Source organism: Sphingomonas sp. GW821-FHT03E12, from assembly GCF_059420685.1.
Genome location: NZ_JBWKUF010000002.1, coordinates 608,642 through 666,312, shown reverse-complemented (window position 1 = coordinate 666,312; position 57,671 = coordinate 608,642). Strand labels below are relative to the sequence as shown.

Sequence of the window (57,671 nt, the reverse complement as noted above, 5' to 3'; positions counted from 1 at the left end):
TGATCGAGGCAGCGCTGATCCATAAGGTCATGCCGCGCGCCCAAGCCGAGGCAAAGGCGGTGGAGCTGTTCCGCGCGCTCGCCCTGCCCTTCCCCGACCGGATCGGCAGACGCTATCCGCACCAGCTTTCGGGCGGCCAACTCCAGCGGCTGATGGCGGCGATGGCGCTGATCACCGATCCCGAGCTGGTGATCCTCGACGAGCCGACGACCGCGCTCGACGTCACCACCCAGATCGAGGTGCTGCGCGCCTTCAAGAAGGTGGTGAAGGAACGCGGCGCGACCGCGGTCTATGTCTCGCATGACCTGGCGGTCGTGGCGCAGATGGCCGATCGGATCGTGGTGCTGAACCAGGGCAGGATCCGCGAGACGGGCGCGACCGACACGGTGCTCTACGCACCGCGGGACGAGTACACCAAGACGTTGATGGCTGCAGCGCGGCCCGCCGAACGGCCCGGCGCGGATGCGGTCTCAGCCGAAACGCCGTTGCTCGAAATCCGCGGCCTCACCGCCGGCTATGGCCCGCGCGATGCAGACGGCATGCCGCGCATCCCGATCCTGAAGGACATCGACCTGTCGATCGCGCACGGTGCGACCCTGGGCGTGATCGGCGAATCCGGCTCGGGCAAATCGACCCTCGCCCGCGTGGTGGCCGGTCTGCTCCAGCCCGCGCGCGGCGCCGTGACGTTCGACGGCGCGCCGCTGCCGCCGACGCTGGCGACCCGCAGCCGCGACCAGTTCCGCCGCATCCAGCTCGTCTTCCAGAATGCCGACACCGCGCTCAACCCGGCGCACAGCGTCGGGCGCATCCTTGGCCGCCCGCTCGAATTCTATCACGGGCTGAAGGGCGTGGCGCAGGCGAAGCGCGTCGCCGAGCTGCTCGATCTGATCCGCCTGCCGGCGCATCTGGCCGAACGTCAGTGCGGTGAGCTTTCAGGCGGACAGAAGCAGCGCATCAACCTTGCCCGCGCGCTCGCCGCCGAGCCCGACCTGATCCTGTGCGACGAAGTGACCTCGGCGCTCGATACGGTGGTGGGCGCCGCAATCCTCGAGCTGATGGCGGACCTGCGCCGCGAGCTCAACCTCTCCTACATGTTCATCAGCCACGACATCTCGACCGTGCGCGCGATCTGCGACGATATCGTCGTGCTCTATTCGGGGCGTCAGGTGGAGCTGGGCGCGAAGAGCGGTTTCCGCGCCGCGCCCTATCATCCCTATACCGATCTGCTCATCTCCTCGGTCCCCGAAATGCGGCGCGGCTGGCTGGAGAGCGCGGGTTCGCCCGGCGCGCTGCCGATGATCGACCTGGTGAGCGGCGCGGACGCCGAGCTGTGCACCTTCCTCCCGCGCTGTCCGGTCCGGATCAACGGTGTCTGCAACACACGCACCCCACCGCGCCACGCGCTTCAAAAGGGCAATCAAGTTCTGTGTCACCACGAGGAGGCCGCGCTGCTTCACCTGCACGCCGACAAGATGAAGGAAGCCGTCTGATGCCGGGACGCTTCGTCAGGCTCGCCGAGACCGCGCGGCCGGAAATCACCATCCATGTTGACGGTGTGCCGGTGCAGGCGCTGGAGGGCGACACGCTGATGGTCGCGATGCTCGACTCGGGCACGACGCTGCGCACCTCCGAATTCGGCGACGGCAAGCGCGCGGGCTTTTGCCTGATGGGCGCGTGCCAGGATTGCTGGGTTTGGACCGAGGAAGGCGGGCGCCTGCGCGCCTGTTCCACCCAGCTTGCCGACGGCATGCGGATCAGTACCAGCCAGCCGGAGGCGACATGGCCGAACCTCGCATAGTCGTCGTCGGCGCGGGTCCGGCGGGCGTACGCGCGGCCGAGGCGCTGGTCGCCGCCGGCATCCGGCCCATCGTGATCGACGAAGGGCGGCGCGCCGGCGGGCAGATCTACCGCCGCCAGCCCGAGAACTTCACGCGTTCCTACGAAACGCTCTACGGCACCGAAGCCGGGCGCGCCGAAGCGCTGCACACCCGCTTCGATGCGCTCAAGCCGCACATCGACTATTTCCCCGAAACGCTCGTCTGGAACATCGCCGACCGGCAAGTGTGGACGGCATCGGGCACGAAACAGCAGACGATTGCCTTCGACGCGCTGATCCTGTGCACCGGCGCGACCGACCGGCTGATGCCGGTCAAGGGCTGGCACCAGGCCGGCACCTACAGCCTGGGCGGCGCGCAGGTCGCGCTCAAGTCGCAAGGCTGTGCGATCGGCAGCCGCATCGTCTTCATGGGCAGCGGCGCGCTGCTCTACCTCGTCGCGACGCAATATGTGAAGGCCGGCGCGAATGTCGCGGCGGTGCTCGACACCTCGCGCTTCGCGAGCCGCATCCGGGCGCTTCCCCGCCTGCTCGCCCAGCCCGCGATACTCTGGAACGGCGTCGCACTGACCCTGGCGCTCAAGCGCGCCGGCGTGGAAGTGCATAGCGGCATCGACCCCGTCGAGATCGAGGGCAGCGCAAATCAGGGCGTCAGCGCGATCGCGTTCGACACCGCCAGCGGCGAGCGCCGGACCATCGCCTGCGACGCGGTTGCGCTCGGCTATCATCTGCGGCCGGAAACCCAGCTCGCCGATCTGGCGCGGTGCGAATTCGCCTTTGATGCCGCCACCCGGCAATGGCTGCCGGTGCGCGACGGCGATGGCCGCAGCTCGGTGGCTGGTGTCTATCTGGCGGGCGACGGCGCGAAGATCCTCGGCGCACGCTCGGCCGAAGCCAGCGGCAGGCTCGCCAGCCTCGCCGCGCTGGCCGACCGGGGCCTGCCCGTGGACCTCGGCGAGATGACTGCGCTGCGTGGCGCGGTCGCTGGCTATGCGCGCTTTGCCTCGGGGCTGGCACAGGCGTTTCCCTGGCCCGCAGCGCAAGCCGCCAACCTGTCCAACGATACCATCGTCTGCCGCTGCGAGGCGATCAGCGCCGGGGAGCTGCGTGCGATTGTCGCCCAGACCGGGGCGCACGAGGCCAACCGTGCCAAGGCATTCAGCCGCGTCGGCATGGGCCGTTGCCAGGGACGCTATTGCGGTCATGCCGCTGCCGAGGTGATCGCGGCCTGCGCGGACATCCCGGTCGAGCAGGTCGGGCGGCTGCGCGGGCAGGCGCCGGTCAAGCCGCTCCCCATCGCGATCGGGGAGGAAGCGGAATGAGCCGGGTAGAAAATACCAGCGACGTGGTGATCGTCGGCGGCGGGCTGATGGGAACCTCCACCGCGCTGTTCCTGCGGCAGCGCGGGGTGTCGGTGACGTTGCTCGAAACCGACCTGATCGGACGGCAGGCGAGCGGCACCAATTTCGGCAATGTCCGCCGTCAGGGCCGCCCGATCAGCCAGCTCCCGCTCGCCAACCGCGCGATCGAGATCTGGCGCAAGTCGAAGGAGCTGCTCGGCAGCGACATCGAATATCTCCAGTCGGGCCATATCCGCGTCTGCTATCGCGAGCGGCCCGAGCTTCAGGGCCAGATGGAGCAATATGCCGAGGAGGCGCGGCATACCGGGCTCGACCTCGAGATGCTGACCGGCAACGCCCTGCGCGCGCGCTTTCCCTTCTTCGGGCCGGACGTGCTCGCCGGTTCCTATTCGGCGATGGACGGCCATGCCAATCCGCGGCTCGTCGCCCCCGCCTTTGCCCGCGCAGCGCGCCGACTGGGCGCAGTGATCCACGAGAATACGCGGATCGTGAACGCAGAGAAAATCGGCGAGGATTTTCGCGTCACCGCCGAAGATGGCCGCGTCTTCCGCGCGCCGGTCCTGCTCATCACCGCGGGCGCGTGGGGCAATGCGCTGTCCGCACAGTTCGGCGAACCGGTGCCGATCGTCGCGCGCGGTCCCAACATGTCGGTCACCGAGCCCGTGCCCTATGCCATCGCGCCCGCGGTCGGCGTGATGACGCCGCTGGAAGAGGAGACCGTCTATTTCCGCCAGGTCGCGCGCGGCAACATCGTGCTGGGGGGCAGCACGCGCGGGCCATCCTACCCCGACGATTATCGTTCCTATGTCCTCCCCCAGAATACGCTGAGCCAGTTGAAGCAGATCCGCCGCCTCGCTCCTGCGCTGGCGAATCTCAACATCATCCGCGTCTGGTCGGGGATCGAGGGCTATATGCCCGACAGCCTTCCCGTGATGGGGCCCAGCGCTGCGCAGAGCGGGCTTTTCTACGCCTTCGGCTTTTCGGGATCGGGCTTCCAGATCGGCCCGGGCGTGGGCGCGACAATGGCCGAGCTGATCGGCGCAGGCGCGACCGATATTCCGATCGACGGCTATTCGATCGCGCGGTTCGCGGGCGCCTGAGGCCCCGGCCTTCGCCGGGGCTTCGCGCACCTTCAGAACTCGATCAGCGCGGTCTTGGTCTTGAGGTTCGCCTGATAGGCTTCGCGGCCCAGATCCTTGCCGATACCCGACTGTTTATAGCCGCCGGTCGGCAGGATGAAGTCGTTGCTGCGGCCATAGCGGTTGACCCACACCGTGCCCGCCTCCAGCGCACGGGTCGCCCGCAGCGCGCGTGCGACGTCGCCCGTATGGACGCCCGCGGCCAGGCCATAATGGCTGTCGTTCGCCATCGCATAGGCTTCCGCCTCGTCGGTGAAGGTCTGCACCGTCAGCACCGGACCGAAAATCTCGTCACGCACCGCCTCGGTCTCGCGCGTCACCCGGGCGAGCAGCGTCGGCTGATAATAGCCGCCATCCTGCGGGGCAGCGGCGCGGCCCGCGCCGGTCAGCGCTTCGGCGCCCCCGGCGATGCTGCGCTGGACCATGCCGTCGATCCGCTCGAGCTCCCGTTCGGAGATGATCGGCCCCATCGTCGTATCAGTCCGCCAGGTCGGCCCCGGCCGGTGCGCCTCGAACGCGCCAATGATCCGCTCGATCACCTGATCGGCGACCTTTTCCTCGACGAGCAGCCGCGATCCCGCGACGCAGACCTGTCCGGAATTGAGCGTGATCGCGCGCGCGACGATCGCCGCGGTCTTGTCGATGTCGCTCGCGTCGGCAAACACCAGCTGCGGGCTCTTGCCACCCAGCTCCAGCGTCACCGGCTTGGGCCCGCTCTGCGCGCAGGCCGCCATGATCGCCGCGCCGGTGCGGGTGGAGCCGGTGAACGTCACCTTCGACACGCGCGGGTGGCGGCACAGCGGATCGCCGACATGGCGCCCGTCGCCCTGCACGATGTTGAACACGCCCGCGGGCAGCCCCGCCTCGATCGCCAGCTCCGCCAGCCGCACGACGCTGAACGGCGTCATTTCGGATGGCTTGAGCACCACCGAATTGCCCGCCGCGATCGCGGGGGCGATCTTCCACGCCGCCATCACCAGCGGCAGATTCCACGGCGAGATCGCCGCGACCACGCCATAGGGTTCGGTAATGGTGAGGCCCAGCTTGTCGGGCGTCGTTGCCGCGACCTCGCCGCCGATCTTATCGGCGAACTCGGCGAAGAAGCGGATGCACTCGGCGGTGTAGCTGATGTCCCAGCCACGCAGCTCGCCGATCGTGCGGGTCGACCCCGCCGCTTCGAGCGGAGCCAGATAGTCGATATCGGCCTCCACCAGATCGGCCCAGCGCCGCAATACGCGCATCCGCCCGCGCGGATCGGTCTGCGCCCAGCCGCTGGTACGGAAGGCATGCCAGGCGCTTGTCACTGCATCCTCGAGCTGCTCGGGCGTCACGGTATCGAGATCGCGGTAGATATGCCCGTCCGACGGTCGGCGGACCGCAAGCCCGTCGCCCTGCCCGGCCACCAGCTGCCCGTCGATGAAGTTCGCGTGGCCGATCCGCACGCTATCGGGGTCAAATCCGTTCATTGCCGCCGTCCAAATCGAGAAAACCCGCATGAACTATAGGTCTCGGCGGCCGGCATTTGGCGGGGCCAGGCGGGAAGCGTGCGCAATAATCTTCCGAATTGCCGCCGAAGCCAGCAGCCAATGCCAGCACGCCCCACATAAGGTACCACCATGGAGCCCATAACAGACCGCAAGTACGGCGCGCGGATCATAAGGGTCGCAGCCGGTAAGGAGGCAGGTTGATGGAAGCTGGAACGAAGCCCTTGGTGCGCCTGCGCGCAATGACGGCGGAGGATCTGCCCGCGGCACGCGAGCTTTCCCGCGAACAGAACTGGCCGCATCGCAGCGCCGATTGGGCGTTCCTGTTCGACATCGGCCAGGGCATCGTCGCCGAGAGCGACGGCGTGGTCGTGGGTACCGCGATGTGCTGGATCTATGAAGGCGCCGCGACGATCGGCATGGTGATCGTCTCCCCCGCCTGTCAGGGCCAGGGGATCGGGCGGCGCATGATGGACAGCCTGCTCGAAACGCTGGGCGACCGCACGGTGATGCTCCACGCCACCGATGAGGGGCTGTCGCTCTACAAGAGCCTCGGCTTCGTGCCGTTGGGTCAGGTGTTCCAGCATCAGGGCGCCGTCTTTGCGGTGCCGATTCCCGAATTGCAGGCCGAGGAGCGCGTCCGCCCGATGGGCTCGCGCGACGTGGACGCCGCCTGCGATCTCGACCGGCAGGCGACCGGCATGCAGCGCGATCGCGTGATCGCCACGCTGTGCGACGTCTCGCAGGGCGTGGTCCTTGCGCGCGCCAACGAACCGGCGGGCTTCGCGCTGTTCCGGCGCTTCGGGCGCGGCTATGTGATCGGGCCGACCATCGCCCCCGACATCGACGGGGCAAAGGCGCTGATCTCGCATTGGCTGGGCTCCAACGCCGGCATGTTCTGCCGCCTCGACGTCGCCGACGACAGCGGCCTTTCGGTCTGGCTCGACGAGCTCGGCCTGCCCTGCGTCGGCCGGGTCACGCGGATGGTGCGCGGCGAGCCGCTCGCCGTCACCGGGCCGGGCCAGACCTATTCGCTGATCAACCAGGCGCTGCGCTGAATCATGCTCGACCTCGCCGATCCGTCGCTCCTCTGCGAACATGTCTTCATTGCCGGGGAATGGCGCCCGGCGGCGGCCGGCCGGACACTCGCCGTCGATGACCCGGCAACGGGCGCCGTCATCGGTACCATCCCCGATTGCGACGCCGCTGACACCCGCGCGGCGATCGAGGCAGCGGAAGCGGCTTTCGGCCCGTGGCGCGCAAGGACGGCGGGCGAGCGTGCCGCACTGCTCGAACGCTGGCATGCGCTGGTACTCGAAAACGTCGCCGATCTTGGCCGGATCATGACCGCCGAGCAGGGCAAGCCGATCGCCGAGGCCGAAGGCGAAATCCGCTATGCCGCGACCTTCATCAAATGGTTCGCCGAGGAAGCGCGCCGGATCAGCGGGCATGACATCCCCGCGCCCGAGGCCAATCGCCGCGTCTTCGTGACCAAGGAGCCGATCGGCGTTTCCGCGGCGATCACGCCCTGGAACTTCCCCGCGGCGATGATCACGCGCAAATGCGCCCCCGCGCTGGCCGCTGGTTGCCCGGTGGTGGTCAAGCCGTCGGAGCTCACCCCCTTCACCGCGCTCGCGCTGGTCAGGCTCGCCGAGCGCGCGGGCTTTCCCGCCGGGGTGATCAATATCGTGACCGGCCTGCCCCAGGCGATCGGCGGCGAGCTGACTGCCAATCCGATCGTGCGCAAGCTGTCCTTCACCGGATCGACCCGCGTCGGCGCGCTGTTGATGCGGCAGAGCGCCGACACGATCAAGCGGCTGAGCCTTGAGCTTGGCGGCAATGCGCCGCTGATCGTCTTCGACGACGCCGATCTCGACGTCGCGGTCGCGAGCGCGATGGCGAGCAAGTTCCGCAACGCCGGCCAGACCTGTGTCTGCGCCAACCGCATCCTGGTCCAGGACGGCGTCTACGACGCGTTCGCGGCACGGCTGGCCAAGGCGGTCACGGCGCTCCATGTCGGTCCCGGCAATGCCGCCGGCGTGACCACCGGTCCGCTGATCAATGCCGCCGCGGTCGAGAAGGTCCACGCGCATCTCGATGACGCGCTTGCGCTCGGCGCCACCGCCTATGCGGCCGCCGAAAGCACGATGGACCCGGGCCGTTTCGTCGCGCCGGTCGTGCTCACCGGTGCCACCTCCCGGATGCGCCTCGCTTCGGAAGAGACGTTCGGCCCCGTCGCGCCGCTGTTCCGTTTCCGCTACGAGCAGGAGGGCATCGAGCTCGCCAACGACACCCCGTTCGGGCTCGCCAGCTATTTCTACACCGAGGACCTCCACCGCGCCTTTCGCGTCGCCGAGCAGCTGGAGGCGGGCATGGTCGCGCTCAACACCGGCTCGATCGCGATGGAAATGGCACCGTTCGGCGGCATCAAGCAATCGGGCCTGGGCCGCGAAGGCGGGCGCGAGGGCATCGAGGAATATCTCGAACCCAAGGCTTTCCATATCGGCGGCCTCAAACTCTAGGAAAGATCAGGCATGAGCGAGAGCAACCGGCGCTACAGGATCGCCGTAATCCCCGGCGACGGCATCGGCACCGAAGTGATGCCCGAAGGCGTGCGGGTGCTGGAACGCGCCGCCGCGCTCTATGGCTTCGAGGTCGAGCAGCAATGGCATGATTTCGCCTGCTGCGACTATTACACCAGGCACGGCCGGATGATGCCGGAGGACTGGAAGGAGCAGATCGGCACTCCCGATGCGATCTTCTTCGGCGCGGTCGGCTGGCCCGATACCGTGCCCGATCACGTCTCGCTCTGGGGATCGCTGCTCCAGTTCCGTCGCGAATACGACCAATATGTCAATCTCCGCCCGGTCCGGCTGATGCCCGGCGTGCCCTGCCCGCTCGCCGGCCGCGAGCCGGGGGACATCGACTTCTGGGTGGTGCGCGAGAATACCGAAGGCGAGTATTCGGCGGTCGGCGGGCGCATGTTCCCCGGCACCGAACGCGAAGTGGTGATGCAGGAAACGGTGATGACCCGCTTCGGCGTCGACCGCGTGCTGCGATACGCCTTCGATCTCGCCGACAGCCGCGGCGCCAGGCACCTCACCTCCGCCACCAAGTCCAACGGCATCGCGATCACCATGCCCTTCTGGGACGAGCGGGTGGAGGCGATGGCACAGAATTATCCGAACGTCCGCACCGACAAATATCATATCGACATCCTGACCGCGCAGTTCGTGCTGAACCCCGACCGCTTCGACGTGGTCGTTGCCTCCAATCTGTTCGGGGACATCCTGTCGGACCTGGGGCCCGCCTGCACCGGCACGATCGGCGTCGCGCCATCGGGCAACATCAACCCCGACCGCACTGCGCCTTCGCTGTTCGAGCCGGTCCATGGCTCGGCGCCGGATATCGCGGGCAAGGGCATCGCCAATCCTGTCGGCCAGATCTGGTCGGCTGCAATGATGCTCGAGCATCTGGGCGAGAAGCCCGCGGCGGATGCGATCATGCGCGCGATCGAGACGGTGCTTGCCGAACCGGGCCTGCGCACCGGCGACCTCAAAGGCAAGGCGGACACCGCAACCTGCGGCAAGGCAATCGCCGAGGCGCTTTCCTGATCGAAGCATAATATGCCGCACCGGCCCGCAAAAAGGGCCGGTGTGATCTGACAGGCGGCGGAACTCGGTGCTACCCGCCGCGGCATCTTCATTAGCCTCGGCCTCATAACACAGATGGCGAGTATGAGTCCGATGCTGAAGCCCAACCGCACCCTGCTGGACATTGACCGGGATCATTTGATCCACCCGGTCACGTCGTTCCGCGCGCATGAGGCGCGCGGTGCGACCCTGCTCCAAAGCGGCAAGGGCATGTGGCTGACCGACATGGACGGGCGCGAAGTGCTCGACGCCTTTGCCGGACTATGGTGCGTCAATGTCGGCTATGGGCATGAGAGCATCGTCGAGGCCGCGGCCGAGCAGATGCGCCGCCTGCCCTATGCGACCGGCTATTTCCATTTCGGCAGCGAGCCGGCGGTCAAGCTCGCCGAAAAGCTCGTCGAGCTGAGCCCCGCGGGCCTCGATCATGTCTATTTCACGCTCGGCGGATCGGACGCGGTGGATTCCGCGATCCGCTACATCGTCCATTATTTCAACGCGATAGGTCAGCCCGAGAAGAAGCATTTCATCGCGCTGGAGCGCGGCTATCATGGGTCGAGCACAACCGGCGCGGGGCTGACCGCGATCCCCGCCTTCCACCGCAATTTCGACCTGCCGCGGCCGTGGCAGCATCACATCGCTTCACCCTATCCCTATCGGAGCCCTGTCGGCGACGATCCCGAGACGGTGATTGCTGCGTCGGTCGCCGCACTCAAGGCCAAGGTTGCCGAGCTCGGCGCCGACACGGTCGCGGCCTTTTTCTGCGAACCGATTCAGGGGTCGGGCGGCGTCATCGTGCCGCCCAGGGGCTGGCTCAAGGCGATGCGCGACGCGTGCACCGAACTCGGCATCCTGTTCGTCGCGGACGAGGTGATCACCGGCTTCGGACGCACCGGCCCGCTGTTCGCGTGCGAGGATGAAGGCGTTTCGCCCGACCTCATGACCGTCGCCAAGGGGCTGACGGCGGGTTACGCGCCGATGGGCGCGGTGCTGATGTCCGACGCGATCTATCAGGGCATTGCCGACGGTGCGGCCGCCGATCTGCCGATCGGCCACGGCTTTACCTATTCGGGACACCCGGTCAGCGCGGCGGTGGGGCTGGAAGTGTTGCGCCTCTATACCGAGGGCGGAATCCTCGCCAACGGGCGAAAGACCGGGGAGCGGTTTGCAGCGGGGCTGGCTGCGATCGCCGACCATCCGATGGTCGGCGATACGCGCGGGCGCGGGATGCTGGGCGCGATCGAACTCGTCGCGGACAAGGCGGCGAAGACGCGCTTCGATCCCGCGCTCCGCCTGCCTGACCGGCTGTTCGCGCGGGGTTATCAGAACGGCGTGATCTTCCGCGCGTTCGGCGACAACATCATCGGCCTGGCGCCCGCATTATGTTGTAACGACAATGAAATGGACCTAATCTTCGCGCGTATCCGCAAGACTCTCGACGAGCTGCTCGGCGAGGCGGATATCCGGGCAGCGGTCGCATGATCGAGGAAGCGATGGGCGCATGATAACGGGTCCCAAGCTTGACCGGATCGATCTCAAGATCCTGGCGCAGCTCCAGCAGAGCGGGCGCATCACCAATGTCGAGCTTGCCGACGCCGTCGGCCTGTCGCCCAGCCCCTGCCTCACCCGCGTCAAGCGCCTCGAAAAGGCGGGTTACATCATCGGCTATGGTGCGCAGATCAACCTGCACAAGCTCGGTGAATTCCTGACCGTCTTCACCGAAGTCACGCTTTCCGAGCATCGCAGCGGCGACTTTTCGCGCTTCGAAACCCGCATCCGCAAGATCGACGAGATCGTCGAATGCCACCTCGTCAGCGGCGGCTATGACTATCTGCTGAAATTCATCACCCGCGGCGTCGCGCACTATCAGTCGATCATCGAGGCGATGCTGGAGGGCGATTACGGCATCGAGAAATATTTCAGCTACGTCGTCATCAAATCGCCCTTCATCAAGCATCACTATCCGATTCAGGGCGTGTTCGGCGAACAGAAGCACTGAATTCGGGCGGAGCCGAGCCATGTCCACACCCGCCGCCGAAATCGACGATCTGCTGGCGCCGCTGATCGCCTTCCGCCGCGACCTGCACGCGCATCCCGAACTGGGTTTTGCCGAGCATCGCACCGCCGCCAATATCGCCGATGCGCTGCGCGAGCTGGGGCTTGAGGTGCATACCGGAATCGGCGGCACCGGCGTGGTCGGCGTGCTGAAGGCGGGAAGCTCGGACCGTGCGATCGGCCTGCGCGCAGACATGGACGCGCTCCCTATCCACGAGCAGACTGGCCTGCCGCACGCCAGCTGCAACCCCGGCGTGTTCCACGGCTGCGGGCATGACGGGCATGTCGCGATGCTGCTGGGCGCGGTGCGGCATCTGGCACGCACCCGGCGGTTCGACGGCACGGTCAATTTCTTCTTCCAGCCCGCCGAGGAAGGGCTGGGCGGCGCCCGCGAGATGGTCAAGGACGGGCTGTTCGAACGCTTCCCGTGCAGCCGCGTCTTCGCATTCCACAACTGGCCCGATCTGCCCGCCGGCACCGTCGCGACCCGGCCCGGCCCGATCATGGCCGCCGCCGACAAGTTCGAGATCGTGCTGGAGGGGCGCGGCGGCCATGCCGCGATCCCCCATGACACCCCCGATGCGATTCTCGCCGCAAGCAATCTGGTGGCACAGCTCAACACCATCATCGCGCGGCGCATCCCGCCCATGTCCTCCGCCGTGCTGTCGGTGACCCAGATCGCGGGCGGTCATGCGCACAATGTGATCCCCGCCACGGTCACGGTCGGCGGCACGGTGCGCAGCTTCGACCCCGCGGTACAGGACAGCATCGAGGCAGCGCTGCGCCAGATCGTCGAAGGCGTCGCGCTCGCCAGCGGCACCCGCGCGACCATCGCCTATGACCGCTATTATCCCGCGACGATCAACGATGCCGATGCCGCGGCCGAGGCACTCGATATCGCCGCCACTGTAACCCGCGCCGAGCTGGCGCCCGAGCCGGCCTTCACCTCGGAAGACTTCGCCTTCATGCTGCAAGCGTGCAAAGGCGCCTATCTCTGGCTCGGCCAGGGCACGGGCGGCACGCATGTGCCGCTGCACCACCCCCGTTACGACTTCAACGACGATATCATGGGAACCGGCATCCGCCTGCATGCCGCGCTTGCAGAGCGGCTCCTGTCCGCCTGAACTTCAGAAGCTCGCGGAAAAGCCGACCACGAAATCCGTCACCGCGACATTGTCGCCCACATCGCGCGCGATCCGCCTTGTCTCGCCCAGCAGCCGCGCGTGCGAGACACCGATATAGGGTGCAAAGGGCTTGGCGAGCTCATAGCGCAGCCGCAGCCCGAACTCGGCCTCGGTAAGGCCCGATCCCAGTCCCTGAACGGGCACGTCCTGCGCCGCGAAACTCAAAGCCGCGAGCGGCTGCACGGTCAGCTTGGGCACCATTTCCCATTCGTGGACGGCCTTGATCTCGCCGGTCAGATCCCCGTCCTCCGACAGAAAGGTATAGACCTCCGCCGCAAGCCCGGGCAGCGGCGTCCCCTCCACCCCTGCAACCGCATAGGTTGCATGGGGCGAGGGGCGGAATTCGTGGCGCACCCCGCCCAGCAGCACGACATTGGCGCCGATCGCGTGCGACCAGAGCAGTTGGGCGTCGATGCTATCGATCCGCCGGCCCACCTCGCCTCCTGCATCGACCTTCACTACGACGCGATCGGTATCACCGCCCCAGGAGGCGTTGCTTTCGACGACGATGCTGTGGTCGCCCTTGTGGAAACGATATTCGGCCAGATCGAAGTTGAGCTCGGCCCAGCGCCCGTCCGCCCGCGGTGCTTCGGCATGGGCTGAGCCGACAGCGACCAGCGCGGATACCAAGGCTAGAATGATCGCGCTCCGGACGTGCATCTTGCGGCCCTAGACAATTGCTGGTGGGGAAAGTGTGCCGAGCCACCCGACGAGGCCCAGAATGGCGAGCGCCGCTGCCGTTTCGACCGCAAGGCTGATCCTAAGCGCGCGCGCTGCACCGCCTGGTTCGCCATCCGCTATCGCGGCGTCGAGGACGGGGGTCAGCCAGAAGCGGTTGGCCACGGCGATCGCCAGCATCACGCCGAACAGCAGCAGCTTCAGCAGCAACAGCCAGCCGTAAAGGTCCGACACGAGCAGCGGCAGACTATCGAACCCGATCAGGATGACGCTGTTGATCACCCCGGTCACGATCAGCGTGCCGACGGCCAGCGTCCCGGCGGTCGAGAAATCGGCGAGCGCTCGCTGCGCGAGCCGCAGGGCCGGAACCTCGCGCGCGCGAACGACCAGGATCGCCAGCGCAGCCAGCGCGCCCAGCCACAGGCCGGCCGCCCACAGATGCAGCAGATCGGAACCGAGATGGAGATACCCCATCCCTCCCCCGGTTGCCCCCGCATGCCCGCCCCAGGCGAGCGTCGCGAGCGCCACGCCTGCACCCGCCACGATGCCAGCCAAGGCCGCACGCGGATGCCGCGCCATCCCTGTCGATGCACCCAGAACGACCAGCAGCGCTGCCTGGCGAACAAGGAGCGCCCAGCCCTGCGGCGTCTCGAACGCGAGGATCTCAAGCGTTTCGCGATCCACCCCGGCCAGCGGAACGCCCATCATCGACGCCGCCATGACCGCAAAACCGAGCGCCGACACCACGAGACCCGCGACGGCGAGCAGCGCCGCCGCCAGCCCGGGCCGAACGGTCTCGCGCAGTTGCGCCGCATTGCCCCGCGCCGAATAGATGCAGAACAGCGGCAATCCGAACAGCAGACCCAGATCGGCATAGAGCGCGGAGCGGACCGCTATCAATGACCAGTCCGTCTCCACCTATTTGACCGTGAAAGTGAAGCCGCCCTGAATCCGGTGGGTGTCGGCGGCCACGGCGTGCCAGGTGACGGCATAGCTGCCCGGCGCCAACGGACGCTGCAACGTCAGCACCATCGTCTTGCCGTCCCCGGCGATCGACTTCGTAAAGCCGGTGATCTCCATCGGCGGATGCTGCATGCCCGGCATGCCGGTCATCGTCACCTTCGCGCCCGACATCGGCGCCACAAGCTTCTCGCTGAATTGCATCGTGACGCTCTTGGGCGCGCGCACCGTCGCCTTGTCCGCCGGTGTCGATGAAAGCAGCTTGGGGTGCGCCACAGCCGGTAAAGCGATAAGCGACATCGCTACCGCGGCCGGGACCAACAGGATCGAGTGAACGTAACGCATCGCGGATCCTCCTCACGCAGAAACAGGGTCCGCTCAGCTTGCGCCGGTTAGCCGGAGGTTGGTGCCACTTAGGGCGAGATTTAGGGCCTTTGATCGCGAATCCGCCCGGCGGACGGATGAATATGCCGCGTGCGGCGGTCACGCCGAACACGATGGGAGTCGCCCCCAGCTTGGTGAAATAATTGACCGCCTATAGCGGCAGCCCCACATAGTTCTCCGCGATCGCCGCCTGCATCGCCGGCGAGCTGGCGACATAGTCCAGCTCGGCGGCCTGCATGCGATGCTCGAACGCACCGTCCTCGGGAAAACGGTGCATCAGCTTGGTCAGGTACCAGCTGAACCGCTCGGCTTTCCAGATGCGCGCCAAGGCCTTCGCCTGATATCCCGCAAGGCCGGCCTCATCGCGCCCCATGAAGAACGCAATCAGCGCGTCCGACAGATAGGCCACGTCCGAAGCGGCCAGGTTCAACCCCTTCGCCCCCGTCGGCGGCACGATGTGCGCCGAGTCCCCGGCAAGGAACAGCCGTCCGTGCCGCATCGTCTCGAACACGTAGCTGCGCAGCGGCGCGATCGACATCTCCAGCGCCTCGCCCCGCGTCACGCCATGCGCGCTGAGCGGATCGAACCGCGCCGCAAGCTCATCCCACAGCCGCTCCTCGCTCCAGTCCTCGATCCGATCGGTCAACGGTACCTGGATATAGTAGCGGCTGCGCGTCGCCGAGCGCATCGAGGCGAGTGCGAAGCCGGTATCGCCATTGGCGTAGATCAGCTCGTCATGACACGGCGGCACGTCGGCGAGGATGCCGAGCCAGCCGAACGGATATTCGCGCTCATACTCGCGTACCGCATGCGCCGGGATCGCCTTGCGTGAGGGTCCGTGGAACCCGTCGCAGCCTGCGATGAAGGTGCAATCGATCCGTCGCGCCTCGCCCTCCGTCATGAAAGTCACATAGGGCGCGTCACTCTCCACGGCATGGACCGCGACGTCCTTCGCCGTATAGACGATCTCAAGCCCGCGCCCGGGCGCCGCATCCATCAGGTCGCGGGTCAGCTCGGTCTGGCCATAGACGGTGACGTGCTTGCCGGTCAGCGCGGTGATGTCGATCCGGAAGAGGCGGTCGCCCGAGGCAAGGTTGAACCCCTCCTCGATCAACCCTTCCGCGTTCATTCGCGCATCGATACCGAGCCTGGTCATCAACCCGGTCGTCACCGTCTCCAGCACGCCCGCACGGATCCGCCCCAGCACATAGTCCGACGACTGGCGCTCGACGATGACGCAATCCACCCCCGCCTGCCGCAGCAAATGCCCGAGCAGCAATCCCGATGGCCCTGCCCCGATGATCGCGACCTGAGTCTTCACCGCGCTCGCTCGAGCTGCTTCTCGAGCGCGTCGAGCACCCGATAGCAGGGCATGACCTGTGCGACGCTGGCGATCGGCTCGCGCCCTTCCCGGATCGCGGCGACGAACTCGCGGTCCTGCAGCTCGATGCCGTTGCTCGACACCGCCACGCCGCTCAGATCGATCGCCTCTTCCTTGCCCGTCACCAGATCGTCGTAGCGTGCGATCCACGTGCCGTTGTCGCAGATGTAGCGGAAGAAGGTGCCAAGCGGCCCGTCATTGTTGAACGACAGGCTCAGCGTGCAGATCGCCCCGCTTTCGGCCTTCAATTGTATAGACATATCCATCGCGATGCCGAGTTCGGGATGGATCGGCCCTTCGATCGCGTTCGCCTGGACGATCGGTCCCGCCTGCCAGGCAAACAGGTCCACCGTATGCGCTGCGTGGTGCCACAGGAGGTGATCGGTCCAGCTCCGCGCCTCGCCCTTGGCATTCATGTTCTGACGGCGGAAGAAATAGGTCTGCACGTCCATCTGCTGGACGGCGAGTTCGCCCGCCGCGATCTTGCGGTGCAGATATTGGTGGCTGGGGTTGAAGCGGCGGGTGTGACCGACCATCGCGGTCAGACCGGTTTCCTGCGCCTTGGCCAGAACCGCCTCGCCATCGGCCAGGGTGTCACACAACGGAATCTCGACCTGCACATGCTTGCCCGCGTCCATGCACTGGATCGCCTGCGCCGCGTGCATCTGGGTGGGCGTGCACAGGATCACCGCGTCCAGGCCCGGCTGTTCGAGCGCTTCGGCCAGCTCGGTGGTGGCATGTGGGATACCGTATTTCGCCGCGACGACCTGGGTGGGCTCCAGCCGCCGCCCGACCACCGAAATCACCTCCACCCCGTCGATGTTCTTCAAGCCGTCGAGATGCTTTTCGCCGAATGCCCCGGCGCCTGCGAGTGCGATTTTCATGTCTTTCTCCAGTGTCGGAAGGTCATTCGGCGGCGAGCACGAACCCGCTGCCCGTCATGTCGAGTCCCTCGCCATTGTCGGGACGCAGCACCAGATGACCGATCGCGGTGTTTGAGCAGGGAACGTGATAGTGCCGGTGCAGCACCGCCGTGCGCTTGCCCAGCGCGCCGCGCATGATCAGCCACATCACCATCTCGATGCCTTCGCTGCCGGTCTCGCGCAGATATTCGATGTGCGGGATATGGCGCAGCCGGTCGCTGTCGCCGACCATCCCGTCGAGGAAGGCGTTGTCCCATTCCTTGTTGATCAGCCCGGCGCGTGGCCCCTGCAGCTGGTGGCTCATGCCACCTGTCCCCCACACCTGCACGTTGAGGTCCTCGGGAAAGCTCGCCACGGCGCGCCCGATCGCTTCACCCAGCGCCCAGCAACGATTGCCGGACGGCGGCGGATAGGTGACGACATTGACCGCCAGCGGGATCACCTTGCACGGCCATTCGGGCACGTCGCCGAACATCATCGAAAGCGGCACGGTCAGTCCGTGATCGACGTCCATCTCGTTGATGATCGTCATGTCGAACTCATCGAGGATCAGGCTCTGCGCGATATGCCAGGCGAGGTCGGGATGTCCGATCACGTCGGGCACGGTCCGTGGCCCCCAGCCCTCATCGGCGGGCTTGAAGCGCTCGCCGCAGCCAATCGCGAAGGTCGGGATGAGCTTCATGTCGAAGGCGGACGCATGGTCGTTGTAGACCAGCACGACGACGTCGGGTTTCTCGGCTCTCTCCCAGGCACGGGTCCAGTCGTATCCGGCGAAGATCGGGCCGAAATAATCGTCGCGGTCCTTGCCCGTGTCGTGCGCGACGCCGAGCAGCGGCACATGGCTGGAGGCGATACCGGCGGTGATCCGCGCCATCTCAGCGGCCCTCCTTTTGGGACCGGACACCTTCGGGCGAACGCCCACCTGCCAGCATCATCGCCTTGTAATCCTCAACCGAAACGCCGGTCATGCTGCTGACCGCCTGGACGAAGCTCAGGCCGTCGGTCGAGAATACCTTCGACAGGAAGTAGATGTTCCCGCCCAGGTCGAGCAGCCGGTTGTAGTCGCGCGCCAGAACCGCCGCCTTCTGGTCATCGCTCAACGGCCATTCTTCCAGATAGGCTCTCTCGTCCGCCTTCCAGCGTTCGCGATTCTCGGGCTTCATCAGGCTCATCGCGAACTGGTTGAGGTGATAGCCTTGCCGCGCCCGCGCCGCGGTGAACACGCGCGTGCCGGGAATATCCTCGAGCTCGGCGAGATAGGAATGGATGTCCTTGGGGCCGGTCATAGCCCCCGCGCCTTCAGCTGCGTGTCGAGCCGCGGGAACACCCGCCGGGCGTTGCCCTCGAAGATAGCGTGGCGTTCGGCGTCGGAAATATCCAGCGCATCCACATAGCGCTTGGTGTCGTCGAAATACTGCCCGGTGGTCGGATCGATCCCGCGCACCGCGCCGACCATCTCGCTCCCGAACAGGATGTTCTTGTTGGCGATCACGTCGGCCAGCAGGTCGATCCCCGGCTGGTGATAGACGCAGGTGTCGAAGAAGATGTTGTTCATCAGGTGGGTGTCGAGCGCCGGCTTTTTCAGCATATCCGCCAGCCCGCGATAGCGCCCCCAATGGTATGGCACCGCGCCGCCGCCATGCGGGATGATGAACTTCAATGTCGGAAAATCGGAAAACAGATCGCCCTCCAGCAACTGCATGAAGGCGATCGTGTCGGCCGCGATGTAATAGCCGCCAGTGGCGTGCATCGCCGGATTGCAGCTGCCCGAGACATGGATCATCGCCGGCACGTCCAGTTCCACCATCTTCTCGTAGAAGGGATACCAGTAACGGTCGGTCAGCGGCGGATGGGTGAAATGCCCGCCGCCCGGATCGGGGTTGAGGTTGCAGCCGATGAACCCCAGCTCGCTGACGCAGCGCTCCAGCTCGGCGATCGAGTTGGTCATGTCCGCCTTTGGCGATTGCGGCAGCATGCATACGCCCGCGAAGGTCTCGGGGAATAGCCCGACCACCCGCGCGATCAGGTCGTTGCAGCGCATCGCCCATTGCTGCGCGACCGCTTCGTCACCGACATGCGGCGCCATCGCCGATGCCCGGGGGCTGAAGATCGTCAGGTCCGCCCCGCGTTCGCGGATCAGGCGCAGCTGATTGGCCTCGATCGTCTCGCGGATCTCGTCGTCAGAGATATCGGGATAGGGTGGCACGGGCTCGCCTACCTTGAATGCCGCCTTCTGCGCCTCGCGCCAGGCGTCGTGCCCCTTGGGCAGCACGGTGTAATGCCCGTGGCAGTCGATGATCACGCCACACCTCTTCCATCGTTCGTCACCCCGGCCTTGTGCCGGGGTCCATCTTGCCGTGCGTGGAGGCGGCTAAGCTTCTTGCGTAACGCTCGCTGCGCGGTGGACCCCGGCACAAGGCCGGGGTGACGGGTGGGAAGCTCGACCGTCACGCTGCGCCTCCAATCGCCACCAGCTTCGCCGCCAGCCCTTCCGGCACCGCAAGCCCGAGCGCCCCAAGCTCCCGCTGCCACTCGATCGTCCCGCGCGTCATCACCGGATCGACGCCCAGCGCCTCCAATGTCTTCGCGGCCTCTTCCATCTCCGCCGCGCGCCGCGTCCCGTGCGCCAGCATCCGGTCGAGATGATAGTCGGCGCGCGCCCGCCAGCCCTGCGCCTTCGCGCTCGCATTGAGCGAGGCCAGGACCGCCTCGGTCACGCCTGCCCGGTCGGCGGCGAGGAGGCACTCGGCGGTCAGCGCCTCGATCCCCTTGACCATCACCGAACGGATCATCTTGATCGCCGATGCGTCGCCGACCTTTGGCCCGGCGATATCGATATCGGTGAAGCCGATCGCTGCCAGTGCCGCCGCGGCGTCCGCGGCATGCGGCCCGGCGACCAGCAGCGGCACGCGCATCCCGGCGGGCTGCACCGGCGCCATCACCGCGACATCGGCATAGCGCCCGCCCGCCGCCTCGATCGCTTCCGCCGCCGCGCGCTTGGTGTCCGGCGCCACGCTGTTCATGTCGATCCACAGCGCACCGGGCGCGAGCAGCGCGGCATCCTCGCGTGCAGCGATCAGCGCCTGATCGGCGGTGACCAGCGCGAGCACCACCGCTGCTCCGGCCAGCGCCTCGCGCGCCGTTTCGCAGCCGGTCACTCCGCTCGCGGCGAAGTCCGTCAGCTTGGCCTCACGCGTTACGGGATCACCGGTCTTGATATCGAAAGCGGCGTCGCCGGGCTGGGCGAAGGTCCGCGCCGCCTCTCCAAAACCGATAAAGGTAGCGGCGCGGGTCATGCCTGCCGGTTCAACTTTGTGGACGTTTCCGCCCTGTAAGTGAAATCGGGAAATGGGGTGCGACGCAACTTAGGCATGCACATGTTTCGCGTCGTGTCCATTTCCCGGGGCTAGGACCGGAGCCGGACATCGCAAAATCCAATTGCAGAACCAGCTATCGGTTTTCCGGAAGTCTGGTCTCGATCGAAGCCGCGCGCAGCAGTTCGATCAGCCGTTGCTGACGCGCGGTGGGGCGCCAGCCGCTGCGCGTGGTGATGCCGATCGTGCGCACCGTGCCGGCCAGCTCGGGGCCGATCCGCACCAGCATCCCCGCCTCGACTTCAAGCGCAACCTGGTCGGGCGAGAGCAGGGTGAGCAGGTCGCTTTTGACCAGCAGTCCGCGGATCACCATCACCGATCCGCATTCGACCGGCACCGGCGGCAGCGGCCGCCCCTCAAAAAACCCCTCCCAGTGCGCGCGGAGCGGCGTGCCCGCGGAGCCGACCACCCATTGCTGTACCGCAAGCTGATCGACCGTGACCGCACGTCCGGCAAGCGGATGGCCGGGCCGGCCGAAGATGGCCAGCCGGTCGGTGAACAAGGGTGTCTGCTCGGCTCCAGCGGGGGCTTCCGCGCGCAATGCGCCGATGGTGAGGTCGATCACACCATCGAGCAAAGGCTCGATCAGCTCGCGCCACGATCCTTCGACCACGTCGATCAGCGTTCCGGGCGCCTCGTGCAGCCAGGCGGCAAGCGCGTGCGGGAGCAACAAGGCGCGGCTGAGCGGCATGGCGCCGATCGCGATACGATCGACATCGGTGCCGTCACCGCGCGCTTCGGCGATGCCAGCGGCGATCTCGCGCGCCGCGAGGCGCACGCCGCGCGCCATGTCCCGCCCGGCCGGGGTAAGCGCGGTGCCGCGCCCGCGCCGCTCGACCAGGGTAACGCCGCAGATCTGCTCGAGGTCGCGCACGGCGCGATGGATCGCGGGTTGCGAGGCGCCGCTCACCCCTGCCGCACCGACGAAACTCTGCGCGTCACTGAAATGCAGGAAGGCGTCGAGCTGGGTCGCGGTCATCAACCATTCGGGACGGCTGAATCCACGCGCGCCCCGCCCCGGCCGCGCCGCCGCGGCCAGATAGCCGAACGCGCGCCTAGCGCGCTCGGCCAGTATAGTTCCGGCAGCGGTCGGCACAACGCCATCGGGCCGCCGGTCGAACAGCGCGACTTCGAGCTGGCGCTCAAGCTTGCCGAGCCCCTGAGTCAATGCGGGCTGCGACAGCCCCACCACCTCGGCCGCGCGGCTGAGACTCCCCTTCTCCGCAACCGCCGAAAGCGCGCGCAAATGGCGGAGATTGAGATCGAACGGCCGGATCATGAGCATAAGATATCCGGAAAACTTATATTGTCGTCCGAAATCGTATTAACGGTCCCCGCCGCATTGGCAGAGAGAGGAAGCGGACAAAACCAATGGCGCCCGCCGCTGCGAAAGAGAACAAGTCGACACGCATGCCAAACCCCAGCGAAAACCGGTCAAAGGCGAACAAGTCGATGCCCAAGTTGGTTCGCCGCGCGAATCGCGATTCCACGTTTGCCTCAGGAGATGTCCAATGAGTGGACGCGTCGTGCAGAACATCCCCCGCACCCCATTGCATGTCGTCGACGGGCTTGGAGAAGCGGGCGTCGCCACGGTGCATGAGGCGCAGGGCCGGACCGGCCTGCTCGCCCACACGATGCGCCCGATCTATTCCGGTGCACGGATCGCCGGGAACGCCGTGACCATCTCTGCCCCGCCGGGCGACAACTGGATGGTGCACGTCGCGATCGAGCAGCTGCAGGCAGGCGACATTCTCGTCCTCGCCCCGACCAGCCCGTGCGTCGACGGCTATTTCGGCGACCTGCTCGCGACCAGCGCAATGGCGCGCGGGTGCCGCGGGCTGGTGATCGATGCAGGCGTGCGCGACGTGCGCGACCTGACCCAGATGGGTTTCCCGGTCTGGTCGAAGGCGGTGTTCGCGCAAGGCACGGTCAAGAACACGCTGGGATCGGTCAATGTGCCGATCGTGTGCGCGGGCGCAGCGATCGATCCGGGCGACGTGATCGTCGCCGACGACGACGGTGTCTGCGTGGTCAAACGCGCCGACGCGGAGGGGGTTCTGGAAAGGGCCCGTGCCCGCGAGGCCACCGAGGAGAGCAAGCGCAGGCGTCTGGCCGCGGGAGAACTGGGTCTCGACATTTACGACATGCGACCGCGCCTCGCCGATATGGGTCTGAAATATGAATGACGGCATCCGCTGCATGTGGATGCGCGGAGGGACGTCCAAGGGCGGCTATTTCCTGAAGGACGATCTGCCCGCCGGCACCGCCGGGCGCGACGCGTTCCTGCTCAGGGTGATGGGATCGCCCGATCCGCGCCAGATCGACGGCATGGGCGGCGCCGACCCGCTGACCAGCAAGGTCGCGGTGGTCAACAGGTCCACGCGTGAAGGCATCGATGTCGATTACCTCTTCCTGCAGGTCTTCGTCGACCAGGCCATCGTCACCGACGCGCAGAATTGCGGCAATATCCTTGCCGGAGTCGGCCCCTTCGCGATCGAACGCGGGCTGGTGACCGCACAGGACGGCGAGACGCGCGTCGCGATCTTCATGGAGAATACCGGCCAGGTCGCCATCGCCACGGTGCAGACGCCGGGCGGCAAGATCAGCTATGCGGGTGACGCTGCGATCAGCGGCGTGCCGGGCACTGCGGCGCCCATCCCCCTCGCCTTTCGCGACACCGCAGGATCCTCATGCGGCGCACTGCTGCCGACCGGCAACGGCGTGAACGAGATCGGCGGGATCAAGGTCACGCTGATCGACAACGGCATGCCCTGTGTGGTCATCGCCGCCGCCGACATGGGCATCACCGGCTATGAGGACCGCGACACGCTCGACGCCGACACGACGATGAAGGCACGGGTCGAGGCGATCCGCCTGAAAGCCGGGCCGCTGATGAACCTCGGCGACGTCACCGGGAAATCGGTTCCCAAGATGATGCTGGTCGCAGCGCCCAAAGATGGCGGCGCGATAACCGTCCGATCGCTGATCCCGCACCGCGTCCATGCCTCGATCGGCGTGCTGGGCGCGGTGAGCGTGGCGACCGCGTGCCTGATCGAAGGATCGCCCGCCGCGACGCTCGCGCGAGTGCCGGGCGGCGCGACCAAGACGCTGGGGGTCGAACACCCCACAGGCGTCACCGAATGCGTCGTGACGGTCGATGCGGCCGGCGTCCCGGTCGAAGCCGGGATGCTGCGTACCGCGCGCAAATTGATGGACGGAGAGGTGTTCGCGTGAAGGACGAAGCGGGGCGTATCCGCAGCTGGACGCTTGAACCTTCAAAGCCCCGTTACACGCCGCCGCCGGGCGCGGTGGACGCGCATTGCCATGTGTTCGGCCCGATGGCTGATTTCCCGTTCAGCCCCAAGGCAAAGTATCTGCCGCAGGACGCCGGGCCCGACGCGCTGTTCGCGCTGCGCGAACGGCTGGGTTTTGCCCGCAACGTGATCGTGCAGGCGAGTTGCCATGGCACCGACAATCGCGCGACGCTGAACGGCATCGCGGTGTCAGGCGGTACCTGTCGCGGGGTTGCCGTGGTCGATCCGGCAATTTCCGACGACGAACTGGATGCGCTGCACGAAGGCGGCATCCGCGGGGTGCGGTTCAACTTCCTCAAGCGGCTGGTGGACGACGCGCCCAAGGACAGGTTCCTCGATATCGCACACCGCATCGCGCGGCTGGGCTGGCATGTCGTCGTCTATTTCGAGGCCGATATCCTTGAGGAGATGAAACCCTTCCTCGCCGCGATCCCCGTTCCTGTCGTCATTGACCATATGGGCCGCCCCGATGTCCGTCAGGGACCGGACGGCGCGGATATGGCCGCGTTCCGTGCGCTGCTCGACAGCCGCGACGACATCTGGACCAAGGTCACCTGTCCCGACCGGCTCGATCCCGCCGGACCGCCCTATACCGGCTTCGTCCGGAGCGTGCGGCCGCTGGTCGAGGCCTATCCCGATCGCGTGCTGTGGGGCACCGACTGGCCGCATCCGAACATGGAGAGCACACTGCCCGACGACGGCGCGCTGGTGGACGTGATCCCCGAGATCGCGCCTACCGAGGCGTTGCAGCGCAAGCTGCTCGTCGCCAATCCGATGCGGCTCTACTGGCCGGAAGAGGGTTAGGTCGCATCAACCCTTGAGGAGGTGGGTATCGCGCCCCTTTCACGCGTCACCCCGGACTTGTTCCGGGGGCCACCCAGCCCTCACCTGCCGTCCTTGAGCCTCTTGTCCGTGACTCGCCTCCCGCTGGACCCCGGCACGAGGCCGGGGTGACGGAATAGCTGAGGGGAGATGAAGCGGTTCAACCGTACGCCGTTACGGCCTACCCCCACACCTCGCGCGCCACGTCGAGCACCAGCCGCATCTTCGCCGCCTGCTGCTCCACTTCGATATCGTTGCCATGCACGGTCGAGGAGAAGCCGCATTGCGGCGACAGCGCGAGCTGATCGAGCGGCGCGAACTGCGCAGCCTCGTCGATCCGGCGCTTCACATCGTCCTTCGACTCCAGTTCGCCCAGCTTGGTGGTGACCAGGCCCAGCACCACGGTCTTGCCCTTGGGCAGGTGGCGCAGCGGTGCGAAATCGCCCGATCGCGGATCATCATATTCCAGGAAGTAGCAATCGACGTTCAGCGCGTTGAACAGCACGTCCGCGACCGGCTCATAACCGCCTTCCGCAGCCCAGGATGAACGGAAGTTGCCGCGGCACAGATGCACGCCAACCACCATGTCAGCGGGCCTGTCGCGGATCGAGTCGTTGATGATGCGCGCATAGAGGCGCGGGAGCTCGTCAGGGTCCATGCCGCGCTTCCGCGCATTCTCGCGCTGGGTCTCATCGCAAAGATAGGCGAGGTTGGTGTCGTCGAGCTGGAGGTAGCGGCATCCGGCGTCGGCGAGGCTGGCAATCTCGGCGCGATAAGCCGCAGCGAGATCGGCATAGAAATCGTCGAGATCGGGATAGGCCGTCGCATCGATCGCGTCGCGGCCACCGCGGAAATGCAGCATCGTCGGCGACGGGATCGTCACTTTCGGCGTGCGCGTGGTACAACTGGCGAGGAACGCGTAATCGGCACGCTGAATGTCCTTCGCATGACCGATCCTGCCCGTGATCTTCATCACCGGCGGCGCATATTCCAGCTCCTTGCCGCCATGTTGATGAAACCTGACCTGGGTGCCGCCGGCCTCTTCCACCCCGTCGAGCTGAAGCAGGAAATCGGTGTGGAAATAGGTGCGGCGGAACTCGCCGTCGGTGATCCCCTGAAGTCCCAGATCCTCCTGGAACTTCACCACGCCGCGAATCGCCTCATCCTCCACGGCGCGCAGCGCGGCCGCATCGATGCTGCCCGCCTTGAACGCAGCGCGGGCGTCGATCAGCGTCTTGGGACGGAGGAAACTGCCGACATGATCGGCACGGAAGGGTGGCGTCGGCATCCTGGAATCTCCTTGCGAAATTTGTAAGCATTACATACAAAATGCTGCAACGATCGATAGTGCAGCATGAGGATGAGGGCAATGACCTGGATCGCGAACCGCTGGTATGTCGCCGCGTGGGATTCGGAGGTGGACCGCACCCCGATCGCGCGCACCATCTGTGGCGAGCCGGTGATGCTCTACCGCAAGCTCGACCGCAGCATCGTCGCGATGCGCGACGCGTGTCCGCACCGGCTGCTGCCGCTGTCGATGGGGTTCAAGGAGGGCGATTCGGTGCGCTGCCGCTATCACGGGCTGCTGCTCGGCCCCGATGGCTGCGCGACCGAGATGCCGATCAAATCGGAGAAGGTACCGAAGGCGGTCTGCGCGACGCTCTATCCGGTGGCCGAGAAACACCGTTTCGTATGGGTATGGATCGGCGAGGCGGCGAAGGCCGACCCTGCCCTGATCCCCGATTTCTGGCCGTGCAGCACGCCGGGCTGGACCTTCGACGGCGGCTACAACCATATTTCCTGCGACTACCGGCTGGTCATCGACAATCTGATGGACCTCAGCCACGAAACCTGGGTGCATCAGAGCTCGATCGGTCAGCACGAGATCACCGAGGCACCGATCGAAACGGTGGTCGATGGCGAGCAGGTGTTCGTGCGGCGCTGGATGCCGGGGATCGAGCCCCCACCCTTCTGGCGCGATGCGCTGCGATCGTCCGGGCCGGTCGATCGCTGGCAGGTGTGTCACTTCCTGCCGCCGTCGTCGGTGCTGATCGACGTCGGCGTGTCCCCGGTCGCGGCGGGAGACACGATCGAAAGCCATGATTCAGGGGTGCGCGGCTTCGTCGTCGATGCCATGACTCCCGAGACCGAAACCACGACTCACTATTTCTGGGGCATGGCGCGCAATTTCGACATCGACGATGCCGGCTTCACCGCGCGCTTCAAGGCGCAGCAGGGCCAGGTGTTCGACGAGGATGTCGAGGTGCTGGAAGCGCAGCAGCGCAGCATCAGTGCCAATCCCGACATGAAATTGCGCGGCTATTCGATCGATCAGGGCAGCGTGCGCGCGCGCGCAATCATCAAGCGGCTGGCCGAGGCCGCGTTGGCCTGATGGCACAAATCGGCCGCGGCGAACTCGACCGGAATCTCGGGCTCCGGCTGCGGCGCGCGCATGGCGCGGTGCAGCGGCATTTCGGCGAGCATTTCGCGGAGCTTGGCCTGACGCAGAAGCAGGTCTCTGTCCTGTGGCTCACCGGGGATCATCCCGATCTTGCCCAGGCCGACCTTGCCGCCGCGCTCGACATGGACAGGGCGACGACGATGACTTTGGTCCATGGGCTCGAGAAACGCGGGCTGGTTTCGCGCGGCCCGTCGCACACCGACGGGCGGCGGATCGCCTTCCGGCTGACCGGCGCAGGCGAGGCGTTGCTGGCGCAGGCCAAGGCTGCGATCGCCGCGCATGAGGCGTGGCTGAAGGGGCGGTTCAGCAAGGCGGAGCTGGCGGCGCTTGAGGAAATGCTCGCGCGCATCTATCGGTGATTTTGTTTATTAATATAACAAACTCGATAACCCTGGAGGGGATATGGCTACCGACCCGCGCGCGGTGATCGACCGCGAACCGATGTCCCGCTTTCAATGGGGCGTGGTCGCGACGATGATCGGGCTCAATGCGCTCGACGGGTTCGACGTGCTCTCGATCAGCTTCGCCTCGCCCGGCATCGCCAGGGATTGGGGGATCGACCGCGCGGCGCTCGGTATCGTCCTGTCGATGGAACTGGTGGGGATGGCGATCGGGTCGCTGTTCCTGGGCGGCGTCGCCGACCGGATCGGCCGCCGCGCCACGATCCTCTCCTGTCTCGGCATCATGACGATCGGCATGCTGGGCGCGGCGAGCGCGACGGGGATCGAGATCCTCTCGGCCTGGCGTCTGTTCACCGGGCTGGGCATCGGCGGCATGCTCGCCGCGACCAATGCGGCGGTGGCGGAAGCGGCAAACGCGAAGCACCGTTCGCTCGCGGTGGTCCTGATGGCGGCAGGCTATCCGGTGGGGACGATCGTCGGCGGATCGATTTCCGCGGTGCTGCTGTCGATGTACGACTGGCGCGCGGTGTTCGTGTTCGGCGCGGCCTGCTCGATATTGTTTATCCCGCTCGTCCTGTGGCGTGCGCCTGAATCGGTTGCGTTCCTGATGCACAAGCGCCCGCCGGGGGCGCTCGCGCGGATCAACGCCACACTCGTGCGGATGGGGCATCCGCCGGTCGATGCGCTGCCCGAACCGGAGGCAGCGGCGCGCAAGGTGCCGATGGCCGACCTTTTTTCGCCCGGCCTGGTGCGCGCGACGGTGCTGCTCACCCTCGCCTATCTCGCGCATATCATGACCTTCTACTTCATCCTCAAATGGATCCCGAAGATCGTGGTGGACATGGGCTTCCCGCCGCCCGAGGCCGCGGGGGTTCTGGTGTGGGCGAGCATCGGCGGCGCGAGCGGATCGGTGCTGCTGGGCCTGCTCAGCGGCAAGATCCGGCTGCTCGCGCTCACCATCGCGGCGATGCTGCTCTCGACCGTGCTGGTGATCCTGTTCGGGCGCGGGCAGAGCGATCTGGCCGGCCTTTCGATGGTCGCGGCGGCGGCCGGGTTCGCAACCAATGCAGGCGTGGTCGGACTCTACGCCCTGGTCGCCCAGTCCTTCCCGACCAGCGTACGCGCGACCGCGACCGGCTTCGTCATCGGCGTCGGGCGTGGCGGGTCGGCGCTCGCCCCCGCCCTTGCCGGCTTCCTCTTTGCGGCCGGCTATGGGCTTCAGACCGTGGCGATGCTGATGGCCCTCGGTTCGATGATCGCCGCGCTGGCGCTGTTCGGGATGCGCAGCCGGCAGCAGCCGGCGGCCTGACGCCCAAGTCCAGCATCCCCCCGGTGTAGCGGTTCGCATGCCGAACCCGCGATCAAAGCTGCTTGCGCCGTGCGCAATTAAAGTTATAGTATATAGCAATAGAGGAGAGGCATCATGGCCACGATCGCACCACCGGCTCCCAGCAGAACCTTCACACGGCTGAACCCCGTGACCGGAGCGACCGCGACCGAGGCGAAGGCGTTTACGGCCGATGATGCGAATGCCGCGGTCGAAGCCGCTGCGGCGGCCTTCCCCGCCTGGTCCGCGCTTGGTCCCAATGCGCGCCGCGCGCTGCTCAACAAGGCGGCCGATGCCCTCACCGCCAAGGCCGGCCAGTTCGTCGATGCGATGATGAGCGAGATCGGCGCGACCGAGGGCTGGGCGCGCTTCAACCTGATGCTCGCCGCGAACATCGTGCGCGAGGCCGCGGCGCTGACCACCCAGATCGGCGGCGAGGTGATCCCCTCCGACAAGCCGGGATGCGTCGCGATGGCGCTGCGCGAGCCGGTCGGCGTACTGCTCGGCATCGCGCCGTGGAATGCGCCGATCATCCTTGGCGTGCGTGCGCTGGCAGTGCCGCTGGCGTGCGGCAACACCGTGGTGCTCAAGGCAAGCGAGCAATGCCCGCGCACGCATTCGCTGATCGCCGACGCCTTTGCCGAGGCCGGGCTGCCCGAAGGCGCGGTCAGCATCGTCACCAACGCGCCCGAGGACGCGGCCGAAATCGTCGGTGCGCTGATCGATCACCCCGCCATACGCCGCATCAACTTCACGGGATCGACCGCGGTCGGAAGGATCATCGCCAGGCGCGCGGCCGAGCATCTCAAGCCGGTGCTGCTCGAGCTCGGCGGCAAGGCGCCGCTGATCGTGCTCGAGGACGCGGACCTCGACGAGGCGGTCAAGGCCGCGGCGTTCGGCGCATTCATGAACCAGGGCCAGATCTGCATGTCGACCGAGCGGATCATCGTGGTCGATGCCGTCGCCGGCGCGTTCGTCGAAAAGTTCAAGGCCAAGGTCGGCACCATGCCCGTCGGCGATCCGCGCGAAGGCAGGAGCCCGCTTGGCGCAGTGGTCGACCGGAAGACCGTCGACCATGTGAAATCGCTGATCGCCGACGCGACCGCCAAGGGCGCGGTGCAGGTCAATGGCGGCGACGTGCTCGATGGTAGTGGCGGCGTGCTGATGCCCGCACATGTGATCGACGGGATCACGCCCGAGATGAAGCTCTTCCGCGACGAGAGTTTCGGCCCGGTGGTGGGCGTGATCCGCGCACGCGACGAGGCGCACGCGATCCAACTCGCCAACGATACCGACTACGGCCTCTCCGCCTCGGTCTTCACCCGCGACACTGCGCGCGGACTGAAGGTCGCGAGGCAGATCAAGTCGGGCATCTGCCACATCAACGGCCCGACCGTGCACGACGAGGCGCAGATGCCGTTCGGCGGGGTCAAGGCGTCAGGTTACGGCCGCTTCGGCGGCAAGGCCGGTATCGACGCCTTCACCGAGCTGCGCTGGATCACCATCGAGACCGAACCCGGCCACTATCCGATCTGAAGAAGTTCATGGGGCTCCGATGCGGGTCCCCGTCAAGACCGAAGGACAATCCATGACCGAACTGAGCACTAACGGCGTCGTCGCCTATGACGTCGAAAACGGCATCGCCTGGGTGAAATACAACCGCCCGGACAAGCGCAATGCTCAGAGCCCGACGCTCAACCGCGACATGATGGAAGTGCTCGACGCGCTCGAATATCGCGACGATGTGGGCGTGCTCGTCCTGACCGGCGAGGGGGACGCCTTCTGCGCGGGCATGGACCTCAAGGAATATTTCCGGGAGACCGAGGCCAAGGGCCTGGGCGCCACGCGCCAGGCGCAGCGCGAGGCCTATGGCTGGTGGCGGCGGCTGCGCTGGTACCAGAAGCCGACGATCGCGATGGTCAACGGGTGGTGCTTCGGCGGCGCCTATGGGCCGCTCTTCGCGTGCGATCTCGCCTTCGCCGCAGACGAGGCGCAGTTCGGCCTCAGCGAGATCAACTGGGGCATTCTGCCGGGCGGCGGCGCGACCAAGGTGGCGACCGAGCTGCTGCCGTTCCGCAAGGCGATGTACCACGCCATGATGGGTGAAAATATCGACGGCAGCACCGCCGCCGAATGGGGTCTGGTCAACGAAGCGCTGCCGCTGGACTCGCTCAAGGCACGCGTCACCGAAGTGGCGAACGTGCTGCTCGGGAAGAATCCGATCGCGCTCAAGGCGACCAAGGACGCGGTCCGCCGCGTCGGCATCATGAGCTATGACGACGCCGAGGATTATCTGATCCGGGTGCAGGAGGCAGCCAACAGCTACGACAATGACGGCCGCAAGGAAGGCATCCGCCAGTTCATCGACGAGAAGAGCTACAAGCCCGGGCTTGGCGCTTACGACAAGGATCGCATCAAGGCGTGACGGCAACATACCCCCTCCCCCGGTGGGGGAGGAACTAGGATAGAATCATGCCCGATCTTTCCCGCCTGCTCACGCCTCGTTCGGTCGCGATTGTCGGCGCATCTCCCACGCCCGGCGCGCTCGGCAATTCGGTGCTGCAGAATCTGGAGCGCCACGGCTTTGCGGGCGACATCCACCTGATCAACCCCAAGCGCGACGAGATTGGCGGACGCAAGTGTCTGAAGTCGATCGCAGCGCTGCCGGAAGGCGTGGATGCCGCGGTGCTGGCGATCCCCGGGCCGGCGGTGCCGGAGGCCGTTCGTGCCCTGGCGGCCCGTGGCGTCGGCGCAGCGGTGATCTTCGCGGCGGGCTTCGCCGAAGGCGGCGAAGCGGGCCTGGCCGCCCAGACCGAACTCGCCCGGATCGCGGCCGAGCACGGCATGGTGATCGAAGGGCCGAATTGCCTGGGCCTCGTCAACTATGTCGACGGGGTCGCCCTGACCTTCGTCGAGACTCCGCCACTGCGACTGGACGGCGCGGCAGGCGTCGGGATCGTCAGCCAGTCGGGGGCGATGGCGGTGGTGCTCGGCACCACGCTGATGGCGAAGGAGCTGGGGATCTCGATCTCCGTCTCAACGGGCAATGAGGCCGCCTCCGGCGTCGAGGACTATGTCGAGCATCTGATCGCGGCGCCGCACACGCAGACCATCGCGATGATCGTCGAACAGTTCCGCCAGCCCGCCCGCTTCCTCGCGCTCGCCGGACAAGCGCGCACGGCCGACAAGACGATCGCCCTGCTCCATCCCGGCAGATCGAGTGCCGCTCGCGAAAGCGCCGCCACGCACACCGGTGCGATGGCGGGCGATTGGGAATTGATGAAGGCCAAGGTCGAGCATGCCGGTGTCGTGCTGGTCGACAGTCTGGAGGAACTGGCCGATGTCGTCGACATCGCGCACCGCGCCAGGCCGGTCGGCCCGGGCGGAACCGCGGTGCTGACCGAGAGCGGCGCGTTCAAGGCGTTGACGCTCGACCTTGCCGAAACGATCGGCCTCGCTTTGCCCGCGATGGCCGGGGAGACGGCGGATGCGATGCGGGCCTCGATCCCCGATTTCATCCCCGTCTCCAATCCGATGGACCTGACGGCGCAGGCGCTGGTCGATCCCGATCTCTACCGCCGCACGCTGGAGCCGCTGCTCGCCGACCCCGGCTATGCAGCAGTGGTGCTCGGCATCATCCAGACCGATCAGGCGACCGCCGCACGCAAATTCCCGCCGATCATCGAAGCGGTCGCGAGCCTTGCGCCTGGCAAGCCGGTGATCTTCGCCGGGCTGGACGACGGCGCATCCTTCGATCCGGCCTATGTCGCCGGACTGCGCGCGCTCGGCGTGCCCTATTTCCCCTCCGCCGACCGCGCGTTCCGCGCGCTGCGGCAGTTGTCGAAACGCGCGGAACGCGATTTTTCGACAGGCTCTGCCCTGCCCCGCTCGCTGGATCTTCCCGGCGGGGTGATCCCGGAATATCGCGCCAAGCAGTTGCTCGCACCCGCAGGCGTGCCGTTTCCCGGCGGCGGTTTCGCGGCGAACGTCGATGCGGCGAAAGGCGTCGCCGCGCGTGTCGGCTATCCCGTGGTTCTCAAGGCGCAATCGGCGGCGCTCAGCCACAAGAGCGATGCCGGAGGCGTGATCCTCAACATCCCGGACGAAGCTGCGCTGGAAGCCGCCTGGACGCGGCTCCATGACAACGTCGCTGCCTATGACGCCACGATCGCCCTCGACGGGGCGCTCGTCGAGGCGATGGGCAGACGAGGAACCGAATTGATCATCGGCGCGCGCAATGATCCGGACTGGGGCCCTGTGATCCTGGCCGGGTTCGGCGGGGTCGCCGCCGAGCTTCTTCGCGACGCCCGTCTGCTTCCCCACGATCTCGGCCGCGATGCCATCATCGCTGAGCTGCGCAGGTTGAAACAGGGCGCAGTGCTGGATGGATATCGCGGATCGCCGCCGCTCGATCTCGATGCCGTGGCCGATCTCGTCATCGCCCTTGGCGGCATATTGGCCGGCACGCCGGCCATCCGCGAGATCGATCTCAATCCAGTGGTGGTCTATCCCGGGGGCCAGGGGGCCGTCGCGCTCGACGCGCTGATCCTCGCCGAATAGCGGCGGCATCATCGCCGCCGAGGGGCGCGCCTAGGCCCTGATCCGGCCGAGCAGTTCGATCAGCATCGCCCGCTCGGCATCGCTGAAGTCCGCCAGCATGTTCGCTTCATGAAGCCGGATGCGTTCGAGCGACTCCGCGAGCACGGCGTGACCCTGCGTGGTTGTGGTCAGCGAGAAAGCGCGACGGTCATCGCTCGCCACTTCGCGCAGGACCAGCTTGCGCTCGACCAGCTCGTTGATCAGCGCGACCATATTGGCCCGCTTGATCCCGAGCCGCACGCCGACCGTGCCTTGATTGATGCCCGGATTGGCATCGACGATCGCCAGCACGCCGATCAGCACCTGGCGCATCCCGGTTCCCGCCACGGCTTCGCTGAAATCGGACGCGAACGCACCGGACGCACGCCGCAGATGATACCCCACCAGCGCCGACAGCGCCCCGATCTCCAGTTTCTGTCTAGGCATGCCGATGCTTGGAGCCATGTTTCGCCGGTTCCGTCAACCTGCGCGCGCCGTCGTGCCGCGTCCCGGCCAATTTGCTCTTTGCCATAACTGTTATTGACTAAAACAATTTTGGATGTGAAGTTCAAGGCGTCAGCGGGACCTTTGAAGATCCCGGCAAGAGAGAGGGAGGATCGCGTGGCTGGGCGCAAGACATTCGCATATGCGTGCCTGACGTATGGCATTGCCGAACTGATCGCCGGACCCGGCGGTCTCGTCCCTGCAGCGGTTGCGCAGACCGAACCGGCTGCCGCCGAACAGCCGGCGGCTGACGAGACGATTGACATCGTTGTGACGGCGCGCCGGCGTGACGAGCGTATCCAGGATACGCCGGTCGCGATCACCGCCTTTACCGCTCAATTGCTCGAGGACCGGCAGATCCAGCAGACCCAGGATCTGGAGCGCGTGACCCCCAGCCTCCAGTTCAAGCCGGCCGGTCAGCTTTCGGGGAACAGCGCGTCGTCGGTCGTCTTCATCCGCGGCGTCGGCCAGGTGGATCCCACGGCAGCCGTCGACCCGGGTGTCGGCATCTATCTCGACGAGGTCTATCTGGGCCGTGCGGTGGGGGGCGCGATCGATTTCGGCGACATCGCCGGCGTCGAAGTGCTTCGCGGGCCGCAGGGCACTTTGTTCGGCCGCAACACCATCGGCGGCGCGATCCTGGTGCGTACCAAGCAGCCCGAACTCGGTGAATTCAGCGGCCGTGCGCGCTTCCGCGTGGGCGAAGACAATCTGTACGAGGGCTTCGCTGCGCTCAATCTGCCGATCGGCGAGACGATTGCGGCACGCCTTTCGGGCGGTTTCCGCAAGCGCGACGGCTATGTGATCCGTAGCTTCGACGGGCTCGATCTGGGCAATGAGAACGCCTATTCGTTCAACGGCTCGATCAAGTGGGAGCCGTCACCCAGCTTCGACCTGTTCCTGCGCGCCGACTATTCGAAGCGCGACGAGCATGGCGCGCCCTTCGTGTTCGCGGGGATCAACGAACAGGCGCCGGTCGCGGCGATCGTCAGTGTCGCCGCCGGCTGCCCCGGGGCCACGATCCCGTTCGCGCCGCTCGCTCCCGGCGATCCGCGCTTCGGGGCGCCCAACGTGCCGCTGATCAACGATCCGCGCTGCGCCAACGACTTTCAGGCGCGCGGCCCCTTCGTCAACGGCGGCACCGCCGCGGTGATGAGCAGGTCCGAGGTCTGGGGCATCGGCGCCACCGGCACCATCCGCCTGAACGACATGGCGACCGTCAAGCTGATCACGGCCTATCGCAGTACCGAATCCCGCGGCATTCGCGATGCCGACAACACGCCGTTCCTGATGATCACGACGGATGTCGGCGCGAAATCGTGGCAGTTCAGCCAGGAAGTGCAGCTACAGATCGACAAGGGGCCGTTCAACGCCATCCTGGGCGGCTATTACTTCACCGAGCAGACCCGCGAGCGCGCGACGGTACCGCTTTCCTTCCCGCCCTCGCCACCGGTCATCGCATCGATCCTCGCCGGCGGCCCCGGAACGCGGGACCTGCAGGTCTCGCGCCTGAAGACCGACTCGCTCGCCGGCTTTGGCGAGATCAGCTTCGAGCCCGCCGAGGGGCTCGAGCTGTCGGGCGGGCTGCGCTACACGGTGGACCGCAAGACCTTTCAGGGGACGGTGCTCAATCTCTTCCCGGGAACTCAGCCCGATCCCAACCCGCTGCCGACCCTCGCCATCCCGCAGGGCGGTCCGCTGTTCATCTACAACCGCCCCTTTTCCGAGAGCTTCTCGGCGCTCACCGGGTCGGCCAGCGTGCAATATCGCTGGAACAATTCGATCAGCACCTATGCGTCCTATGCGCGCAGCTTCAAGTCGGGCGGGTTCAACACGCGCTACAACGCGGCTCCGCCCGGCAACGTCCCCCTGCCCTTCGACGAGGAAAGCGTCAGCAGCTACGAAGTCGGCGCCAAGACCAATTTCGGACGCCTGCGCCTGAACCTGGCGGCATTCCAGGCCGACTATAACGACATCCAGCTCATCTTCCGCCAGGGCGTCGTGCCGCTCCTGTTCAACGCGGGCAAGGCGCGCATCCGCGGTATCGAGGCGGAAGCAAGCTATCGCGCGCCCTGGGGGCTCATCCTCGATGCGGGTGCCAGCATGCTCGATGACGAGATTCGAAGCATCACGCCCGTGCCCGGCGCAACCGCCACCGTGGCACCGGGCGACGACCTGCCGCTGACGCCGGACCTGCAGGCGAATATCGGCCTGGCCTTTGAATTCGATCTGGGCGGGAAGACGACCCTGACGCCGCGCTTCGACGGGAGTTACACGTCCAAGGTCGCGTTCATTACCGGCAGCATCCCGCTCATCGAGGAGAACGGCTATTTCGTCGCCAACGCCTCGCTGACGCTGAAGCTGGCGGACCGGTATGAGCTCAGCGGCGGGGTCAACAACCTGTTCGACGAGCGCTACCTCATTCAGGGCAACGCCTCGCTCGCGACGCTTGGCTATGCCGAACGGATCTACGCGCGGCCGCGGAGCTGGTACGTGCAGCTTTCCGCCCGCTTCTGAACGACGAGGCCGGCGCTGCGCCGGCCTCCGATTTCGTCCGGCCCGCTATTGGACGATCCCGTCACCCCGCCGGAACAACGGGTGAGACGGACCGCCGGAAGCATAGGTCGCGGCATCGGCCATCGATCGCGGCAGATCGAACGGCAAGCGACCGCGAGGCCGGGCCCGCCCGGCGACCACATCGAGCAGCGCGGCGTCGCTGGCACCGAACGTCACCAGCAATGCGCGGCTGTGCGGCATCAGGGCGGTCAGGATCGCGGGGCGGTCCATCTCGACCGCGACGATCACCGGCACCCGTTTCGCCGCAGCGGCGATCGCGTCGAAATCCGCATCGCCGGGACGGAAGTCGAGCCGCCCTTCATGCTGGCGCGAGCCGAAGAAATGATAGGGGTGCAGCGTTTCGAACGGCGTCGCGGCGCGGACCAGCGCGGCGTCGCTGTCTTCCGGGCGAGCCGCCACCTCGAACCCGGCCGCCCGCACGGCGGCGGGGTCCACACCGCGCACCCAGAGCCGCGCGCCGGGACGCAGTGGAAAGGCGCCCTGGTTCTGCAGAACCACCTGCCCCGCGCGCTGCGCCGCCGCCGCCTCCACGCGCGCGGCGGGATCGCCAAGCACATCATCGGCCTTCGCCGGATCGACATAGGGATTCTCGAACAGGCCGAGCTCGAACTTGATCCGCAACACGCGGCGCACCGACGCGTCGATCCGCGCTTCGCTGATCTTGCCGGCGCGCAATGCCGCCAGGATCGGCGCCGGATCGTCGACGCCGCCGAACTGATCAAGCCCGGCCTCGATGCCCTTCGCATGCCGGTCGGCGACGCTCAGATCCTCAACACCCCAGGGCATGCCGATCGCGGCGGGCAATTGCGGGTTCTGCGCGTCCGGCGAGGTACACACAGCCCCGCAGTCGCGCGTGATCGCCCAGTCGGACAGGATCATCCCGCCAAACCCCTTGTCACCGCGCAACATGCCGGTCAGCAGCTGCTTGCTGAAGCCGGCGGCGACCGGCTCCAGCGGCGCGCCGCGATAGCGCGGCCCGTTCACGATGACATAGGTGGGCATCACCCCCGCCGCCCGCGCGGCGAACGCACCGTCAAAGGCACGCACGTGATCGGCAAAGGCGGAGTCGGTCAGGCGGACCTCACGCCCATATTGGTTGTGGCCGTCATAGCCTTCGGGCGCGGCGCCATAGCCCACCCAGTGCTTGACGATCGCCGCGACGCCGTCGCGCTTCAGGCCGGTGTCCCCACCCTGGAACCCCGCGACATAGGCACCCGCAAGCCGCGAGACCGTCGCCGGGTCCGACCCGAAGGTTGCAGTGATTCGCGGCCAGCGCGGCTCGGTTCCCAGATCCGCCTGCGGCGACAAGGCCATATGGATGCCCACCGCGCGATACTCCCGGCGCGCGACATCGCCGAAGCGACGCATCAGACCGGCATCGCCGATCGCGGCAAAGGCGAGCGTTTCCGGCCATTGCGAAAAGCCGCCGCCATTGGTGCTGGCGCCTGCCGTGGCGTGGAAATGGTGGCGCGGATCGGTGCTGATCGTCACCGGAATACCCAGCCGGGTCGCTTCGGCAAGGCGCTGCACCGCGTTGTTCTGTCGCGCGAACTCCGCCGGTGCGACGACCAGCCGGGTGATGAAGCTGCTGACATGGCGGGTGCCGATGAACGGGCGCAGCTTTTCGAGATCATAGCCGCCTGCCGACGCGCCGATTTCCGATCCGTGCGCCGGGAGTGTTCCATGCAGCAACTGCCCGACCTTCTCCTCGATCGTCATCCGCCCGACCAGGTCGTCGATCCGACGCTCAACCGGAAGCGACGGATCTTCATAGGGATCCATCGAGCCGTTGCGGTTGAGATCGCGATACGGCTCCGGGGCAGGCGCCGCCGCGCTCAGGGTTGCGAGCGTCACAGCCGCAGCCGCCACCAATCCAGCCTTCATCTCAACCTCGACATGTCTTGAGAAAAAAGTGGCGCGCCGTCGCCGGCGCGCCACTTCAGAAACGGCCGGCAGGGGCGCACCGGCGGTCCCTTCGCGTCAGAACTTCACGCCAAGCGTCGCGCCGAAATAACGGCTCGAGTCCTTGTTGTAGGTGCCGACCAGATCATATGGCGACGCGGTGGTCGCGAGCAGCGAGTTGTGCCCGATGCTGGTCAGATAGTTCTCGTCGAACAGGTTCTTGACGAACAGCGTCAGGCTGTACTTGTCGTCGATCGTCTTGATGCCGATGCTGGCGTCGACCAGCGTATAGGCAGGCTGGACAAGCAGCGGATCCTGCTCGACTGCGAACTGCTGTGCGCTGGTGTAGTTAATCGAGAACTGGCCGAACGCCGCCAGGCTCGAACTGACCTCGGTCTCATAGCGCGGCGAGAGGCTGATACGCCATTCGGGCGCTGCGGCCAGCGGCTTGCCGCGCAGATTCTGCTGCGGCGTCGCCCCGGCGGCGCTGCGATAGCAGATATTGATCGGAGTCCCCGTCATCACCGGCGCCGCGGCCTGAAGCTGCAGCGGGCAGTTGAGGCCGTCGATGTCGATCGTCGAATGGGCGTAGGTCACCGCAGCGTTGACCGTGAACCCGTCGGTCGGGCGCATCGTCGCCTCGATCTCAAAGCCCTTGGTCTGCGACTTGCCGGCATTGGTGGAAACGAACTGAACGACGCCCGTCACCGGATCCGAGCGGTTCGCCTGCACCTGAAGGTTGGTGTAGTCGGCAAGGAAGGCAGCGGCCGAAATCGTGAAGGAGCCGTCCGAGGTACGGCCCTTGAAGCCGACTTCATAGGCATTCACATGCTCGGGCTCGAGCGCCTTCTGATTGGCGAGGTCGGCTGAGATCTCCATCTCATAGCCAAGGCCCTTATAGCCGCGGGTATAGGTCGCGTAGACCTGGGCGTTGCGGCTGAACTCATATTGCAGGCCGGCCTTGCCGGTCACCGCGGTGTCGCTGGCGCGGAAGCTGCCGCTGACCGGCGGATTGGCCGGGAAGATCACGTCGCCGGTCTGGATCGGGGCGATGCGATAGCCGCGGTTGAAGCCCTTTTCATACTGGACGCGCAGGCCGCCAATGACCTTGAGCCCGCCGGCGATGTTGTAGTCGAACTGGCCGAACGCGGCGATGCTGTCCTGCGAGAGCTGGATCTCGCTCGCCGAGGACTGATAGACGATGTTCGCAGCGGCGCAGGGCTGGCCGATCGTACCCGCGGTGCAGCGTGCGCGGCGGCGATCGAACGGCCGGACGATGTAGCTGTGCATGTAGAACACGCCGGCGACATAGTTGAAGTCGCTGCTGCCGTTATTGGCGATGCGAAGTTCCTGGCTCAGCCCCTGGATGTTCGCGATGCCGTGGTTCTGGTTCCACCAGGCATAGGCTGCGGTGGCGCCGACGAACAGCGGCACCGGCGCATTGATGCGGTCGATCGGCTGGTTCACCTCCAGATCATATTTCTGGAAGGCCGTGATCGACGTCACCGTCGCGGCGCCCAGATCCCAGTCGGCCTGCAGCGAGTAAGTTTGCGCGCGGGTGTTGGCGTAGGTGTCGGTATCCTCGTTGATCGTGCGGTTCTCCCGCGACGGGACGACCGCACCGATCAGCGAACGGAGCACCGGATTGTCGACCCGGACCAGCGTCGAGGCGCAGCAGTCCGAATCGGTCTTACGATATTCCGCGCTCAGCAGCAGGTTGAGGTTCTCCGTCGCGTCCCATTCCAGCTTGCCGCGCACGCCCCAGCTCTTCGAGCCGTTGACCCAGCGATTGGTGCCGATGTTCCGCGTCACGCCCTTCACGTCGTTATAATAGCCGGTGATCCGCGCACGCAGCGTATCGGACAGCGGTCCCGAAACGGTGCCACGGACGCGATATTCGTCATGCTCGGCGATCGTGACTTCTCCGCGCGCGGAGAAATCGCGGCTCGGCCGCGCGGTGGTGACGCTGATCACGCCGGCCGACGCGTTCTTGCCGAACAGCGTGCCCTGCGGACCGCGCAGCACTTCGACGCGCTCGATATCGGCCAGGTCCGAAAAGCCCTGCGCCTGACGGACCGCGACGACACCGTCGACGACCGTCGAAACCGAGGATTCGGTTCCCTGACCGAACAGCGAGGTACCGATGCCGCGGATACGGAAGCTGGTGTTGGTCGGGTTGGCTCCCTGCTGGAAGCTGAGCGAGGGAACCGCCTGAACGAGCGAATTGGTATCGGAAATCTGGCGATCCGCCAGCGCGTCTCCGGTCACCGCGGTCACGGCGAGCGGAACGTCGAGCAGGCGCTCGGCGCGCTTCTGCGCGGTAACGATGATCTCACCGGTATCCTCGGGCGCTTCAGCTGCCGCCGCCTGCCCGGCTCCGGCTTCCTGCGCGAACGCCGGCGAACCAAGCGCGACGGTCAGGGCGATTGCCGACGACATGGCGCAGAACATATTCGGACGCATCATTTGAACTCCTCTCCCCAATTCCTGCCGCCCTGTACGGGCGATCTGCAATCACAGCCTTGCAGGGTCGTGATTTACCGCTAAACTACTCTCATTGGCAGCGCTGTCAACCCGGATTCTAAAGCTCAGTTCGCCATGAGAACGGCCGGTGAGCGCGCTGGATTCAAGAGGCGATTGCCAAGCTGGAAAGTCATTGACAGCGTTATCAATTCGGAGAACCCAATCATGAGCGAGGAACCGACATGCGCCAGCCACCGCGGTGGAATCCGCGTTCTCGACCAACTGCTGAGTGAGCGATTGAGGCGTGAGGTCACGGGACAGACCGACGCCGCGCTGATGGATCAGTTTGGAATCAGCTATAACACCTGGCGCAAGGTGCGCGCCGGTGACCCGATCCGGGCATCCGTAGCTGACCGGCTTGAACAGCGGTTTCGCTAGAGTTCCGGCCCTTCGTCGACAATCCCGCCGCTTCCCGTCGTCGAGGCGCGAATGACCAGCCGGTGCTCGATCGGCTGCCCGCCGGGCGGTCTTCCGGCCAGGCGGTCAATCGCCGCGACCGCGAGTTCGGCGACCGGCTGACGCACGGTCGTGAGCGGCGGCCAGATCATGCGGCTGATCGGTGAATCGTCGAACCCGGCGATCGCAACATCATCGGGCACGCGCAGCCCGCGCTGACCCGCGGCGCTGACGACGCCGGCCGCCATCTCGTCGTTCGCCGCGAAGATGGCCGTCGGCGGCGCCCGATGCGCCAGCAGAAGCGCCGCGGCGTGGTAGCCGGACAGGAAGGTGAAATTGCCGTTGACGACCAGTTCCTCGTCGATCGCGATCCCCGCCCTCCCCATGGCATCGCGGAAGCCCGCCAGACGGCCCAGCGCCAGACGGAATTCGCGGGTCGCAGCGATGAAGCCGATGCGGCGATGGCCCAGCGCGATCAGATGTTCCGTCATCTCGGCGCTGATCGCCCGATGATCGATATCGATAATATCTCCGACGCCCGGCCGGGTTCCGGCGATGCGGGCCACCGGCACCGCGGCGCGTTGCAGCGCGTCGAGCAGATCGGCCTCATCGGAAAGCGGCGGGCTCAGCAGGATGCCGTCGGGGCGCAAGCGGCTGACGAGATCCGCGACCAGCGCCGCGGCATCGCTGCTGTCTTCGACCGGCTCGGCGATCAGGTGATAGCCGAGTTCGCGGCAACGCCGCGATGCCGCGCCGAGCAGCGTCGCGACATAGCTCGCACGAACGGTGGTGTAGAGATAGACGATCAGGAACGAGCGGTTGGCGGCCAATTGGCGAGCCGCCAGATTGGGTTGATAGTCGAGCTCCGCAACCGCCGCCCGCACACGTTCCTTGAGCTGCGGGCGGACATGCGGCTCACCGTTCAGCACACGGGAAACCGTCTTGGTGGAAACGCCTGCGCGCTCGGCAACGTCGGAGATGGTGGGCAATCGATCCTCTGCTGCTGAGCGCCTGGCGACGAACACATGCCACGCGCGCCGCCGGCGAACAATGTGGATAGAAGTGCGCCTCAGCCGGGCAATGCCCCCTCCGCCTTGCTGCGCACGACACAACGAAAGCCGATATGCGTGGTCGCGGAATCGATCGGCTGTGCATGCCGTGCCGCGGGGCGATAGCGCTGGCAGTAATTCTCCGCGCACAGATGCGAACCGCCCTTCAGCACCTTGCGCGGAATGTGCATCTCGGGCGTGTCGGGATCATAGCTGTCACGCTCCCGCCCGCCACGCGGATTGGGAATGGCACAGCACGCCCCCGCCTTCTTCTTCACCGGCCTGCGGTCGCCTGCACCCGGCATCGCATACCAGTCGCTCGTCCATTCCCAGACATTGCCGATCATGTCGAACAGGCCGTAGCCGTTGGCGGGATAGTGCCGCACGGGCGAGGTCCGCTCGAACCCGTCGAGCAGCGTGTTCGCGTAGGGAAACCGCCCCTGCCAGTAATTGGCCAGCATCGCGCCGCCGGGCGCCAGCTCGTCGCCCCACGCATAGTCGGTATCGCCGCCACCACGCGCAGCGAACTCCCATTCGGCCTCGGTCGGAAGCGACTTGCCCGCCCAGCGCGCATAGGATTCGGCGTCGGCATAGGCGATGTGGACGACCGGATGCGCCTCCAGTCCCTCGATCGAGCTGCCGGGCCCCAGCGGGTGGCGCCAGTCCGCACCCGGCCGCCAGCGCCACCATTGTGCGAAATCATCCAGATCCACCGGACCCGCCGTCTTCTCGAACACCAGCGACCCGGCGGCCGCCAACGCGGGATCAAGGCCGGGATAATCGGCCGGGTCGGGCACGATTTCGGCGAGCGTGACATATCCCGTATCCGCGACAAAGGCCGCGAATTGCGCATTGGTCACCGGCGTCTCGTCGATCCAGAAGGGCTCGACGCGCACGGTCCGCACCGGCCTTTCTTCCGGATAGAAATGCTCGGAGCCCATGCGAAAACGGCCCCCGTCCACAAATCGCATGCCGGGCAGCGCGCGGGAATCATCAGCCTGTCGGGCAGCGGGATCGCCGTTCATCGCCATGATCTAGCGCGTTGCCTTGCAGATGCCAGTCATCGGGCAGCGGCAGGCGGCATGTTGCGGTCCGGGCTGTCGTCGAAACGCTCGCGCGAGCGGAAGCGCTCGGGCATCTCCGCCAGGGGCGGGTTGCTGTACCTGCGCGCCTCGCTCCACCAAAGCCGCTTCAGTTCCTCGAGCTTCGCGGGATAGCGATCGGCCACATCGTTCGCCTCCGCGAAATCCGCATCGGTGTCGAACAGCTGCCACCGGTCCTTCGCGAAATCGCTGCCCGGCTGATGGATCGCCACGGCACGCCATTTGCCCTGCGTGATCGCGCGATTCCCGCGCAGTTCGAAATATTGCACGGCGCGCGCGCTTGGCGCGGACGCGGAACGCATCGTCGGCAGGATCGATTTGCCCGCGACCGGGATCTCCGCGACGCCCTTCAGCATACGCGGGAACTGCGCGCCCGCCGCCGCGGCCAGCGTCGGCGCGATGTCGACCGTATCGACATATTGCCGCCGGATTGCACCGCCGTCGCGGATCGTGCGCGGCCAGCTCACGATCAGGGGGGTGCGGACCCCGCCGAGATAGGGCCAAACCTTGTAGCGGCGGAACGGCGTCACGCTGGCCATCGCCCAGGGACGCGGATATTCCGCCTGCGTCTTGCCGGTGCCGAGTTCGTCGAGCCGGTCCAGCATCTGCTCGGGCGTCAGCGTGTTGGGGCGGTAGAGCTTCTCGAAGAACCCCTTCTGCCCCGCCTCCGACGCGCCGCCATTGTCGGACAGCAGCACGATCAGCGTGTTGTCATACTGGCCGGTCGCCTTGAGGTGCGCGACCAGCCGGCCGATCTGCTCGTCGGTATGGGTGAGGAAGCCCGCATAGGTCGCCATGAAGCGCGCGAACACCGTCTTTTCCGTGGCATTGAGGTCATCCCACTTCCGGTCCGACGGGCTGCGCGGCGCAAGCACGGTGTTCGCGGGAACGATGCCGATCTGCTTCATATGCGCCAGCCGCTCGCCGCGCAGCGCGTCCCAGCCCTTTTCATAGACCCCGCGATACGCATCGATATAGCTGCGCGGCACCTGAATCGGCGAATGCCCCGCGCCATAAGCCAGATAGACGAAGCGCGGCTGCGCGGATTTGCCGCCGTCCGGCGTCAGCGCCGCAATCGCCCGGTCGGTGATGTCGACCGAGAAGTGATAGCCCGGCTGCGTCGGCGCCGGCAGCGTGCGGTTCCCCTCGATCAGCGACGGGCGATATTGATCCGTCCAGCCAAGGAAGAAGCCGTAGAAATTGTCGAAGCCGCGCTGCAGCGGCCAGGAGGCGTTGCGGCCGGGCGAGCCATCCTCATCCTCCGGCGCCAGATGCCATTTGCCGAGGCCATAGGTGCGATAGCCCGCGCGCTGGAGCACCTGCGCGATGGTCTGTGCGTTCTGCGGAAGTTCGCCACGATCGCGCGTCAGGTCGGCCGGATCGACCTTCGCCGCCGGGAGGTCGGCCATCCGCACGGTCTGCGGATTGCGCCCGGTCAGCAGCGCAGCGCGCGTCGGCGAGCACACCGACTTGCTGTCGAACCGGTTGTAGCGCAGCCCGTCGCGCGCCAGCTGATCCATCGCCGGGGTACGGATCTCGCCGCCAAAGGCGCCCAGATCGGAAAAGCCGACATCGTCGAGCACGATCACGACGATATTGGGCCGGGGCGCGGACCGCTGCTGCGCACCAGCGCCCGGCATGGCGGCCAGCATCATCGCACCGGCGCCTGCCAGCATCAGGCAAGCGCGGCGGCGGCTGAGCGCGGCACCGCGGACATTGGGGGATGAAATGGTCATCGCTTCTTCTCCGGCTCAGCTGCGCCCCGCACCGCCGCCCATGCGCTGGCGCAGCCGGTCGAGTTCGAAAATCGGTGTCGCGGGGGTGTAGGTGCCGGTCAGCACCGCTTCGAGATAGCGCCCGACCGTCCGCACATAGTCATTGTCCCCGCGCGCGGCGCGCCGGATCGTCTCCAACGCCTGCCCCGCAGCCTCACCGGTGAAGTTCAGCGCATTGATCGCGTGCAGCTGTACCTGCCAGGACGGCGGCGCATCGACGATGCCGGCGAGCAACTGAACCGCGTCGCTTCCATCGCCCAGCCGTGCGACGGCTTCCGCGGCGACGATCCGGACATGGGGCGACGGATCGTCGTGCATGACCGAACGCAGCAGCGCAGCCTCGCCACGTGCCGCATCGCCCAGGATCAGCATGCCGGTCGCCGCCCAATAGCGGAGCACCGCAACCGGGCTTGCCAGATGGGCGCGCAGCGTGCCGAGCTGCGCCGGATCGCGGCCGGCCGCCGCGGCCGCCAGCGCCATCACCTGCTTGAGCGGATAGATCACCGGATTGCGGCTCTCGACATAGCCTTCACCCGCCATCCCCTCCGGGATGAAGCCATTGTCGTGGATCGCGATCATGTGCGCGTCGAGCGCATCGCGCATCGTCTTGAGGATCCGCGACGCCGCCGGATCGTTCGCGCGGTTCGCGATCTCATGCGGATCGGCGCGCAGATCATAGAGTTCCTCGAACGGCTTGGGTTCAAAGAAGCGGCGCTGGACGGCGTTGAGCGTGCCTGCACGATACGCCGCCTCCCAATCCTGATACCCCTTGGCCAGCCATTCATAGGCCTGATGCTGCCCCCAGGGGCGATGCGGCATATAGTTGCGGATATAGCGCCAGCGGCCGTCGGTGACGGTACGCGAGAAATCGATCCGCTCGTCCATCCGGTTGCGCATCCCGAAGGCCCAGCGGCCGGGCTTCGCAACCCGCTTGCCCATCAGCGCGCGCCCGCGCATCTGCGGCGGCTGCGCGACCCCGGCGATCGACAGCAATGTCGGCGCGAGATCGATGAACGAGACCGGATGCTCGATCACGCTGCCCGGCTTGGCCGGCATCAGATGCCGCCATTTGGGCGGGACATAGACGACCAGCTCGCAGCGCAGCCCCTCATCATAGCAATAGCGCTTCGACCGGGGCAGCACGCCGCCATTGTCCGAATAGTGGAAGACGATCGTGTCCTCCGCCAGCCCGTCCGCCGCCAGTTCCGCCAGCCGCGCGGCAAGCTGTCCGTCCATCTTCTCGATCAGGTTGTAGTAGCTGGCGAAGTCCTGCCGGATGCCCGGCGTATCGGGCAGATAGGGCGGCAGCGTCACCCTGTCCGGCGTCACCCGCCCCGGTGTCACCCGCTGGATCTGCGATTCATGCGTCGTTTCATAGTTGAACACGGCCATGAACGGCTTGCCGTCAGCGCGTTTGCGCCAATGCCCCTCCGGCCCCTGCACGTCCCAGATCGCCTTGGGATCGATGTTGCAGTTATAGTCGGTCTTGGTGTTGTTAGTGCAGAAATAGCCCGCACCGCGCAACAGCTCGGGATAGGTGCGGAAGCCGTCGGGCAGCTTCGCGTCGGCGCGCATCTGGTTCGCGGGCGCGCAGCTTTCGGGATAGACGCCGGTCAGGATGCCGAAGCGCGACGGCGCGCAGACCGGCGCGTTGGAATAGACGTTGCGGTAGAGCACGCCCTTGCGCGCCAAGGCATCGATCGTCGGCGTGTGCGCCAGCGGATCGCCATAGGCGCCGACCCGCGGATTATTATCCTCGCTGACCAGCCACAGGATGTTGGGCCGCGCGCCCGGGGCGGCGGAAGCGGCACGCGCCGCGACGGCCGCTGCGGCGGCGAGGCCGATTACGCCCCGGCGGTTCATCGCCGCGCTCATTTCTCGTCCAGTCTTTCTTCGCCCAGCCGCGCCACCGGCATGAACGGACGCCCCTCTTCCCGCGCCTTCTGCTTGGCCGGGCTGTCGGGCAGGATATCGTCGAGCCGGTCGGCACGATTGGGCTCGACCAGCCATTCGTCGGGGAATTGCGCCGCGCCCGGGCCGGTGCGGCTGCGGCGCACGCTCCCGATCGCAAGCCGCTGGCCATAGGGGATCGTGTGCCGCCCCTCACGGTCCGCCAGCTGCGCGAACAGCGCCTTGCGCAGATCGATCCTGGCCTGAAGATAGGCAGGATCGTTGATCAGATTGTTGCGCTCATCGGGATCGCGGGCGAGATCGTACAGCTCGTCGGTGTCATAGACGCCGTAATATTGGATATATTTGAGGTCGCCGCGCTGGATTGCGAACGTCCCGGGCGTCATCGGGAAGCTCCATTCCCAATAATATTCATAGACGAAGTCCTGCGGCGCCCAGTCCTTCGCTGCGATCTTGCCGGTCATCAGCGGCAGCGCGCTCTTGCCCTCGAAATTGGCGGGACGCGGCATGCCTGCGAGGTCGAGAAAGGTCGGCGCGAAGTCGAGGTTGCGGATGCGCCCCGGATTGGTCACGCCCGCCGGAACCGTGCCCGGCTGCCGCACCAGCAGCGGCACGCGGACCGATCCCTGATACGCGTTGCGCTTGTCGATCAGGCCATGGTCGCCGATCAGGAAGCCGTTGTCGGAGGTGAACACGACCATCGTGTCCTGATCGAGCTTGTTCTTCTTGAGATAGTCGAAGATGCGGCCCAGGCTGTCGTCCACCGCCGACAGGGTCGAATAATAGTAACGCAGATACTCCGTCATCTTCATGTCGGAGTTGTAGAAGAAATCGATCCCGTGCCAGGTGTTGCGCTGGTTGTAGACCCACATCGGCTTGCCGCGCCGGTTCTCCGGCGTGTCGGCGGCGGTGTCGGGGATCTTGAAGTCGACCTTGTCATATTGGCCGCGATGGCGCGGCGCGGGCAGCGGGTCGGAATGCACCGCCTTGTGGCTGAGATAGAGGAAGAACGGCTTCGACTTGTCGCGTTCCTTGTCCAGCCAGTTCATCGCATAGTCGGTCAGCTCGTCGGTGATATAGCCCGCCTGCGGCACCGGCTTGCCATCGACGTTGAGCATGTTGCGCTTGCCCGCCGCAGCGGCTGCCGCCGGGATGCCGGTGGTCGGGAAATAAGCGCCCTGCCCGCGGAAGCTGACCCATTTGTCGAAGCCGGGGCGCGGGTTGTCGTCGTCATTCCCCATATGCCATTTGCCGATGAACGACGTCTGGTAGCCCGCCTTCTGGAGCATCGCCGGGAAGAAGGTCAGCCCCTGCTCCGACGAATGATTGTTATCCACGATACGGTGGTTGCGTGCGGTCTCCCCGGTCAGGATCGTCGCGCGGCTGGGGGAGCAGAGCGCGGAGGTCACCACCGTGTTGGGGAAATAGCTGCCTTCGCGCGCCATGCGGTCGATATTGGGGGTCCGCAGCTGCGGCTGGAGGAAGCCCATTCCGTCGTAGCGCAGATCATCCACGATCACGAAGATCACGTTCCTGGGCTTCGCCGCCACCGGCACCGGCGCCCTGGCAGCGGGTGCCGGTGCCGCGTCGCGTGCGCTCAAGGGCATGGCCATCGCTGCAAGTCCGATTGTCGTGGCCAGCAGACCGATACGAAACGCCGACATCAATTCTCTCCAATCCCTTGCCGATCACCCAGGATCCGCATGCTCAATCCACACCGATGCTGCCGCTGAGCGCACCGCAACCCGCCTCGGTGGCAGGCAGCTTCGGGTCGCGCGATGGCCGCCCGGCGCACATCGGAAAACGTTCCTTGCTGAACGGCACCTCGGGTATGCTGCGCAGAAGCTTTTCGAGCGCCGCCTTGCGCGTGCGATCCGCAGCCTGCATCCGCGCCGCCGGGATCTCGGTCTCGACCCCGGTTTCGGGATCGAGCGCGACGAAACGCCCGTCGCCATAGAGCTTGTAGCTTGCGTCGAACGCGAAGCGCGCCGGCCGCGCCAGCCAGCGCGGGTCGTAGTGCATGAAGATCGCGTCGCGCGCGCTGCGGGCCTTACCCGTCATCACGCCCGCCTGACTGACGCCATCCACCGCACCGGGCACCGCCCCGGAAAATTCCGCGAAGGTCGGCAGAAAATCGAGGAAATCGAACAGCGCCGGCGTCGTGCCGCCCGCCGCCACGCGTCCGGGCGCACGCACGATCATCGGAACATGCGTGCCGGTCAGGGTCGGCGATCCCTTGCCGCCCTGCACCGCGGCACCGTTGCGGAGGCTGGTGATCTGGCGGTTGGTGCCATTGTCCGCGGTGAAGATGACGATCGTATTCTCATCCAGCCCCGCTTGCTTGAGCTTGGCGAGCAACGCACCGACCTGCGCGTCCATATAGGTCATCATGCCCGCGAACCGGTCCTTCGGTCCCGCACTTGCCAGCGAAGTGGGGGTCGGCACGAACGGGTCGTGGACCAGCACCATCGAATAATAGAGGAAGAAGGGCCGGTCCTTGTGGCGTTCGATAAAGTCGAGCGCGAAGGCCTGATCGCGGTCGGGGCCGAAGCCCTCCTCGTCGATCCGGGTCTTGCCGTCGATCACACGGGTCGGGCCCCAATAGCGCGAGCCCTTGGCGTCGAGCGACTTGAGCTGCCACAGCGCGCTTTCCTCGAACCCGGCCTGTCCAGGCGTGATCCCGGTACGGCCGTCGAAGCCGTTGCCCGAGAGCTGCCACTTGCCGACCATGCCCGTCGCATAGCCCGCATCCTTGAGCATGTTGCCGAAGGTTCGCTGGCCCGGCGCGAGATAGCCAAATGCCTCGTAATTGCGATGGTTCTCGATCCCGGTCATCAGCCGCGTGCGCGACGGCGAACAGAGCGGGGTCGCATGCGCATTGTCGAAGCGCAGCCCCTCCTTCGCCATGCGATCGAGATTGGGCGTGTAATATTCCCCGCCATAGGCGTTGACGGTTTCGACGCCCATATCGTCCGCCAGGATCAGAATGATGTTGGGCCGCCGGTCATTGCGCGGGACGTGCTGTTGACCCGTCTGCGCCGAAGCCGTCTGCTGCGCCCCGGCCGGCGCACTCAAACCGGCGACCGCGATCGCAGCGCATAGCGCCATTTTGAGCGCGCGGGTCCGACACTGAAACTGGGCCATCAATGCCCCTCCTCTCCAACCAGATCGCAGCGCCGGAGCATCTGCGTTACCCCGCAAACCATCTCGCCCGTCTGCGATCATCTATTTTTTGTCAGCGCTGTCAATCTCGCTCGGAGTCGACGAAGGTACTTAAATTATTTCATCAATATCAAATACTTATTTAAGTCCCGCTCAGGGATCGAGCGCCTCGCATCGCTGCAAGCCGGCCAACCCGTCGCCGCCCATGCCGCTGGTCTTGGCTGCGGTTGGCGATGCCGGGCGCTGCGCGGGGAAATAGGTGCAGTTGCGTATCGGATCATAAGGCACGGGCTTCGGCCGGGCCTCCACCGGTCCCGCGGGCAGCATCGCGCGCAGCTTCGCGACCGTGGCTGCCTGACGCGGGTCATCCGCAAGGTTGTGCAGCTCGCCCGGATCGCGCGCATGGTCATAGAGCTCGCGGCCCAGCTTGCCGCCTTCCCACTCGGTGTAGCGCCACCGCTCGGTCCGGACGCTGCGGCCGCCACGGACCTGCGACAGCGCGGGCTTGGCCCAGCTCCGATCGGCCGGACGCGCAAGCAGGGGCTTGAGGCTCTTGCCCTCGTTCCGGCCGTAGCCGGGCAGCCCGGCAAGATCGAGCAAGGTGGGATACAGGTCGAGCAACTCGACCGTGCGCGGCGAGCGCTTGCCCTTTGCGGTGCGCGTGCCGGGCACGCGGACGATCAGCGGCACGCGCGCCGACGGCTCCCACAGGATGTTCTTCATCCACTGGCCGTGCTCGCCCAGCATGAAGCCATGGTCGCTGGTGAAGATGACGATCGTGTCGTCGGCCAGCCCCAGCGCCTGCAGCGCGTCAAGCACGCGGCCGACCTGCGCGTCCATATAGCTGGTCGCCGCATAATAGGCGCGGATCATCTGCCGCTGTTCGTCGGCACTCATCCCGAAATTGTCAGGCGTCCAAGCCTTGCTCGCAGGCAGCACGCGCGCGAGCATCGCCGGGTCCTGATTCTCGATGGCGATCGTATCGAGCGGATAGAGGTCGAAATATTTCTTCGGCGCCACTTCGGGCACATGCGGCCGATAGAAGCCGACGCCGATGAAGAACGGCTTGTCGCGGCTCGCCTTCATCATCTCGATCGCCGCGGTCGCGACCTTGCCGTCGGTCTGCTCCTCATCCTCGCCCTCGTCCGCGAGATAGGCCATTGCCGATCCGTAGGGGATGCCTGGAGTCAGATCGACCAGCCGGCCATTCTCGGCATCGCGATCGCGGCCGCGCGGATCGACCACCTTGTCCCAGGACTGCGGATCGTCAGGCCCGGCCTCGCCGATGCCGCCCGGGACTCCCTGATGAAAGATCTTGCCCACGCGCCCGGCGAAATAGCCGTTGGCGCGGAAATATTGCGGCAGGGTGAGGATATCGGGCAGCGCGGCACGGAACGGCGTGTTGAGATCCGCGACGCGGGTAGTGCCGGGCCGGGTGCCGGTCAGCATCGATGCACGGCTCGGCGCGCACCACGGAAATTGCGAATAGGCGCGGTCGAAGCTGACGCCTTGCGCGGCCAGCCGGTCGAGATTGGGCGTCCGCACCGGCGCGCCATAGCTGCCGAGCTTGGGCGCAAGGTCGTCGGCCATGATCAGCAGCACGTTCGGCCGCCGTTCCGCGCGGGCGGGCGCACGCGCCTGTTTGGCGGCCGAAGCCGTCGCCTGGCGCGCCTCGGCGGCGATCATCGGGGTAGAGGCGAGCACGATCGCGGCGGTAAGCGCGGTGGTGCGGAACAGGTTTCGAACTACGGACAAGGCCCCTCTCCTCGATTATCTTATCGTCTATTGCGCGTCCGGCTGACGCTCCGGTGCCGCATCTGCAAAGGCGGGCAGCGCAAGGCACGCCGCCTCGATCTCAAGCAGGCGCGGCCAGCGAAGATCTGCTCCGAAGCGCCGCGCGTTGACCAGTTGCGGCACCAGGCAGATGTCGGCGAGCGTCACGGCGTCGCCGAAACAATAGCGCCCGCGCTCCCCGGCGATCAGCCGGTCGCATGCGTCAAGCCCTTCCTCGATCACGCTCCGCGCCCAGCCCGTGACCTGATCGTCGTCGAGGCCCAGCGCACGCAAACGCTCAAGGATCTTCAGATTCTGGACCGGATGGATGTCGCAAGCGATGGCAAGCGCGAAGGCGCGAACCCGCGCCCGTGCCAGCGGCTCGACCGGCAGCAGCGACGGCTGCGGCTGAATCTCGTCGAGATACTCGCAGATTGCCAGCGACTGGGTCAGCACCGCGCCGTCATCCAGCTCCAGCGCCGGGACCAGCCCCTGCGGATTGAGCGCGAGGAACCCCGGTGAGCGCTGCTCGCCCGCGCGCAGTTGCAGGAATGCCTGCTCTGCCGCGATGCCCTTGAGGTTCAGCGCGATCCGCACCCGGTAGGATGCGGTCGAGCGGAAGAAACCATGCAGCCGCATCGCACTCAATCCTCGACCGGCGGGCCGACCAGCACGTCGCATGGCGTCAGGCCGTCGATCGTCACGACGATGCGGTCGCCCTCGACCACCGCGCCGACGCCAGCGGGCGTGCCGGTGTAGATCAGGTCGCCCGGCTCGAGCCGATAGAAGCGCGAGACATAGGCGATCACCGCGTCGACCGGCCAGATCAGCTCGGCAAGGTCAGCCTGCTGACGCGTCTCGCCGTTCACGGTCAGCGCGATCGAGCCACGGTCGAGGAGTCCGGTCTCGGCAACCCGATGGACCAGGCCGATCGGCGAGGATTGCTCGACATTCTTGCCGGTATCCCAGGGCCGCCCCTTCTCGCGGGCCTCCAGCTGAAGGTCGCGACGCGTCATGTCGAGGCCGGTGGCATAGCCGAAGATATGCCCGGCAGCATCCGCCGCCGCGATGTTACGCCCGCCCTTGCCGATCGCGACGACGAGTTCGGCCTCATAGTGGAAATTGGACGTCTCGGGCGGATAGGCGATGGTCGTTCCGGAAGGCACCAGCGTCTCTGCCCATTTCGTAAAGAAGAAGGGCGGTTCGCGATCGGGATCCCTGCCCATCTCGCGCGCATGCGCGGCGTAGTTGCGGCCGATGCAGAAGATGCGGCGCACCGGAAAGCGGCCGCCGCCACTGATCGCCGCATAGGTTGCCGGATACGCTTCGAATGCATCGCTCACGCGCATTCCTCCCTGAACAGATTGAGTTTCTGCTGCGCCGCCTTGTCCGAATAGCCGAACAGGACCAGCGGTGTTTCCACGCGGAGCACCAGTTGATGCCACGAGGGCACGACGAAGATGTCGCGCTCGGCGAGCCTGATCGGCTTCCCGTCGATCAGCGCTTCGCCTGTGCCCTCGACCACGACGAATATCGTGCCGTCGGTCGACCGGCGCGGACGCGTCTCGAAGCCAGCCGGGAGCGCGCGTACATGCGCTGCGATCGTCGGCATGATCGGGCCGCCATCCGCCGGATTCACGAACTCCAGCGCATGGCCGAGATGCGGATCGATCGTCGCAGTGCCGGCCATCTGATCGAGCGAGGCACGCCAATCGGTATAGCGATAGTGGAACAGCGGCTGATGCGCCGGCCGCCGGTCCGCCGCACTGCCGCGCACCGGGCGCAGGTTGCGGCCATATTGCGCCAGCGTGCTGCCCGGCGCGGCGGTTTCGGGATGCACCTCCGCTTCCAGCCGCTCGGCGAAGCCCGCGTCGAAATGGCGGACCGTGGGGATATCGAGCCCATCGAGCCAGATCATCGGCTTGCCGCTGGGATTGCCGTGATCGTGCCACTGCCCGCCCGGCGTCAGCACCAGATCGAAGGGAGACATCATCGCCTTCTCCCCATCGACCGTGGTGTAGGCGCCCTCCCCTTCCATCACGAAGCGCAACGCGCATTGCGTATGGCGATGGCAGGGTGCGATCTCGTCCGGCAGGATCAGCTGCAGCCCGGCATAGAGGCTGGGCGTGACCGCGGACTGGCCGGCAAGGCCCGGATTCTCCAGGATCAGCACACGCCGCTCGGCCTGCGCCGCGCTGATCAGGTCTCCCGCACGCATCAGATAGTCGCGCGCGCTGGCATAGGACCAGCCATGCGCCAGCGCCGGCGATTGCGGCTCCGGCGGTACGAGTGCGGCGAGCACTTCCCACAGGGGCGCCAGTCCCTCGGGTGCCATTGCGGCATAGAGGCGCTCGAGCTGGCTGCGCTGATCGTTCGACAGAGTAGCGTCCATCATGGCGTCTCCGGCAGCGTCCCGCTCACCATTTGAGCTGCTCCAGGCCACAGAAGGGATCGACCGGGCTCACACCGGTGAACGGCAATTGCCCCAGCAACCGCGGAACCAGTGCGTGCTGGACGGACTCGAGCCCGCAATAGGCGTTGACGTAGGTCGCCGTCTCGGGCGCATCGAACAGATAGTAAGGCTGGCCGAGCGAAATCATCAGTGTGGGGATTTCGTGACCGAAGCGATGCATCGCCTTGCGCGACCCGCCGTGCAGCTTCCCCCAATCGAGGAAGATATTACCGAGCGTGGGCGTCGCCTCCTGCCCGGCGAGGTAGAGAACCAGATCGCAATCGGCGCGCGTCGGCCGGTTGTCGGGATCGAAATCGCTGACCTCGAAACCCGCGGCGCGCAGCGCATCCTTGAACGGCGTCAGATCGCGCGGCTGGGCGCCGACGAAGAAGCTCCATCCGGCATCCTCGATGATCGTCACGCGGCGATGGCGCACAGGGTCGAGCGGCAGCAGCCCCTGCACGTCCTTGACCAGCGTGACCCCTTGTCCCGCAGCCCGCTCGGCGACGTGCAGGTTCGCGGGTTTGCGCAGCCGCTCGCGCACTGTCTCCAGCGACGGCAGGCGCTCCTCCGCAGTCTTGCGATGCAAGCCGAGCTTCGCCTTGAAGCTGAGGACGCGTTCGACCGCGTCCTCCAGCCGCTGGTCGGAAAGCCTGCCTTCGCGCAGCCCCTTCAGCATCAGTGCGACATCCTCAGCCGGGGAACGGCTGAACAGGAACATGTCGCAGCCATTCTCGATCACGGCCGGCACGCGCTCCTCGCGGTCGGCCCAGCTGGTCAGCCCCGCCATGCCGGTCGCGTCGGAGACGATCAGGCCCTTGAAGCCCAGCCGCTCGCGCAGCAGCTCCTGGTTGAGCAGCCGCGAGACCGACGCCGGGCGGAACGCTTCGCGTCCCGCGTCCGGGATGAGCGAGCGCACGAATTCGGGCAGCGCGATATGCGCCGACATGACCGTCATCACGCCCTCGCCGATCACCTGGCGATACAGCTTGCCGAACCCCGCCTCCCATTCCTGCATGTTGAGCGGGTTGACCGTTGTGGCGAGATGCTGGTCACGGTCGTCATAGCCGTCGCCCGGCCAGTGTTTGGCGGTGGCTGCCACGCCATGGGCCTGCAAGGTGGAAATATAGGCGCGCGCCTGTGCGCCGATCCGGTCGACATCCGACCCGAACGAGCGGGTGCCGACCACAGGATTGCGCCACGCCTGGTTGATGTCGATCACCGGGGTGAAGGACCAGTTATAGCCGAGCGCCGCGCTCTCCTCGGCCACGACGCGGGCAAGCTCCGCTGTAAGCGCCACATCGTCGCAGGCAGCGATACCGAGCTGGTTGGGGATCGCTGTCGCAAAGCGATAGGAAATCGTTCCGCCCTCGATGTCGCCGCTGATGACGACGGGCGTCTCGGCACTGTCGATGGCGGCACGCGTGGCAGCCCAGGCCGGCCCCAGATCATGTCCGGGGAACCGGTGAATGCCGCCCGGCTTAAGCCTGGCCAGCATATCGATCTCTTCCAGCGTGTCCTGCTCTGCCGCGAAGATGAACAGCTGGCCGATTTTGTCTTCGGTGCTGAGCGAGGCGAGCTGTGCCTCGACCCACGCACGGTCTTTAAGACCGAGCGCAAACGGATCCGCGTGAGGAATTTGCGATTGAAGGGTCACGATTGCTCCTGGAGAGTCTGGGAGTCCGAATAGCCGCGGATGCCGATGAGCAACGCGACGACGGAGAGGGGCGAAGCGACTGCGCAGGTCAGCGCGATCGCTTCGGGCAAGCGCTGCGGATCACCGAACCAGAAGTCGGTGATCAGGGCCACGGCGGTGGGACCGAGCGCCGCGCCGATGATGTTGATGGTCAGCATGTACATCGCCGAGAGCAGCGCCCGCATGCGGTTCGGCGTCATCTCCTGCAACGTCGCGAGGCCGCCGCCGAAATTGAAACCGGCAAAGAAGTTCATCATCCCGATCAGCACCAGCGCGAGCTGTGCGGTCGGCATCAATGGAAAGCTGATGGTGACGGGAACCAGGATCGTGAAACCGATCAGCGCGGTCTGGAGATTGGCCCGGTCATACCCCCGGCCGCGCAGCCAGCTGGCGAAGAAGCCGCCCGCAAGTGCCCCGCTGGTACCGCAGAAGAAGACGATCAGGCCGTAGGACGCACCGATATCGGCGGTGGTCCAGCCATATTTGCGCTCGAGGAAGGCGGGGATCCAGGCGCCCGTGCCGTTTCCGACAAAGATCATCAGCGCAAAGCCCAGCGCGATGCCCAGATAGGCGCGCTTGCGCTTGCCGATATGCCCGAAGAATTGCGGCAGCGGCACCTTCGGCGCGTCGAGCGCGACGCCCTGACGCGCCGGCTCGCGCACCGTCAGCAGCAGCGCGGAAAGCACCAGCCCGGGAAAGCCGAGCGCGAGAAAGACGACGTGCCAGCCCTTGAGCGCACCGATCACCGGCAGCATGATCTCTTCGTTCGGCGGGATGACGGTCGAAATCAGACCGCCGATCAACAGCGCGCAGGCACCGCCGAGATAGATGCCCATCTGGTACACCCCCATCGCCGCGGGCAGCCTGTTCTTGGGGAAATAGTCCGCGAGCAGCGAATAGGCCGCTGGGCTAAGCCCGCCCTCTCCCGCGCCGACGCCGATGCGTGCCGCGAAAAGCATCGGAAAGGATCGCGCCAATCCGCACAATGCGGTCATGCCGCTCCACACGAAAACGGCCAGCGCGACGATGTTGCGCCGGTTGGAGCGATCCGCAAGACGCGCAACCGGGATCCCTACGGCGACATAGAAAAGGGTAAAGCTGAGCCCGTAGAGCAGGCTCATCGCCGTATCCGAAACCTGCAGGTCGTTCTTGATCGGCTGGACCAGCAGCGCAAGCGCCTGACGATCGACGAACGCCAGCGTATTGGCCAGCATCAGAATGATCGCCGCATACCAGGCCGAAGCCGGTGACGGCCATCTGGCGGTGTCAGATGTCGAAGCGGTCATGCCAGCCCTCGCAGCGCCGGAGCGCGCGTCTGAATTGGACAATCAAGAAACTCCGAGCCTAGCATCCGCCCTCTCCCGCCGCTTAGCTGTTTAGCGCTAAATCTTGCAATGCTCGCTAATTCAGGGAAAATGACTGCGATGTCAACCAGGAGCTTAAGTCATTGATTCTACGTGCGCTCAATGTGGCAGAGGAAATCGAGGCGCGTCGATGAGCACGCGCGCGCCACGCCGATCCAGTTCAGCGATCACCAT

At 66.3% G+C, this 57,671-nt stretch carries 49 protein-coding genes (2 of these 49 running past the window's edge); 22 read left to right on the top strand and 27 right to left on the bottom strand.

The genetic code is table 11. From position 1 onward, the window contains the following. The 4 genes in view from AC07TU_RS08720 to AC07TU_RS08705 are tightly spaced (each overlapping or abutting the next) and all read left to right on the top strand, a layout consistent with a single transcriptional unit that may run on beyond the window. Positions 1-1,490, top strand: the 3' portion of a protein-coding gene (locus tag AC07TU_RS08720; protein WP_495187508.1) for an ABC transporter ATP-binding protein. Its footprint begins 340 nt before the window's first position; only the last 1,490 of its 1,830 coding nucleotides appear in the window; its start codon lies off the left edge, out of view; its stop codon occupies positions 1,488-1,490. Next, positions 1,490-1,798, top strand: coding sequence for a (2Fe-2S)-binding protein (locus AC07TU_RS08715; RefSeq protein ID WP_495187507.1), 309 nt, complete (start codon positions 1,490-1,492; stop codon positions 1,796-1,798). Before AC07TU_RS08720 ends, AC07TU_RS08715 begins: the two co-directional genes overlap by 1 nt. Continuing rightward, complete coding sequence (locus tag AC07TU_RS08710) at positions 1,780-3,156, top strand: FAD/NAD(P)-dependent oxidoreductase (RefSeq protein WP_495187506.1); 1,377 nt, start codon at positions 1,780-1,782, stop codon at positions 3,154-3,156. Before AC07TU_RS08715 ends, AC07TU_RS08710 begins: the two co-directional genes overlap by 19 nt. Continuing rightward, positions 3,153-4,295 carry an NAD(P)/FAD-dependent oxidoreductase gene (locus AC07TU_RS08705; RefSeq protein WP_495187505.1) on the top strand — a complete coding sequence of 381 codons (1,143 nt, stop codon included), beginning with the start codon at positions 3,153-3,155 and terminating at the stop codon, positions 4,293-4,295. Before AC07TU_RS08710 ends, AC07TU_RS08705 begins: the two co-directional genes overlap by 4 nt. Positions 4,296-4,327: 32 nt before the next feature. On the opposite strand, the gene AC07TU_RS08700 is transcribed toward AC07TU_RS08705, so the two are convergent. Continuing rightward, a complete protein-coding gene (locus AC07TU_RS08700; RefSeq protein ID WP_495187504.1) occupies positions 4,328-5,800 on the bottom strand; it encodes an aldehyde dehydrogenase family protein in 1,473 nt (490 codons plus the stop codon). A 221-nt stretch (positions 5,801-6,021) separates the two neighbouring features. Here AC07TU_RS08700 and AC07TU_RS08695 point away from each other — a divergent pair, with 221 nt between their 5' ends. The 6 genes from AC07TU_RS08695 to AC07TU_RS08670 all read left to right on the top strand — a co-directional run bounded on the left by AC07TU_RS08695 (position 6,022) and on the right by AC07TU_RS08670 (position 12,647). Continuing rightward, positions 6,022-6,876, top strand: coding sequence for a GNAT family N-acetyltransferase (locus AC07TU_RS08695; protein WP_495187503.1), 855 nt, complete (start codon positions 6,022-6,024; stop codon positions 6,874-6,876). Next, positions 6,877-8,340, top strand: coding sequence for an NAD-dependent succinate-semialdehyde dehydrogenase (locus AC07TU_RS08690; RefSeq protein WP_495187673.1), 1,464 nt, complete (start codon positions 6,877-6,879; stop codon positions 8,338-8,340). A 12-nt stretch (positions 8,341-8,352) separates the two neighbouring features. Beyond that, a complete protein-coding gene (locus AC07TU_RS08685; RefSeq protein ID WP_495187502.1) occupies positions 8,353-9,432 on the top strand; it encodes a tartrate dehydrogenase in 1,080 nt (359 codons plus the stop codon). Positions 9,433-9,564: 132 nt separating this feature from the next. Then, positions 9,565-10,950: an aspartate aminotransferase family protein gene (locus AC07TU_RS08680; RefSeq protein WP_495187672.1), complete on the top strand. Its 1,386-nt coding sequence runs from the start codon at positions 9,565-9,567 to the stop codon at positions 10,948-10,950. A 19-nt stretch (positions 10,951-10,969) separates the two neighbouring features. After that, positions 10,970-11,467, top strand: a complete 498-nt coding sequence (locus AC07TU_RS08675) for an Lrp/AsnC family transcriptional regulator (RefSeq protein ID WP_495187501.1) — start codon at positions 10,970-10,972, stop codon at positions 11,465-11,467. A 19-nt stretch (positions 11,468-11,486) separates the two neighbouring features. Further along, positions 11,487-12,647, top strand: a complete 1,161-nt coding sequence (locus tag AC07TU_RS08670) for a M20 aminoacylase family protein (RefSeq protein ID WP_495187500.1) — start codon at positions 11,487-11,489, stop codon at positions 12,645-12,647. Positions 12,648-12,650: 3 nt separating this feature from the next. Here the strand turns inward: AC07TU_RS08670 and AC07TU_RS08665 are convergent, their stop codons facing one another. From AC07TU_RS08665 to AC07TU_RS08620, 10 genes are all read right to left on the bottom strand, one after another. Continuing rightward, complete coding sequence (locus AC07TU_RS08665; RefSeq protein ID WP_495187499.1) at positions 12,651-13,367, bottom strand: copper resistance protein B; 717 nt, start codon at positions 13,365-13,367, stop codon at positions 12,651-12,653. Positions 13,368-13,376: 9 nt separating this feature from the next. Further along, positions 13,377-14,303, bottom strand: coding sequence for a copper homeostasis membrane protein CopD (copD, locus tag AC07TU_RS08660; protein WP_495187498.1), 927 nt, complete (start codon positions 14,301-14,303; stop codon positions 13,377-13,379). Further along, positions 14,304-14,690: a copper homeostasis periplasmic binding protein CopC gene (copC, locus tag AC07TU_RS08655; RefSeq protein ID WP_495187497.1), complete on the bottom strand. Its 387-nt coding sequence runs from the start codon at positions 14,688-14,690 to the stop codon at positions 14,304-14,306. A 190-nt stretch (positions 14,691-14,880) separates the two neighbouring features. Beyond that, on the bottom strand, positions 14,881-16,050 hold the full coding sequence (pobA, locus tag AC07TU_RS08650; protein WP_495187496.1) for a 4-hydroxybenzoate 3-monooxygenase: 1,170 nt from the start codon (positions 16,048-16,050) through the stop codon (positions 14,881-14,883). Further along, the gene (locus tag AC07TU_RS08645) at positions 16,047-16,994 is read right to left on the bottom strand and encodes a Gfo/Idh/MocA family oxidoreductase (RefSeq protein ID WP_495187495.1); all 948 of its coding nucleotides are present in this window, start codon (positions 16,992-16,994) and stop codon (positions 16,047-16,049) included. The genes pobA and AC07TU_RS08645 overlap by 4 nt, the downstream gene beginning before the upstream one ends. Before the next feature lie 22 nt (positions 16,995-17,016). After that, positions 17,017-17,907 (bottom strand): class III extradiol dioxygenase subunit beta, encoded by an 891-nt coding sequence (locus AC07TU_RS08640; protein WP_495187494.1) that lies wholly within the window; start codon positions 17,905-17,907, stop codon positions 17,017-17,019. A 1-nt stretch (position 17,908) separates the two neighbouring features. Then, complete coding sequence (gene ligA, locus AC07TU_RS08635) at positions 17,909-18,319, bottom strand: protocatechuate 4,5-dioxygenase subunit alpha (RefSeq protein WP_495187493.1); 411 nt, start codon at positions 18,317-18,319, stop codon at positions 17,909-17,911. Continuing rightward, the gene (locus tag AC07TU_RS08630) at positions 18,316-19,335 is read right to left on the bottom strand and encodes an amidohydrolase family protein (protein WP_495187492.1); all 1,020 of its coding nucleotides are present in this window, start codon (positions 19,333-19,335) and stop codon (positions 18,316-18,318) included. Before AC07TU_RS08630 ends, ligA begins: the two co-directional genes overlap by 4 nt. Positions 19,336-19,480: 145 nt before the next feature. After that, positions 19,481-20,329 (bottom strand): NAD(P)-dependent oxidoreductase, encoded by an 849-nt coding sequence (locus tag AC07TU_RS08625; RefSeq protein WP_495187491.1) that lies wholly within the window; start codon positions 20,327-20,329, stop codon positions 19,481-19,483. Between the two features lie 154 nt (positions 20,330-20,483). Beyond that, on the bottom strand, positions 20,484-21,686 hold the full coding sequence (locus AC07TU_RS08620; RefSeq protein ID WP_495187490.1) for a LysR family transcriptional regulator: 1,203 nt from the start codon (positions 21,684-21,686) through the stop codon (positions 20,484-20,486). 232 nt (positions 21,687-21,918) lie between these two features. Between AC07TU_RS08620 and AC07TU_RS08615 the strand changes: the two genes are divergently transcribed. From AC07TU_RS08615 to AC07TU_RS08605, 3 genes are read left to right on the top strand one after another with little or no spacing between them, the layout of a single operon-like run. Next, on the top strand, positions 21,919-22,593 hold the full coding sequence (locus AC07TU_RS08615) for a 4-carboxy-4-hydroxy-2-oxoadipate aldolase/oxaloacetate decarboxylase (protein WP_495187489.1): 675 nt from the start codon (positions 21,919-21,921) through the stop codon (positions 22,591-22,593). Beyond that, positions 22,586-23,641, top strand: coding sequence for a 4-oxalomesaconate tautomerase (locus tag AC07TU_RS08610; protein ID WP_495187488.1), 1,056 nt, complete (start codon positions 22,586-22,588; stop codon positions 23,639-23,641). The genes AC07TU_RS08615 and AC07TU_RS08610 overlap by 8 nt, the downstream gene beginning before the upstream one ends. Further along, on the top strand, positions 23,638-24,525 hold the full coding sequence (locus AC07TU_RS08605) for an amidohydrolase family protein (RefSeq protein WP_495187487.1): 888 nt from the start codon (positions 23,638-23,640) through the stop codon (positions 24,523-24,525). The genes AC07TU_RS08610 and AC07TU_RS08605 overlap by 4 nt, the downstream gene beginning before the upstream one ends. Before the next feature lie 199 nt (positions 24,526-24,724). Here AC07TU_RS08605 and AC07TU_RS08600 read toward each other — a convergent pair whose 3' ends face one another. Next, positions 24,725-25,831: a 5-methyltetrahydropteroyltriglutamate--homocysteine S-methyltransferase gene (locus AC07TU_RS08600; RefSeq protein WP_495187486.1), complete on the bottom strand. Its 1,107-nt coding sequence runs from the start codon at positions 25,829-25,831 to the stop codon at positions 24,725-24,727. Positions 25,832-25,912: 81 nt separating this feature from the next. Between AC07TU_RS08600 and AC07TU_RS08595 the strand changes: the two genes are divergently transcribed. The 6 genes from AC07TU_RS08595 to AC07TU_RS08570 all read left to right on the top strand — a co-directional run bounded on the left by AC07TU_RS08595 (position 25,913) and on the right by AC07TU_RS08570 (position 33,292). Then, positions 25,913-26,935: a Rieske 2Fe-2S domain-containing protein gene (locus AC07TU_RS08595; protein ID WP_495187485.1), complete on the top strand. Its 1,023-nt coding sequence runs from the start codon at positions 25,913-25,915 to the stop codon at positions 26,933-26,935. Further along, a complete protein-coding gene (locus AC07TU_RS08590) occupies positions 26,935-27,363 on the top strand; it encodes a Saro_0803 family transcriptional regulator (protein ID WP_495187484.1) in 429 nt (142 codons plus the stop codon). Before AC07TU_RS08595 ends, AC07TU_RS08590 begins: the two co-directional genes overlap by 1 nt. A 43-nt stretch (positions 27,364-27,406) precedes the next feature. Further along, complete coding sequence (locus AC07TU_RS08585; protein WP_495187483.1) at positions 27,407-28,714, top strand: MFS transporter; 1,308 nt, start codon at positions 27,407-27,409, stop codon at positions 28,712-28,714. A 114-nt stretch (positions 28,715-28,828) separates the two neighbouring features. Then, complete coding sequence (locus AC07TU_RS08580; protein WP_495187482.1) at positions 28,829-30,268, top strand: aldehyde dehydrogenase; 1,440 nt, start codon at positions 28,829-28,831, stop codon at positions 30,266-30,268. Positions 30,269-30,320: 52 nt separating this feature from the next. Beyond that, positions 30,321-31,157, top strand: coding sequence for a p-hydroxycinnamoyl CoA hydratase/lyase (locus tag AC07TU_RS08575; RefSeq protein WP_495187481.1), 837 nt, complete (start codon positions 30,321-30,323; stop codon positions 31,155-31,157). A gap of 47 nt (positions 31,158-31,204) precedes the next feature. Further along, positions 31,205-33,292: an acetate--CoA ligase family protein gene (locus AC07TU_RS08570; protein WP_495187480.1), complete on the top strand. Its 2,088-nt coding sequence runs from the start codon at positions 31,205-31,207 to the stop codon at positions 33,290-33,292. 30 nt (positions 33,293-33,322) lie between these two features. Here AC07TU_RS08570 and AC07TU_RS08565 read toward each other — a convergent pair whose 3' ends face one another. Further along, entirely contained in the window at positions 33,323-33,775 is a 453-nt protein-coding gene (locus AC07TU_RS08565; RefSeq protein ID WP_495187479.1) for a MarR family winged helix-turn-helix transcriptional regulator, read from the bottom strand. A 156-nt stretch (positions 33,776-33,931) separates the two neighbouring features. Between AC07TU_RS08565 and AC07TU_RS08560 the strand changes: the two genes are divergently transcribed. Further along, positions 33,932-36,331 carry a TonB-dependent receptor gene (locus AC07TU_RS08560; RefSeq protein WP_495187478.1) on the top strand — a complete coding sequence of 800 codons (2,400 nt, stop codon included), beginning with the start codon at positions 33,932-33,934 and terminating at the stop codon, positions 36,329-36,331. 45 nt (positions 36,332-36,376) lie between these two features. On the opposite strand, the gene AC07TU_RS08555 is transcribed toward AC07TU_RS08560, so the two are convergent. Together AC07TU_RS08555 and AC07TU_RS08550 are read right to left on the bottom strand one after the other, a co-directional pair. Next, positions 36,377-38,260 (bottom strand): glycoside hydrolase family 3 protein, encoded by a 1,884-nt coding sequence (locus tag AC07TU_RS08555; RefSeq protein WP_495187477.1) that lies wholly within the window; start codon positions 38,258-38,260, stop codon positions 36,377-36,379. Between the two features lie 111 nt (positions 38,261-38,371). After that, entirely contained in the window at positions 38,372-40,759 is a 2,388-nt protein-coding gene (locus tag AC07TU_RS08550; protein ID WP_495187476.1) for a TonB-dependent receptor, read from the bottom strand. Positions 40,760-40,981: 222 nt separating this feature from the next. On the opposite strand from AC07TU_RS08550, the gene AC07TU_RS08545 reads away from it, so the two are divergent. After that, the gene (locus tag AC07TU_RS08545) at positions 40,982-41,194 is read left to right on the top strand and encodes a hypothetical protein (protein ID WP_495187475.1); all 213 of its coding nucleotides are present in this window, start codon (positions 40,982-40,984) and stop codon (positions 41,192-41,194) included. Here the strand turns inward: AC07TU_RS08545 and AC07TU_RS08540 are convergent. The 12 genes from AC07TU_RS08540 to AC07TU_RS08485 all read right to left on the bottom strand — a co-directional run bounded on the left by AC07TU_RS08540 (position 41,191) and on the right by AC07TU_RS08485 (position 57,419). Continuing rightward, positions 41,191-42,201, bottom strand: coding sequence for a LacI family DNA-binding transcriptional regulator (locus tag AC07TU_RS08540; RefSeq protein WP_495187474.1), 1,011 nt, complete (start codon positions 42,199-42,201; stop codon positions 41,191-41,193). The genes AC07TU_RS08545 and AC07TU_RS08540 overlap by 4 nt on opposite strands. Before the next feature lie 80 nt (positions 42,202-42,281). After that, the gene (locus AC07TU_RS08535; RefSeq protein WP_495187473.1) at positions 42,282-43,292 is read right to left on the bottom strand and encodes a formylglycine-generating enzyme family protein; all 1,011 of its coding nucleotides are present in this window, start codon (positions 43,290-43,292) and stop codon (positions 42,282-42,284) included. A gap of 29 nt (positions 43,293-43,321) precedes the next feature. Then, the gene (locus AC07TU_RS08530; protein WP_495187472.1) at positions 43,322-45,100 is read right to left on the bottom strand and encodes an arylsulfatase; all 1,779 of its coding nucleotides are present in this window, start codon (positions 45,098-45,100) and stop codon (positions 43,322-43,324) included. Positions 45,101-45,115: 15 nt separating this feature from the next. Further along, on the bottom strand, positions 45,116-47,002 hold the full coding sequence (locus tag AC07TU_RS08525) for a sulfatase-like hydrolase/transferase (protein ID WP_495187471.1): 1,887 nt from the start codon (positions 47,000-47,002) through the stop codon (positions 45,116-45,118). 8 nt (positions 47,003-47,010) lie between these two features. Beyond that, positions 47,011-48,714, bottom strand: coding sequence for a sulfatase family protein (locus AC07TU_RS08520; RefSeq protein ID WP_495187470.1), 1,704 nt, complete (start codon positions 48,712-48,714; stop codon positions 47,011-47,013). Positions 48,715-48,757: 43 nt separating this feature from the next. After that, positions 48,758-50,194, bottom strand: a complete 1,437-nt coding sequence (locus AC07TU_RS08515; protein ID WP_495187469.1) for a sulfatase family protein — start codon at positions 50,192-50,194, stop codon at positions 48,758-48,760. A 171-nt stretch (positions 50,195-50,365) separates the two neighbouring features. Beyond that, positions 50,366-51,967, bottom strand: coding sequence for a sulfatase (locus AC07TU_RS08510; protein WP_495187468.1), 1,602 nt, complete (start codon positions 51,965-51,967; stop codon positions 50,366-50,368). A gap of 27 nt (positions 51,968-51,994) precedes the next feature. Further along, entirely contained in the window at positions 51,995-52,624 is a 630-nt protein-coding gene (gene maiA / locus AC07TU_RS08505) for a maleylacetoacetate isomerase (RefSeq protein WP_495187467.1), read from the bottom strand. Between the two features lie 5 nt (positions 52,625-52,629). After that, the gene (locus AC07TU_RS08500; protein WP_495187466.1) at positions 52,630-53,328 is read right to left on the bottom strand and encodes a fumarylacetoacetate hydrolase family protein; all 699 of its coding nucleotides are present in this window, start codon (positions 53,326-53,328) and stop codon (positions 52,630-52,632) included. Beyond that, the gene (gene gtdA, locus AC07TU_RS08495) at positions 53,325-54,380 is read right to left on the bottom strand and encodes a gentisate 1,2-dioxygenase (RefSeq protein ID WP_495187465.1); all 1,056 of its coding nucleotides are present in this window, start codon (positions 54,378-54,380) and stop codon (positions 53,325-53,327) included. The genes AC07TU_RS08500 and gtdA overlap by 4 nt, the downstream gene beginning before the upstream one ends. Positions 54,381-54,402: 22 nt before the next feature. Continuing rightward, positions 54,403-56,094 (bottom strand): glycoside hydrolase family 3 protein, encoded by a 1,692-nt coding sequence (locus tag AC07TU_RS08490; RefSeq protein ID WP_495187464.1) that lies wholly within the window; start codon positions 56,092-56,094, stop codon positions 54,403-54,405. Beyond that, positions 56,091-57,419, bottom strand: coding sequence for a spinster family MFS transporter (locus tag AC07TU_RS08485; protein WP_495187463.1), 1,329 nt, complete (start codon positions 57,417-57,419; stop codon positions 56,091-56,093). Before AC07TU_RS08485 ends, AC07TU_RS08490 begins: the two co-directional genes overlap by 4 nt. A 208-nt stretch (positions 57,420-57,627) precedes the next feature. On the opposite strand from AC07TU_RS08485, the gene AC07TU_RS08480 reads away from it, so the two are divergent. Continuing rightward, a protein-coding gene (locus AC07TU_RS08480) for a LacI family DNA-binding transcriptional regulator (protein ID WP_495187462.1) crosses the window boundary here: on the top strand, positions 57,628-57,671 show its beginning. Its footprint extends 1,009 nt past the window's final position; only the first 44 of its 1,053 coding nucleotides appear in the window; its start codon is at positions 57,628-57,630; its stop codon lies beyond the right edge, outside the window.

Bases quoted from the DNA above. Each gene is read 5' to 3' on its own strand.
- AC07TU_RS08715 (WP_495187507.1), top strand. From the start codon at position 1,490: ATGCCGGGACGCTTCGTCAGGCTCGCCGAGACCGCGCGGCCGGAAATC.
- AC07TU_RS08710 (WP_495187506.1), top strand. From the start codon at position 1,780: ATGGCCGAACCTCGCATAGTCGTCGTCGGCGCGGGTCCGGCGGGCGTA.
- AC07TU_RS08705 (WP_495187505.1), top strand. From the start codon at position 3,153: ATGAGCCGGGTAGAAAATACCAGCGACGTGGTGATCGTCGGCGGCGGG.
- AC07TU_RS08700 (WP_495187504.1), bottom strand. From the start codon at position 5,800: ATGAACGGATTTGACCCCGATAGCGTGCGGATCGGCCACGCGAACTTC.
- AC07TU_RS08695 (WP_495187503.1), top strand. From the start codon at position 6,022: ATGGAAGCTGGAACGAAGCCCTTGGTGCGCCTGCGCGCAATGACGGCG.
- AC07TU_RS08685 (WP_495187502.1), top strand. From the start codon at position 8,353: ATGAGCGAGAGCAACCGGCGCTACAGGATCGCCGTAATCCCCGGCGAC.
- AC07TU_RS08680 (WP_495187672.1), top strand. From the start codon at position 9,565: ATGCTGAAGCCCAACCGCACCCTGCTGGACATTGACCGGGATCATTTG.
- AC07TU_RS08675 (WP_495187501.1), top strand. From the start codon at position 10,970: ATGATAACGGGTCCCAAGCTTGACCGGATCGATCTCAAGATCCTGGCG.
- AC07TU_RS08670 (WP_495187500.1), top strand. From the start codon at position 11,487: ATGTCCACACCCGCCGCCGAAATCGACGATCTGCTGGCGCCGCTGATC.
- AC07TU_RS08665 (WP_495187499.1), bottom strand. From the start codon at position 13,367: ATGCACGTCCGGAGCGCGATCATTCTAGCCTTGGTATCCGCGCTGGTC.
- copC (WP_495187497.1), bottom strand. From the start codon at position 14,690: ATGCGTTACGTTCACTCGATCCTGTTGGTCCCGGCCGCGGTAGCGATG.
- AC07TU_RS08645 (WP_495187495.1), bottom strand. From the start codon at position 16,994: ATGAAAATCGCACTCGCAGGCGCCGGGGCATTCGGCGAAAAGCATCTC.
- AC07TU_RS08640 (WP_495187494.1), bottom strand. From the start codon at position 17,907: ATGGCGCGGATCACCGCCGGTATCGCCTCCAGCCATGTGCCGCTGCTC.
- ligA (WP_495187493.1), bottom strand. From the start codon at position 18,319: ATGACCGGCCCCAAGGACATCCATTCCTATCTCGCCGAGCTCGAGGAT.
- AC07TU_RS08625 (WP_495187491.1), bottom strand. From the start codon at position 20,329: ATGACCCGCGCCGCTACCTTTATCGGTTTTGGAGAGGCGGCGCGGACC.
- AC07TU_RS08620 (WP_495187490.1), bottom strand. From the start codon at position 21,686: ATGATCCGGCCGTTCGATCTCAATCTCCGCCATTTGCGCGCGCTTTCG.
- AC07TU_RS08615 (WP_495187489.1), top strand. From the start codon at position 21,919: ATGAGTGGACGCGTCGTGCAGAACATCCCCCGCACCCCATTGCATGTC.
- AC07TU_RS08610 (WP_495187488.1), top strand. From the start codon at position 22,586: ATGAATGACGGCATCCGCTGCATGTGGATGCGCGGAGGGACGTCCAAG.
- AC07TU_RS08600 (WP_495187486.1), bottom strand. From the start codon at position 25,831: ATGCCGACGCCACCCTTCCGTGCCGATCATGTCGGCAGTTTCCTCCGT.
- AC07TU_RS08595 (WP_495187485.1), top strand. From the start codon at position 25,913: ATGACCTGGATCGCGAACCGCTGGTATGTCGCCGCGTGGGATTCGGAG.
- AC07TU_RS08590 (WP_495187484.1), top strand. From the start codon at position 26,935: ATGGCACAAATCGGCCGCGGCGAACTCGACCGGAATCTCGGGCTCCGG.
- AC07TU_RS08585 (WP_495187483.1), top strand. From the start codon at position 27,407: ATGGCTACCGACCCGCGCGCGGTGATCGACCGCGAACCGATGTCCCGC.
- AC07TU_RS08580 (WP_495187482.1), top strand. From the start codon at position 28,829: ATGGCCACGATCGCACCACCGGCTCCCAGCAGAACCTTCACACGGCTG.
- AC07TU_RS08575 (WP_495187481.1), top strand. From the start codon at position 30,321: ATGACCGAACTGAGCACTAACGGCGTCGTCGCCTATGACGTCGAAAAC.
- AC07TU_RS08570 (WP_495187480.1), top strand. From the start codon at position 31,205: ATGCCCGATCTTTCCCGCCTGCTCACGCCTCGTTCGGTCGCGATTGTC.
- AC07TU_RS08565 (WP_495187479.1), bottom strand. From the start codon at position 33,775: ATGGCTCCAAGCATCGGCATGCCTAGACAGAAACTGGAGATCGGGGCG.
- AC07TU_RS08550 (WP_495187476.1), bottom strand. From the start codon at position 40,759: ATGATGCGTCCGAATATGTTCTGCGCCATGTCGTCGGCAATCGCCCTG.
- AC07TU_RS08545 (WP_495187475.1), top strand. From the start codon at position 40,982: ATGAGCGAGGAACCGACATGCGCCAGCCACCGCGGTGGAATCCGCGTT.
- AC07TU_RS08535 (WP_495187473.1), bottom strand. From the start codon at position 43,292: ATGGCGATGAACGGCGATCCCGCTGCCCGACAGGCTGATGATTCCCGC.
- AC07TU_RS08530 (WP_495187472.1), bottom strand. From the start codon at position 45,100: ATGACCATTTCATCCCCCAATGTCCGCGGTGCCGCGCTCAGCCGCCGC.
- AC07TU_RS08525 (WP_495187471.1), bottom strand. From the start codon at position 47,002: ATGAACCGCCGGGGCGTAATCGGCCTCGCCGCCGCAGCGGCCGTCGCG.
- AC07TU_RS08520 (WP_495187470.1), bottom strand. From the start codon at position 48,714: ATGTCGGCGTTTCGTATCGGTCTGCTGGCCACGACAATCGGACTTGCA.
- AC07TU_RS08515 (WP_495187469.1), bottom strand. From the start codon at position 50,194: ATGGCCCAGTTTCAGTGTCGGACCCGCGCGCTCAAAATGGCGCTATGC.
- maiA (WP_495187467.1), bottom strand. From the start codon at position 52,624: ATGCGGCTGCATGGTTTCTTCCGCTCGACCGCATCCTACCGGGTGCGG.
- gtdA (WP_495187465.1), bottom strand. From the start codon at position 54,380: ATGATGGACGCTACTCTGTCGAACGATCAGCGCAGCCAGCTCGAGCGC.
- AC07TU_RS08485 (WP_495187463.1), bottom strand. From the start codon at position 57,419: ATGACCGCTTCGACATCTGACACCGCCAGATGGCCGTCACCGGCTTCG.